Source organism: Collinsella aerofaciens (genome assembly GCF_018785265.1).
Taxonomy (GTDB): Bacteria; Actinomycetota; Coriobacteriia; order Coriobacteriales; family Coriobacteriaceae; genus Collinsella; species Collinsella aerofaciens_AI.
The window spans coordinates 114,706-164,636 of record NZ_WQPK01000008.1; the positions used below are offsets into that span (position 1 = coordinate 114,706).

Sequence of the window (49,931 nt, forward strand, 5' to 3'; positions counted from 1 at the left end):
GGAACTGAGCCTCTGCGCAGTTCCTCAACAAATCATTATGCCTCCGGGACCCTACCCGTCGCCAAAATCTGTTCAAGTACCGCCTCATCCAGCACGGGCACGCCCAGCTGCTCGGCCTTGGTAAGCTTGGAGCCCGCTTTGGGGCCGGCGACTAGATAGCTCGTCTTCTTTGACACGCTGCCCGAAACCTTGGCGCCGAGCACCTTGAGCGCCGCACCCGCCTCGTCGCGGGTGCGGTTGACGAGCGTGCCGGTGAGCACGAAGGTCAGACCCGCAAGCGGCTGTGCGTCAGCAAGCTCACCCGCCACGCCAGCGTTGGCTGCGGCCTGCGCATGAGCGGCGCCTAGGTCAACCTCGAGCGGCAGGCCCGCCTGGCGCAGGCGCTCCAGCACGGCAAGGTTCTCGGGCACGGCCAGGAACTGCTTGACGCTCGCCGCAATCTTGGGACCGATGCCCTCGCACTCGGCAATATCCTCTTCGCTCGCCAAGATGAGCTTGTCAATCGACAGGAATCGCTCGGCGATGACCTCGCCCACGCTCTTGCCCACGTGGCGGATGCCCAGGGCAAACAGCACGCGACCGAGCGGCTGGCTCTTGGACTTGTTGAGCTCGGCGATGATTTTCTCGGCCGTCTTGAGGCCTACCGGAATGGGGTCGCCCTTCTTGACGCCCTTTTTGCTGTTGGAGCTGGCATAGGTGCGGCCCGTGTCCAGGCCGGCGATATCGTCCACCGTAAGCTGGTAGAAGTCCGCGACATCATGGATCAGGCCGGCGGCGATCATCTTGTCGACGATCTCATCGCCCAGGCCGTCGACGTCCATGCAGCCGCGGCTCACCCAGTGGAGCAGGCGCTCCTTGAGCTGTGCGGGGCAATCGATGGAGACGCAGCGGTAGGCAACCTCGCCATCCTCGTGAACCACGGGGCTGCCGCACACGGGGCAGGCCTCGGGCATGCGCCAGTCAACCGAATCGGCCGGGCGCTTATCGAGCACCGGGCCCACGACCTCGGGGATTACGTCGCCTGCCTTGTGCACGATGATAGTGTCGCCCTCGCGCACGTTTTTGCGACGGATCTCGTCGATGTTGTGCAGCGTAGCGCGCGCGATGGTGGAGCCGGCGACTGTCACCGGGTCGAACTCGGCGACCGGCGTGAGCACACCGGTGCGGCCCACCTGGATGCGAATTTCGCGCAGGACGGTCTGCTTTTCCTCGGGCGGGAACTTAAAAGCAATGGCCCAGCGCGGTGCGCGGGCGGTAAAGCCCAGGTCGAGCTGCTGCTGAAAGCTGTCCACCTTTACGACCACGCCGTCGATGTCGTAGTTCAGGTCGCCGCGATGCTCGAGCGCCTGGGCGCAGAACTCGTGAACCTCGGCGGGCGTGGCACAACGGGCCACGTTGGGGTTGACGCTAAAGCCGGCGCTACGCAGCCAGTCGAGGAACTCGCGCTGGCTGTGGACGTGCAGCGGGTCGGTATCGGCGATGGCATAGATAAAGGTGGCCAGGTCGCGGCGTGCCGTGATCTTGGGGTCCTTTTGGCGTAAGGATCCTGCGGCGGCGTTGCGCGGGTTGGCGAAGGGATCGCGCCCCTCGGCATCGGCCTCTTCATTCAGACGAACAAAGCTGCCCTTGGGCATATAGACCTCGCCGCGTACCTCGATGGTGCGCTCGCGGTCAGCGCCCATGTGGGCGAGCGCCGCCTCGGACAGATGCATGGGCACATCCTTGATGGTACGGACGTTGAGCGATACGTCCTCGCCCGTGGTGCCGTCGCCGCGCGTTGCCGCGCGCACGAAGGTGCCGTTTTGGTAGGTAAGCGCCACGCCCAGACCGTCGATCTTAAGCTCGCAGGTATAGGTGACGCTACCAGCACCGAGCGCATCCTCAGTGCGCTGGAGCCACGCGTCAAGTTCGTCCAGATCCATGGCATCGTCCATAGAATACATGCGTGCCATATGCGTGACCGGCGTAAACTGCTCGCTCACGTACCCGCCCACGCGCTGGGTATAGCTGTCGGACGTCACCAGGTCGGGGTAGGTCGCCTCGATTTCCTGCAGCTCAACGAGCATTTTGTCAAAGGCGGCGTCCGTGATCTCGGGCGCATCGAGCATGTAGTAGCGATAGGCGTGGTAATCGAGCTCGTGGCGCAGCTCGGCCGCGCGCGCTGCCGCCTGGGCACGGGCGTCGGTCGGTGCGGCGGCATCCGCGCTCGCGGACGTTTCGGTATCGATGTCCACACCGTCACCAAACAGGCTCGATTGCTCCATAGCGGCACTCCTTCGCTCGATTTCAAACGGATACAAGAGTACCACCGGTCGCAACGGGGCCGAATAGCCCTTTCGAACCGCACCGAATCGGCAGCCACCAGACCGGGGTGGACAATTAGTTCAGATACGTATAAATCCTAGAGCTGGATCAGGCACGAACACCCCTGTTTCAACTAATTTGAGCTCCTCGAAACCGTGTAAACGTCCCACTCTCCCTTCCAAACACCCATTCGAGCCCCATCCCAATCAAAAATTGCTCAAAACGCATCCCAAGCTGCCCCAGATTTATACGTATCTGAACTAACTGTCCAGACCATTACGAACCAGCCCCTTGCCAGCCACAAGTGATCCGTTTTCCTCCGCCCCCAACGGATCAATAAGAAAAGGGGGGCTGTCCCGCGTTGGTGGGACAGCCCCTCTGGCATCGGTATGAGCGAAACGGCTCGCTAGTAGCCCTGGCCGTAGCCCTGACCCTGGCCCTGCTGGCCTAACAGCTCCTCCAGGTACTGGCGCAGCTGCTCGTCGGTAATACCGCCATTGCCGGTGTCGGTCGAACTGTCGTCCTGCTGCTGGTTCTGCAGCTCTTCATCGGAGCCCAGCTCGACGGTGACCTTTTTCTCTTCCTTGCCGCGCATGAGTGTGATCTCGACCTTCTCGCCCACCTCGTGGCTGCGCAGAGCAATGATCAGGCCATCGGCGCTCGTGATCTCGTCGTCGCCCAGCTTGGTGATGACATCGCCCTCCTGAATGCCGGCCTTGGCAGCAGGACCATCCTCAACGACGCTCGCCACATACGCGCCGCTATCGGTGCTCAGCTTGTTGGTGCGGGCGTTGAGCGCATTGACGCTCGAAAGCGTAGCGCCCATGTACGGATGCACCGGCGTCTTGCCGTCGATAATCTGGTCGGCAATGTTCTTGGCATAGTTGACCGGAATGGCAAAGCCCACGCCCGAGCTGGAGCCCGAATAACTCTCGATGAGCGAATTAATGCCCACAAGCTCGCCATTGTCGTTAACGAGCGCGCCGCCGGAGTTGCCCGGGTTGATGGCGGCATCGGTCTGGATCATGTTGGCATAGATAGTGTTGCCGCTGGTAGAGCTCATAGCCGTGGAGCGATACAGCGCCGACACAATACCCGTGGAGACGGACTGCTCGTTGCCGAACGGCGAGCCGATCGCCATGACCCACTCGCCCACGTTGAGCTTGGAGGAATCACCGATCTCAATCGGCGTGAGCTTGGAGGCGTCGGCGTCCTTGAGCTTGATGACGGCCAGGTCGCTCGAAGCATCGTTGCCCACGAACTCGGCCTCATAGGTGGTGCCGTCGTCCATGGTCACCACGTACTGGTCGTAACCATCGACCACGTGGTTGTTGGTGAGGATGTGGCCCTCGGTATCGAGCACCACGCCCGAACCGACACTGCCCGAGTTATCCGACCCGTCAGCAGACTGCGAAAGCGAGCCATTCTGGCTGCCGCTCGAAGTGGCGGTAATGGAAACGACGGAGGGCAATGCCTTGGCAGATACGGCCTCGGCCAGCGTGGTGTCCTCGGAGTCGATCGTGATCTTTTGCGTCGATGAACCCGAAGCGCCCGCCGTCACGGCATTCTTGCCGCCACCGATATCGAGCGTGCCGCTCATAATGAGCGCGATGACCAACAGGGCGCCGCATGCGCAGCCGGCGAGCGCTGTAATGAAAATCGGCAGCTTTTTGGTCTTGGTCTTGACCACCGTGTGCTTGTTTACGACCTGTTGGCCGCCCAGCGGCTTGCCGGTCTGCGTGTCGTAGGCCTGCACGTAGGGAATGTTGCCGTCGGCAGGCGTCGACTCAACCTGTACGCGCGGCTGCTGCTGGGTCTCGCCGGCGTTGCCCGCATCCTGGGGACGCTGGGAATCGTACTCGCTCATAGCTGCGATCCTTTCGTCAAATAACCAAAGGCCCGCCAAACATGTGGCGGGCCATCATTGTTCACGTTGAGTTGTACCCCAATATGCGGGCGAACGTGTATGAGAACGCAATCTTTTAGGAAGGCTTAAGTTCTGTTGCAGGCCCAAAAGGACCCGGTCTACGTCAAAACCACCACAAAGGTGCCTGTCCCCTTTGTGGTGGAAATCTAGTCCTTAAACAGATAGCCCACGCCGCGGACGGTGGTGATGTGCGCCGCGATCTGCGGGCCCACCTTGGAGCGGATGCGTCGGATGTGCACGTCAACGGTACGCGTGCCGCCGCAGTACTCAAAGCCCCATACGCGGTGCAGCAGCACCTCGCGGCTGTAGGCGCGGTTGGGGTGCGTTGCCAAAAAGCTCAGCAGCGAGTACTCCATCAGCGTCAGGTCGATAGGCTCGTTATCGAGTGTCACCTGGTAGGTTGCCAGGTTAATCTCGAGGTTATCGATATTGAGCACATCGTCGGCGGCGACGGTCTCCTCCTCGCCCATCAGACGCTGCGCTCGAGCCTTAAGCTCGTTGGGCGTCGCCGTGGGGCATACAAAGTCGGCATGCGCGTGATTAGGCAGGCGCAAGGTACCGAGCGCCTCGTCGTCGACGATCACCAGCATGGGAACGCCGCCGCGATCGTCGAGCCATTTGGCAATCTGATCGATGCGGTCGCTGCGGATACCATCGGAATCGAGAATCAGCAGGTCAAAGTCGTGCGCCGCAGTCGGCGAATCGGGAGTTGCCAGGCTCACCTCGACACCCAGGGTGGTCGTCAAGCTGCGGGCAAACTCGTGGAAGCGCGTCGTGCGCGCCATGAACAGGGCACTCTTTTCGGACATATCGGCCTCCAAAGAAATGAGCTCAATCGTACTGGAACAAGCCAGCGCGATTAGGAGTTCGCCAGGTAGTGCTTGATCTCCCACTCGGTGATCGTAGACTCAAATTTATGCCACTCGTCGCGCTTCTTTTTAAGGAAGAAGCTGTGGATGTGCTCGCCGAGGGCATCCTTCATAAACTGCGAGTCCTCAAACACGTCGAGTGCCTCTTTGAGCGAGCGCGGCAGCGGCGTGTAGCCGGCCTCGACCATCTGACGGTCGGTAAGCTTGAGCGTCTCGGCCGTGGCCTCGGGCGGGAGCTCCAGCTTGCGCTCGATGCCGTCGAGACCAGCCGCCAGCGTGACGGCGTTGACCAGATACGGGTTGGCCATGGGGTCGGGGCTGCGAAGCTCGATGCGCGTGGACAGCTGCTTGCCGGGCTTGTAGACCGGGATGCGGACCATACTCGCGCGGTTGCGCAGGCCCCACGTGGCGTACTGCGGCACGGAGTCGCCACCCGTGGTGATGCGCTTGTACGAGTTGACCGTGGGGTTGGTGATGGCGCTAATCTCGCGCGCGTGCGCCAGGATGCCGGCCATGTAGTGCTTGGCGATATCGGAGAGGTGGTACTTCTCGTCGTCTTCGCCCCAAAAGACGTTGTTGCCGTCGTGGTCGAATAGCGACTGGCACAGGAACATAGCGCTGCCGTCCTCGCCCGCCAACGGCTTGGGCATAAAGGAGGCGTGGCACCCGCTCTCGTAAGCCTGCTGCTTAATGATGAGCTTTGCCGTGGTGATGGCGTCGGACATGCTCAGGGCCTCGGCGTGGCGCAGGCTCATGCCGTGCTGCGAGCGGCCGGCGGCGTGGAAGGTGTACTCCACGGGCACGGACATCTTCTCGAGCGTGAGGACCGTGTTGCGGCGCAGGTCGCGAGCGGCATCGCTCACCGAAAGATCGAAGTAGCCCACGTTGTCGAGCGGCTCGGGGGTGTGTTCGTCGGGGAAGTAGTAATACTCCAGCTCAGCGCCCACGTTGAGCAGATAGCCGGCCTTCTCGGCCCTGTAGAACATGCGGCGCAGGGCATCGCGCGGGTCGCCGGCAAACGGCTTGCGATCGGGAGTGCACACGTCGCAGAACACGCGGGCGACGCCGTTATGGCTCGGGCGCCACGGCAGAATCTGGAAGGTCGAAGCATCGGGAAACGCCAGCATGTCGGCTTCCTCGGGCGTGGCAAAGCCCTCGATGGCGGAGCCGTCAAAGCCAATACCCTCCTCAAAAGCGACCTCGAGGTCCTCGGGGCTAATGGCAAAGTTCTTGAGGCGGCCGAGAATATCGACAAACCACAGACGCACAAAGCGGATGTCACGCTGTTCTACGGAGCGGAGTACGTAATCGATGTTCTGCTGGTTCATGTCGCTCCCCTTTCTTTCGGGCGGGTTTCGACTGATCTATATCGCAGATACTATCGCAGAAAAATGTTTCCGCAGGGTTAAAGCGTATCAAGCGCTCAAAAAACGTGTGCGAACAGGCAGTTGCGAACGAGCGGCTAGCGTTCAGATTCGGAGACAATTTGTCTACAGGCTCGTTCCAGCGCAGGGAACTCCATCGTCACTGCATCCCAAACAACCGAGCGGTCGACATTGCCGTAATCATGCGCAAGATAATTTCTCATGCCGATAATTCCACGCCATTCAATTTCGGGATGAAGCCGCTGCGAGCGTTCCGACAATTTGCCCGCTTCTTCCGTCACCCTAAGCGCACACATCAAAAGGGAGTCCGCCAACGCCCTCGTCCGCACGTCATTCGCATGCAGAAACTGGTCCTCGGTGATATCAAAAGCCTTGATGCGCTCGTTCGTTTCGGAGATGGCCTCCAAAACCTCTTGGGCGCGAAGGCTGTCTGACTTACGCGCGATCATAAAGGATCACTCCTTCGCGCTCGATTACCGCGGCAAGTTCGTCATCAAGATGATCACTAGAGACGAGATCAACCTGCCTCCCGGTTTCTTTGCGCACCGCCTCGCCAAACGCCGACAGCGCAAAAAGACCAAAGCCCTGCTCGCGATCGACTTCGAGACGCAAGTCAATATCACTATCGGCATGCGCCTCGCCACGGGCATACGAACCAAATAGAATCACGGTTTTGATGGCGGGAATCGTGCTGGCTGCCTCGCGGACGGCGGACTCAATCTGGGCAGTATCCAAAATGCCCGCCGCGGCGCTTTCGCTCGCAGAGCTTTTACCAAGTGAAGGAACAAACGGCAGAGAGCGCTCGCGCAGCATCTGCCTCATAAACATATTGACCGCAACAGACGAAGTCATGCCAAGCTCTTCGCACAGTTCGGCAAATGAGTCTTTAATTGACGAGTCCACTCGCACACTCAGCACAGACGCAGCCATGGATACCTCCTGTATGACATTGTCTATATATTATCATACAGACTAGCGCGAGGTCGAAGCGCGGTGTTCGATGTGGCCGGGGACCTCGATACGCTTGGGGGCGAGCTTTGCGGCCTCGCCCACCGTGGTGGTGACGACGTCGATGCGCTCGGACAGACGCTCGACCACGCGCTCGGCAATGGTGAGGGTGTCTTGCGCGGCCGTAGTGACGCCGCCAAAGAGCACGTGGTTCCAGGGGTAGTCATCAAACGTCGCAATCTTAAGACCCGCCGGCAACGAGGGTCCCAGCTGCGCTAGCGCCTCGGTCAGACGCAGGAAAACCAGGCCGTTGACGGCGATGAGGCCGAGCCTTTTGCCCGCATAGCCGCGGATGGTCTCGTCCAAGCGGCCAACGCCCGTGGCACCGCCATCGGCCAAGGTGACAACCTCGCCGGCAAGGCCGCGGTGCAAAAGCTCGTCGGTAAAGGCCTCGGCGCGCTCTCGACGCACGGGGCTGTCGTCGCTTGCCTCGGTGAGCAGGCACAGGCGCTCGCTGCCAGCGGCGGTCAAGGCGTCTACCAGGCCGGCGACCAGCTCACGGTTGTTAGATGTCACCAGATCGACACCGCCGTCGGCAACGTCGCGGTCGAGCAGCACAACGGGCAGGCGCCCCGCGGCCGCGGCGATCGCCTTGTCGTTGCCTCCGCAGGTGTTGACGACCAGGCCGTCCACGCCGGCATCGATAAGTCTGGTGAGCGACTCGGCCTCCTTGGCGGGATCGTTGCCGCTAATGGCCGTCATGAGCGAGCAGCCGCGCGCGGCGGCACTGGCGGAAAGGCCCTCGAGCATAGCGCTGGAGAACGGGTTGGCGATGTCGGCCAGGATCACGCCGATGAGGTTGGTGCGCGAGCTGCGCAGATTGCGCGCGGCAGCACGTGGGCGATAGCCGGTGCGCTCGATAACCGCCGCGATGCGAGCGCGGGTTTCCTCGGTCATCTGCCCGGGGCGGTTGTTGAGATAGCGCGAGACCGTGGCCGGGCTCACGCCCGCCTCGGCGGCAATGTCCTTGATTCTCATCTGCGCCATGGCGCACCCCGTTTCCCAATTGTCAGCAGTCTGAGCCATTTTAGGCATTTTTTTAAAAATCTCGCTTGCAAAACGCTGTAGGTGAGTATACTACAACTCGAAACGAAACCGATTTCGTAAACCGATTTCGGCAAGCGTTGGCGCGGAGGTGCAAAGATGTACCCTACCGTCTTGGCACCTCCGCGCCAACGCCATATCAAAGGTGTACGCACGAGCAAGAAGGAGCTGCGCGACCATGGGTAAAACGGTTCTTACCTTCGGCGAAATCATGATGAGGCTCTCGCCCAAAGATCATCTGCGCATTGAGCAGGCAACCGAGTTTGACGTCCGCTACGGTGGCGCCGAGGCCAACACCGCTCTTTCCCTGGCCTACCAAGGCGACAAGGCCGCTTACGTATCCGTTGTCCCGGCCAACCGCCTAGGCGAGTGCGCGCTGCGCTCGCTGAAGGCCTACGGCGTCGACACAACGCGCGTCGTGCGTCAGGGCGACCGTCTTGGCTCCTATGTGTTTGAGGTCGGCGCCTCGCAGCGCGGCAACGGCTGCGTCTACGACCGCAAGTTCTCTGCCATCAACATGGCCAAGCGCGACGTCTTTGACTGGGACGAGATCCTCAAGGGCATCGATGTCTTCTATTTCTCCGGCGTGACCCCCGCCGTCTCCGATGAGATGGCCGCCGCCTGCAAGGATGCGCTCGCCGCCTGCCGCGCCAAGGGCATCACCACCGTGTGCGACGTGAACTATCGCGGCAAGATGTGGTCGCCCGAGAAGTCGCAGGCCACCATGAAGGAACTCCTGCCGCTCGTCGACATCTGCATCGCCAACGACGAGGATGCGCCCGCCGGCCTCGGTATGACCTGCGTCTCTGGCTCCCTTGCCCACGGCATCGAGGAGCGCGACACCTATGTCGAGATGGCCCGTCAGATCTGCGCCGAGTACGGCTGCAAGAAGGTCGCCTCGGTCGTCCGCAACATCTCCTGCGTCGAGCGCTCCATCTGGATGGGCATGCTCTTTGAGGCCGAGAGCGGCGAGCACTGGTTCTCCCCTGCTCACGACGTGCACGTACTCGAGGGCGTTGCCGCCGGCGACGCTTTCAACGCCGGCCTCGTCCATGCCCTCATCAACGACTTTGACCCGCAGGACGCTGTCAACTACGCGATTGCAGCCTCGATCCTCAAGCTCACTATCAAGGGCGATTCCAACTTGGTGACCGCAGACGAGATCGCAGCCGCGGCATCCGCCGCCGACGGTGGCACCCGCGTCGCCCGTTAATTCGTTCCCCATTCCGCGGGCCGCAGCTTTCCAATCCCATACCCCTGCGGGCCGCTCCCCGATTCCTCCGGCCGGGCAAAACCACCAGTCCCATTCCGGTTTTGCCTGGCATTCCCTACATGACTGGTCGAGCAGCCGGTTTTGGAATTGCTTGAACCCCAAGCAGTGCCTCCGATAACCAATCCAAAATCGGCTCCTGACCAGCACATTTGGCAATCACGCGCCCATGCGCGCCACACATCGAAAGGAACATCATGTTCGATCAGTTCTACACCACGCTTGAGTCCCTGGGCATCGTGCCGGTCGTTGTGCTCGACAAGGTCGAGGACGCCGCTCCGCTCGCCCACGCCCTTATGGCAGCTGGCATGAAGTCCGCCGAGGTCACCTTCCGCACCGCCTGCGCCGCCGAGTGCATCGCCGCTATGGCCGAGGCCGAGCCCGAGATGTGCGTCGGCGCCGGCACTGTCCTGACCGTCGAGCAGGTCGAGCAGGCCCGCGCAGCCGGTGCCAAGTTCATCGTCTCCCCGGGTTACAACGAGGACGTCGTGAAGCACTGCATCGACATCGACCTGCCCGTCCTTCCCGGCACCGTGACCCCCTCCGAGGTCACCGCAGCCGAGAACCTGGGCCTCAAGGTCACCAAGTTCTTCCCCGCGTCCCAGTATGGCGGCCTGAACACCATCAAGGCCCTCGCCGCTCCGTTTGTCGGTCACCGCTTTATGCCTACCGGCGGCGTGAGCACCGCCAACGTCGAGGAGTACCTGAGCTCCTCCGCCATCATCGCCTGCGGTGGCACCTGGATGGTCAAGCCGGCCCTGTTTGCCGACGGCGACTTCTCCAAGGTCGAGCAGATCGCCCACGAGGCCATGGACGTCGTCGAGAAGGTCCGCGGCTAGGTTTAGCTCTCTATCGTGAAAGGGGGGCGTGCCCTAAACCTCGCCCCCTTTCTTTTAAAGCGGCTCGGAAGCGCGCCGTTTCCGTCACGAACAAGAACCAAAACCGTCTTGTATGCTGATAGAACGTGACGGAAGCGACACGCCTCCAAGCCGCTTTGCCTACTCGGCTGGCCGTCGCGCTCAACTAAGCCACTTCGACAAAAGCCGAGCCACCAAAACAGCTGCGGTGCCGTCTGGAGGAATGGACCCTTGCTTCCGGTCTTTTCCTCCAAGCGGCGCCGCAGCTTTTTCGTGCCCCGATGTGCCCCGTCACTTGCGGTGGAATACGGACTGCCTACACCATCAGAGCCGCAAAACAATCCCTATTTCACCGCAACTAAATAAAGGGACAAATTAGATGGCCGAGTCTTTGGACAGCTCAAAATAGTCGGGATGCAAGGCGATAACCGGGCCCTGCTCCTCGGGCATCAGGTGCAAGTGCGTCTCTGCCAGATAGCTCGCCGTGTCGGTATCGCCCCTCTTAATGGCCTCGAGAATCCGGCGATGCTGCCGACGAATCGGCTCCCAATCCAGGTCCTGCGACACCATACGCAACCAGTTGTATCGCTCAAAATGTGTGTTGATGCTCTTCATCCAATCCCACAACATGTGACGACCGGCAATCTCAAAACACGTCTCATGGAACAGGTTATCCAGGTCAAAGAAGCGGCGCGTTTCGCCATGGTCGAGCGACTCGGACTCGGCAAGAATCTGCTCGAGCCGATGCTTTTGCTCGGGCGTAGCAGCCGAACAGCATTTAATAAGCACGCTTCTCTCGAGCTTCTCGCGCAAGAAACAGGCGTTCTCGGCGCGCTCCATGCTGATTTTTGAGACATAGGTGCCGCTTTTGGGACGCGTTTCCACCAGCTCCTGCTCACGCAGGCGCACAAAGGACTCGCGAATGGGCGTGCGCCCGATTCCCGTCTCCTTTTCCAGACCAATCGCCGAAAGGCGCGTGCCGGGCTTGAGCTCGGCATAGATAATCTTGGAGCGTAATGCGTTGTATGCCTGATCTTGCAGGCTCTGATAATGCTGGAGCTGTTCCATAAAGCCCTCGGATAAACCCTCGGTTAGTCGAATACCACCATGCAATACTATCGCATCGACACGCCCCAGCTCCCAATCAGTCTTTTTGGGACGGGGCTCTTTTAGCTACCCTGGCCCGCAGATCGGCCCCCTTGCCACAAAAGTGGCCCATCTACTACGTTAACACGGACAGCCTCGGCCATACCGAAAACCGTGAAAACAAAACCGCAGGTAGGCAGCTTGTCGATTTTCGAAAAAGCCGGCTATGGTTGACCTCTGCGGCTTAAACGTAGTAGATAGGCCCTATTCGTGGCACAGCACCACTCCATCCCAAATTGGCACCCCGAGCCCTCGTGAGTTGCCAACAAGCTGTTCGACCAGCGCTTTATCCGCGCGGCATTTGGAAAATAGCACCACCGCAAAACCCGCGAGTAGCGCTTACTTTGCTATATCTCACTATATTTTGCTATATCTTGCTATACTTTGCTATATCTTGCTATATCTTGAGCAAAGGTGGCTCACATGCAAACAAACCCTTTTAAGCCCACAGCAGGTAAAACACCTCCCACGATTATCGGCCGCGAAGATGTACTTGAAGAATTCAGTGAAGGCCTCACCAACGGGCCTGGTGCCCCTGGGCGCCTAATGCGCATAGCCGGCGTCCGTGGAACGGGCAAGACGGTCCTCCTTGACGAGTGCTCACGTTTGGCGCAAAGCCGTGGCTGGACGGTCATAAAAGAGGTCGCAACCGAGGGACTTTGCCAGCGCATTCTCGAACAGCTGCAGCCCAAATTCCAGGCCAAACACGCCAGATTTGAGCCCACCGTAGCTGGCATATCCATCGGCAGCATAGATATTGAGCGAATCGGCCCATCGCTACGCGACGCCATGAGACAGACAATATCCAAGAATGGAAATGGCCTGCTCATCACTCTCGACGAGGTTCAAGACGCAGAGCTCGATGAGGTCCGAACGCTCTCCATTGCGATTCAGCAGGTTATCGGAGAAGACCTTGATATCGCCTTTGTTTTTGCTGGGCTGCCTTCGATGATTGAAAGCATCATCAACGGAAAGACACTTACGTTTTTGCGCCGTGCCCTCCCCTTTGATCTGAAGGCTGTGGCAGTAACCGAAGTGTCGTACTCCCTCGAGGAAACCATTGAAGCGTCTGGCATGGAGTTGCAGCCAGGTATTGCCGGCCAACTTGCCGAGGCAACGCAAGGCTATCCTTTCATGATCCAACTCGTTGGATACTACGCATGGCAGTTGGCAAGACGTGCACATACAGCGATTATTGGAGAAGAAGAAGCCGAGCGTGGCATTGCAACGGCACGCGAACGCTTCTGCGCCATGGTGATTGAGCCCGCGCTGCGGCGCATTCCGCCCACGTGCATCGCTTATCTGCTGAGCATGGCGTCTTTGGGGCAGACGAGCTCGACTAGCATGGTTGCCGATGGCCTAAACAAAACGCCTCAACAGGTGAGCTCCGTCCGCAGCCGCCTGTTAAGAGAATCGATTATCGAGGCCCCCTCGTACGGCAAGGTCTCATTTGCCATCCCCTACATGCGCAATTACCTCTACGAACACAAAGCCGAACTGGAAGTTGAACTGTAGAAACGGCAACTGCCCTGCAAGACGAAAACCGTTTTCGTACGGATTAAAGCAGACGTAAACGATTTTCGTCTGTTTTACGTTCGGAAATAAGACGCAAATTGCACTTTCGTATGGTTTTACGCCAAACGCAACACGCTTTCGTCCGGCCATGCGTCCCCAATCCAGACGAAAAAGGCCCCGAGCTCGTGTGAGCTCGGGGCTCTTTGTGCCGCGCATCTATGAGAGGAGATATTTGATGCGCATGGGCGCTACTCCATGTAGCCACCCTGAATGGCGGAAACTGCATGCTCAGTAAAGAACTTGAGCGTGCCGGAGGTATAGCGATTAGCCTTGGGCTTCCAAGCGGCTCGACGCTCGGCCAGGACGGCGTCGACCTCGGCCGGCTCCATCTCCTTACCGGCGATGCCCACGATGGACAGCGAGCGCTCGGGGATGTTGATTCGGATAAGGTCGCCTTCCTCGATCAGGGCAATCGGGCCGCCCACGGCAGCCTCGGGCGAAACGTGACCGATAGCCGGACCCTTGGAGGCGCCGGAGAAGCGGCCGTCAGTGATCAGGGCAATGCTCGCGCCCAGCTCGGGGTCGCTGGCGATAGCTTCGGTGGTGTAGAACATCTCGGGCATACCGGAACCCTTGGGTCCCTCATAGCGAATGATAACGGCATCGCCGGGCTTGACCTCGTGCGTCAGGACGGCGTGAATGGCGTCCTCCTCGCAGTCGAACGGACGGGCCTTGAGCGTAGCCTGGAACATCTCGCGCGGAACGACGGTGTGCTTGACGACCGCGCCCTCGGGAGCAAGATTGCCGTGGAGGATGGCGATGGAACCGTCGGTGCCGAAGGCCTGGTCAAACGGACGGATGATGTCCTCGCGCTTGAGATTCCACTTCTCAAGGTAACGACCGCACTTCTCGTAGTAACCGTTGTTCTTGAGGTCCTCGAGGTTCTCGCCGAGAGTCTTGCCGGTGACGGTCATGACGTCGAGGTGGAGCATCGACTTGATCTCCTCCATGATGCGCGGCACGCCGCCCGCATAGTAGAAGAACTGCGCCGGCCACTCACCTGCGGGACGGACGTTGAGCAGGTAGTGGGCACCACGGTGCAGGCGATCGAAGTCGTCGGCGGACATCTCGATGCCAAACTCGCGGGCAATCGCGGGGATGTGCAGCAGCGAGTTGGTGGAACCGGAGATGGCGCCGTGGACCATGATGAGGTTCTCGAAGGACTCCTTGGTCACGATGTCACGCGGACACAGGTTGTGCTCGGAGAGCCACACGGACTGGCGGCCGGCCTCGCGGGCAAACTCGCGCAGGTCGGAGCTGGTAGCGGGCAGCAGGGCGGTACCGGGAAGCATAAGGCCCAGGGCCTCAGCCGTGACCTGCATGGTCGAGGCGGTACCCATAAAGGAGCAGGCGCCGCAGCTGGGGCAGGCGTTATGCTTGGCGAACTCGAGCTCCTCGCGGGAGATCTCGCCGCGCTCATAGCGGGCCGAGATGGCGCCGAGCTGCTCCAGGGTCAGCAGGTCGGGGCCGGCATCCATGACGCCGCCGGTAACGACGATGGAGGGGATGTTGATGCGGCCCATGGCCATGAGGTTCGCAGGCAGGCCCTTATCGCAGCTGGCGACAAAGACGCCGGCGTCGAACGGGGTGGCCTTGGCATGAATCTCGATCATGTTGGCGATCATGTCGCGGCTGGGCAGCGAGTAGTTAATGCCGTCGTGGCCCTGGGCCTCGCCGTCGCAGATATCGGTGCAGAAGTAACGGGCACCGTGACCGCCAGCCTCGGCAACGCCGGCACGGACCTCCTCGACCAACTCAAACAGACCGGCAGAACCCGGGTGCGAGTCGCCGAACGTCGACTCGATAATGACCTGCGGCTTGTCCAGATCTTCGATGGACCAGCCAGAGCCCAGACGCAGCGGGTCCATCTCGGGGCTGATGGTGCGAAACTTGCCGGAACGCGGCTGCAGCTTGGCAACCAAGTCGGCTGCCTCCTGCTGAATCTGTGCCTTGATCTTCTCGTCCATGATGCTCTCCTCTTTTGATTTGAACGGTTGTACCAATCGTTGGTTAATGAATCAGGTGTAAATGGGTACCGAGCGATGCCCTCGGCAAAAGATGCTTAGCTACGCGAACTAGGCGAAGAACGAAATCACCAGGGCGCAGGCAAGACCCGAAAGGCCGATGAGCGTCTCCATAATGGTCCAGGACTTGAGGGTGGTCTTCTCGTCAATCTCCAGGAACGAGGAGCACATCCAAAAACCGGCATCGTTGACGTGCGAGAGGGCCGTGGCACCGCCGCAGATGACAAGACAGATAGCGGCACGCATGAGCACTGAGGCTCCGGCAACCGCGGGCATGGCGGCCATAATGCCCGATGCCATGGTCATAGCGACGATGGAGCTGCCGACAGAGGCACGCACCATGACGGCGATCAAAAAGGCAACGACCACCAAGGGCAGCGGTGAAGCCTCGAGCATGGGCCCAATAACCTGGCCCAAGCCGCAGTCCTGCAGCATCCAGCGAATGACGCCGCCGCAAGCGATAACCAGCAAGATCATGCCGACGGGCTTAAGAGAGCGGTCGAGCAAGGCCTTGAGCTCGGCGCCGGAGTAGCCGCGGCGCGCGCCCAGCAGATACATCGCGACGAGCGTGGCGAGCGTCAAAGCGACGAACGGCTTACCCAGGAAGGCAAAAATCGAGGCGAGCTCGGCGGGCATGGGGATATAAGAGGACAACGTGCCCAGCAAAATCAGACAAAGCGGCGTGAGCACGATGGCAAGCACCATGCCAAAGGAGGGAAGCTCCTTTTCGTCGCTCGCGCCCTCGGCAGAGGTAAAGTGTTCCGGAACATCGGTAAAGATGCGACCGCCCACATTGCGGCCCCAGATGACGCCGGCAATCGCCATGGCGATGAAGGCAGTGGGGATACCGACGAGAATCATGGTGCCCAGGTCGACACTGAGCGTGCCGGCGACCAAAACCGACCCGGCCGATGGCGGCACAAACGCATAGCCAGCGGCAAGTCCCGCGAGCAGCGCGATGCCGTAGTAGAGCGTCGACTTTTTGGTCTGCGATGCCACGCTAAACGCAAGCGGAATCAAAACGACCACGCCGGCCTCAAAGAACACCGTGGTGCCGATGACCAGACCGGTGATGCCCAGCGCCCAGCTGGAGTGGCCCTGGCCAAAGGTGTTAATGAAGGTCTGGGCGATCTTCTTGGCGCCGCCGCTCTCCTCCAAAATCTGGCCAAACATCGATCCCAGGCCAATGAGCAGGGCGATGTTTTGCAGCGTGGTGCCCACGCCCTTGGTGACGGTGTCTGCCACCATGTCGAGCGGCATGCCGGCTCCGATACCGATCACGAGCGCCGAGACCATCATCGACAGCACGGGGTGCAGCTTGAACTTGATGATGAGCGCAAGCAGCAGCGCGATGCCCACGATGGCGGCGATGACCAACCTGGTGGGGTCAGCCATAAACGTTGGGTCTGACATCTTTCCTCCAATTCATCAGACCTTTTGAATTCGTCTGATGACTATAGCGTGTTTTGGAAAGGTCTGATGTTTCATTTTGAAATTTGTTCGAAATACATCTGATGTATTTGGTAAACGGTCGTATTTGCGCTGCGAACGGTATATCTAAGCCGCCCGACTCAAATCCAGCGGCCAATATCACATCCGTGGTGCGCTAAAATAGCTCAGATGAATTTTGTAATGAAAGGTATAGCTATGGCCCGCGCCGAATCGGGACTCCCCGAGCAAATATCGGAGAAAATCATTCAATTGATTCTGGATGAACACCTTGAGCAAGGCGATCGCCTGCCTAAGGAAACCGTGCTGGTCGAGCGCTTGGGCGCCGGCAGGAGCACCGTGCGCGAGGCCATGAAGTTGCTGCAGTCGCGCAATATCGTGCGCATTAAGCAGGGTTCGGGCACCTATGTGGCGTCAAACCCCGGCGTTGCCGACGACCCGCTGGGCTTTACCTTTATCGACGACAAGCAGCGTCTGGCGCGGGACCTACTCGAGGTGCGCTTTATGGTCGAGCCGCAGATGGCACGCATGGCAGCCGAGCACGCAACCAACGACCAGGTCGTCTGTATCAAAGAGCTCTGCGACGAATCCGAGCGCCTGGCCGAGGCCGGTGAGGATTACTCCGCCGCCGACACCGCGTTCCACAATGCCATTGCCGAGAGCTCCGGAAACCTCGTCGTTCCCCGCCTGATGGGCGTGCTCAAGGCATCCGTCCCCCTCTTTATCGACGTGACCGGCAAAAAGCTCGTCGAGGAAACTATCCGCACGCACCGCGATGTGGCCGACGCCATCGCCTCGCGCAATCCCACCGCCGCGCACGACGCGATGTATCTGCACCTGGTGTATAACCGCAACATGATCGCAGAGGGCACGCAGGAACAGGGCGAATAAACGTCCGTGCGGCAAGGACAAGACTGCCGTTCGCCTTTTAAAAGTGAACGTTCACCTGATTTTAGGAAATAAGGGGTGGCTATTACGCCGCTTCACCTATACTGACCTTGTATGAGAAGCATGACTTTTATAGATGAACGTTTCTTTTGAAAGGATCGCTATGTCTGATCTTATGGACAGCTTCCGCCTGGATGGCAAGGTCGCGCTCGTGACCGGCGCCACCTACGGCATTGGCATGGCCATTGCCGAGGCGCTCGGAGAGGCCGGCGCCAAAATCGCCTTTAACGCCCGTCACGCCGACAAAGTAGCCGAGGCCGAGAAGCACTACCGTGAGCTGGGTTTTGACGCTCACGGCTATGTTGCCGACGTCACCGACGAGGCCGTCGTTGCCGAGCTCATCGCCAAGATCGAGGCCGACTTTGGCACCACACCCGACATCCTGGTCAACAACGCCGGCGTCATCCAGCGTACCCCGATGCTCGACATGAGCGCCGAGGACTTCCGCCGCGTCGTCGATATTGACCTCAACGCACCGTTTATCGTGTCCAAGGCCTGCCTGCCCGGCATGATCGCCAAGGGCCACGGCAAGATCATCAACATCTGCTCGATGATGAGTGAGCTGGGCCGCGAGACCATCGCCGGCTATGCCGCGGCCAAGGGCGGCCTGAAGATGCTCACCAAGAACATCTGCTCCGAGTTTGGCGAGGCCAACATCCAGTGCAACGGCATTGGGCCCGGCTACATCGCCACGCCGCAGACCGCGCCGCTGCGCGAGACGCAGCCCGACGGCAGCCGTCACCCGTTTGACCAGTTCATCATTGCCAAGACGCCGGCCGCCCGTTGGGGCACGCCCGAGGACCTGAAGGGCCCCGCCGTGTTCCTGGCTTCCGACGCGTCGAACTTCGTCAACGGCCACATCCTCTACGTCGACGGCGGCATCCTCGCATACATTGGAAAGCAGCCTCAATAAGCGTCACCGCAACTGCCCACATCAGGTTTCATCCACTCGTTTTTCATTTGAGTTGCGGTGAGATAAGGATTGGTTTTGGCTTCTATCAGGCAAAACAGTCCGTATTCCACCGCAAGTTAGAAATAGGAAGGTAATTCGCAATGAAAATCGCTCTGATCAACGAAAACTCTCAGAACTCCAAGAACCCTATGATCGAGGCTGCCCTTAAGAAGGTTGTCGAGCCCATGGGCCACACCGTCTTTAACTATGGCATGTATGCCGACGCCGACTCCAAGCCCCTCACCTATGTGCAGAACGGCATCCTGGCCGCCGTGCTGCTCAACTCCGGCGCTGCCGACTACGTCGTGACCGGCTGCGGCACCGGCGAGGGCGCCATGCTCGCCTGCAACTCCTTCCCCGGCGTGCTGTGCGGCCACGTTGCCGACCCGCTCGACGCCTACACCTTTGCCCAGGTCAACGATGGCAACGCCGTCGCCATGCCCTTCGCCCTCAAGAACGGCTGGGGCCAGGAGCTCAATCTCGAGTACACCTTCGAGAAGCTCTTTGGCTTTGGTTCGGGCAACGGCTATCCTGCCGAGCGTGTTGAGCCCGAGCAGCGCAACAAGAAGATCCTCGACGGCGTCCGCGCTGTGACCATGCGTCCGCTCGTCGACATCCTGGACGAGCTCGACCAGGACCTGGTGAAGGGCGCACTTGCCGGCGAGCACTTCCAGGAGTACTTCTTTGCCAACGCAACCGACGAGGCCATCATCGCCAAGGTCAAGGAGATCCTAGGCCTCTAATCGCACAACTCATTGCAGCTAACGCAAGCGGCGGTCGTCCCACGTACGGGACGACCGCCGCTTTTTACTATCTACCGACTGACGCCGCGGGGACAGGCCCCATGCACCAAGGGATTAACTAGAGCTCGCAGGCAACCTTATAGCCATCGCCGATGGCATCGCGGATGTTGCCACACTTGTTGGCATCGCCCAGCACGTGGGTGGCAACGCCGGCAGCGGCAAGGTCGTCGGCCAACTTGGTATTGGGACGGTAGCCCATCGCCAGCACCAGCGTATCGGCACCGGTGATGGTGTGGACCTCGCCGTCCTTTTCGTAGCTGATGGTGTCCTCGGTGATCTCGGTCACCTTGGCCTCGGTCAGCACGTGGACGCCCTTGGAGAGCATGCGCGTGATGAGCACCGCGCGACCGGCGCCGCCCTCGTTGGCGGCGAGCGTCTTGGTCATCTCGATGACGGTGACGTCGCGATTGGCCGGCGACAGATCGTTGACCAACGGGGCCAGGTAGTCAGCCGTCTCGCAACCGACGGTGCCGCCGCCCACGATGACAATCTTCTTGCCCGGGAAAGCCTTGCCGCCCAACAGGTCGTCAGCCGTCATGACCTGCTTAAATCCCTGCATGAAGGCCGGGGCGATGGGCTCGGCGCCATAGGCCAGGACGACCTCGTAGCCGGCGTAGTCACGCTGAATGTCCTCGGCAGTAAGCTCGGTGCCAAATACGCACTTCACGCCGACCTCGGCCAGGCGACGGTACTGATACTTGATCACGCGGGTGAGTTCCTGCTTTGCCGGCGGAACGGCCGCGATGCGCATCTCGCCACCCGGCTCGTCCTGCTTATCCACGAGCACTACGTTGTGGCCGCGCTTGGCAGCAATGTAGGCTGCCTCCATGCCCGCAGGACCAGCGCCCACAACCAGCACGTTCTTAGCCTCGGCGGCAGGCTCGTAGCCGGCCTCGTCGCGCTCAACATCGGGATTGACGGTGCAGGAGATGCGCTTGCCAAACATAATGCCGTTCAGGCAGCGCAGGCAGCCGATGCAGGGGCGGATGTCGTCGGCGTTGCCGGCAGCGGCCTTATTGCAGAACTCGGCATCGCACAGGTTGGCGCGGCCCATCATGCAGATGTCGGCAGCGCCGTCCTCGATCAGCTCCTCGGCGATCCAGGCCTCGTTGATGCGGCCGACGGTGGCGACAGGAATGTTGACGTGCTTTTTGATCTCGCGCGAGCAGGCAGCGTGCGAGGCCTGCTGGGTACCGGCGGCAGGAATCGCGGAACCGCGCTTGATGGTGGTGCCGCCCGAGACATGAATCATGTCGACGCCGGCCTTCTCCAGGCGACGCGAGACGTAGATCATGTCGTTGAGGGTCAGACCGCCATCGGTGTACTCGTCGCCCGAGATACGGACGTCGATGATAAAGTCCTTGCCGCAGCGCTCGCGAATCTCGGCGATGACCTCGAGCAAAAAGCGCATTCGGGCGTCGAGCGAGCCGCCGTACTCGTCGGTGCGCTTGTTGTAGAGCGGAGTCAAAAAGCCGCCGAGCATACCGTGGGCGTGCGCCGCATGGACTTCGACGCCATCGACGCCAGCCTTCTGCATACGCACGGCAGCGTCGCCAAACTGATGCGTGAGCTCGTGAATCTCATCGACCGTGATAGGACGCGGCGCCTCGCGGGCATAGGACGGGCCCACAAAGGACGGAGCGATCAGGCGAGGCGTGCCCGGAATGTTAAAGGCCATGTAGGCGGGGTGGAAGAGCTGCGGCATGATCTTGCAGCCGTACTCGTGGACGGCCGCGGCGAGCTTTTCCCAGCCAGGGATAAACGTGTCGTCGTAGCAGCACATGTCGCCCGGCAGATAGGTATAGGTGGGCTCGACCGTCACGACCTCGGTGATGATCAGGCCCACGCCGCCCTTGGCGCGGGCACGGTAATGATCAACCAAGTCGTCGGTCACGTAGCCATGATCGGCCAGGTTGGTGGACACCGGCGGCATAAAGACGCGGTTCTTGACCTCGGTCGTACCGACCTTGATCGGGCTAAAGAGCATCGGATAGGCGGAAGACTCCATACAGGGTTCCTTTCGTTTGAGCCGCTCGGCGGCAGTTGCTGACGTATCTATCGTACCAGCAACTGCACAACACCCGACCGCACGCACTCCCCTGCCTACGTATCGACCCACAAAAAAGTTGCGGTGAGATACGGAGCAATCGAGGCTTTTGACAGCCAAAACAGTCCGTATTTCACCGCAACTGATGGATGGGATGTGTTAGAGGCCCAGGTAGCTGGTCATGCCTTCGACGGCGAGCTTAGCACCTGCCACGGCATGAACCACGGTGAGCGGGCCGTTAACCACGTCGCCGGCGGCAAAGACGCCAGGTACGGTGGTCATGCCGCGCTCATCGACCGAAAGAAGGCCGCGATGGTCGGTCTCCAAGCCACCCGTCGTAAGCACAAGCTTGTCCTTGGGCACCTGCGAAGCCGCAATCACAACTGTGTCGGCAGACACATGGTCAAGCTCTTCCTCGTAGCCCACCACATTGTTGTCCTCGTCGAAGATAGCCGTCTCGAAGACCGGACCGTTATCGTCGATGGCATAGATCGCCTTGCCGCACACAATCTCGGCACCGTCAAGCTCGGTCAGCTCCACCTCGTCATCGATGGCCGAGATATGGCGCGATCGAGCATACACGGTGACCTTACGAGCACCCGAGCGCAGCGCCGTGCGGGCCACATCCATGGCCACGTTACCGGCACCGATGACCGCCACATTCTGTCCGATCGCCACGCTCGAAGGATCGACCAGGTAATCGATACCAAACAGCACGTTGCCGCGCGACTCGCCGGGAATACCCAGTTTGCGAGCTCGCCAGGTACCGGTGCCAACAAAAACCGCATCGTAGCCGTCGCGCAGCAGGTCGTCGATATGCAGCGCGCCACCGATGGTGGTCGAGGGGCGCACGCGCACGCCGAGCGAGCACATCACGTGACGGTACTTTTGCACGAGCGCACGGGGCAGGCGGAACTCGGGAATACCGTATTCCAGCACACCGCCGATCTCGGGGCGCTGTTCAAATACCGTGACGGCACAGCCCAGCTGGGCCATCTTAATGGCCACGGTAATACCGGCGGGACCGGAACCGACCACAGCAACCTGTTTGCCGCACGACGGCGCGGGCGTCCACTCCTTACGATCCAAATACGCTGTCGAGATATAGTTCTCGATGCTCGAGAAATGCACGGGTGTGCCCTTGCGGCCCTGGATGCAAGCACCCTCGCACTGGCCCGAATGGTTGTACACCATGGAGCAGACCGCGCTCATGGGATTGTTCTGGAACAGCAGCTCGCCCGCCTCTTCTAGACGACGCTGCTTGAACAGGTCGATGGCCTGCGGAATAGGCGTCTGAACTGGACAGCCCTCAATCTGACAGAACGCCCTTTTACAACCCAGGCAACGATTCGCCTCTTCGACAATGTGGATAGCCACGCAACTCCCCTTTTTAATGCAATCCAATGGGGCGACGATAAAGACCCTTCACCGCCGCCCCCATACAGGTAATCTCAATCTGCCGACACGGCAAAAGCCAATGCTATAACTCGCGATGCGAAGCCCCGCAGCGAGCGGACATGTGCTCGAGTGTCGCCAGGCAGTCAGCCCCCGTCGCCGGCACACTGTTCTCGACCACGCAGGGAATCCCAGGGCAGGCGGCAGCCGCCCAGGCCACCACGGGCTCAAAGTCGTATCGTCCCGTCTCGCCCACGCCATGGCACACCAGGCGCGAACCCGTACCGTCGCACCAACCGGCTTCATCCTCGTTGTCGACGACCTCATAATCCTTGGCGTGCAGCACGCGGATCTTGCTGCCGCATAAGTAGAGTATGCGCGCTGTGATTTCCCGTGCTTCGTCAACAGCACTAGGGTGCAGCAGCGATACCGGGTCGTAGATCACGCCGAGCGACGGGCTCGAGACGCGCTCCAGCACCTCGCGGCAGCGATCCGGCGTGTTGACCGTCTCGTTCCAGCCAGGCTCGATCAGTATTTGCCCGCCCACGGCCTCGGCGCGCTCGCAGACGCGTGCGAGTCCGTCCATAAAAGCCTCGAGTGCCTCATCAGTCGTGCGGTCGTCAGCAACGCGGTTCTGCGCATTGGGGCGACCGGTCTCGGTGCCAACCGGGCATCCGCCGAGCATCTGGGCAAAGTTCAAGCATGCCTCGTACTCGGCAAAGTTATCCATGAGCTGTTGGCGATCGGGCGTCGCCAGATTCTTATAACAGCCGAGCACGGCGACCGAAACGCCCGCCTCGTCGAGCACCGCACGCAAATGGTCGGCAAGCTCGCGGGTCAGGCCGCCTCGATCGATCCCCATCGATGCGTAGAGCACCTTGCTCGGCAGCTGAATGCACGAAAAGCCCAGCTCTCCCGCCATGCGAATGCGTTCCTCGACGGTCCCCTGCGGAAGGTCATGCAAACGTACGCCCGGAGTAATAGCCCCCACGTTATTCACATCCCTTATGAGCGTTGATGCCCGGGGTGTATCCGCCAAACGGGTCCTCGATGGAGCACACGCCCGAGGGGGCGAGCGGATCGCGCTTACCGGCCAGCTTGTCGTGATGCATGGTCTCGATATAGGCAAGCACCAGCGGCGCCACACCCTTTGCATCATTTTTGACCACGGGCTCGCTCATGTAGTAATCAAACGTGCCCTCGCGGTGCGCGGTGTTTCCCAAGCCCGCAACCAGGCAGATGTTGTCGAGCGCCAGCTGCCCGTCACACTCGGACAGGCAGGTTTCGCAGATGCCATCGAAGGCGCGACGGCCGTACTGATAGTAACGCTCGCCCAGCACGCCCAGACGCACGCCCTTCATGATGGCATTGGCAAAAATCGCGCTACCAGACTCCTCCAGGTAGTTGGGGGCGATATTGGGCAGGTTGATGACCTGATGCCACATGCCGGTCTTCTCGTCCTGATACGGCAGCATGGCGTCGATCAGGTCGTGGAACATCTTGCGAATCTCGTCCTTCTCGGCTGACATCGAAGGCGGCATAAGCTCCCAGGTGTCGATGAGCGCCATGGCAAACCAGCCCTCGGCGCGCAGCCAGAAGTTAGCCGAAAGGCCGGTGACCGGGTCGCACCAGAACTGTTTGCGGCTCGCGTCGTAAGCGTGATAGTACAGACCGTTGAGGGGGTTGCGCATCAGGTCATGCACGACCTGGAACATATGGAAGCTGTCCGAGCAGGCACGACGGTTGTGGAAACTCAGCTCGTACTGCATGTAGAACGGCTGGGCCATGTACATGCCATCGAGCCAGATCTGGTTGGGATAGACGGCCTTGTGCCAAAACACGCCTTCTTTGGTGCGCGGCTGGGTCTCGAGCTGGCGGTAGATGGTGTCCATGGCGGCACGGTACTTGGGCTTGCCCACCAGGTCATAGAGCTTGTAGAGGGTCTTGCCCGCATTGACGTTATCGAGGTTGTACTCCTGCGGGTTGTAATGCTTGATGGTACCGTCGTCCTGGACAAAAAAATCGATGTAGTCGTCGGCGAAAGTCAGGTAGCGCTGCTCACCCGTGATCTCATACAGTTCGATGAGCGCCTTGATCATGCAGCCGTCAATATAGTTCCAGGTGTTCTCCTTGCCGGCGCGAATCTTTTCGATATTCCAAGCCGGCGCCTGCGGCGTAGAGGTTTCGATCAACTGCTCGATATAACGGTCCAGGATTTGATTGCAACCCATTGCTGTCCCCTCTGACATAAACGATAGGTGAACGTTACCCCTAGTGTAACGCGAACGAGGAATATAGGGTGAACGTTAACCCTATATTCCTCGCGAACGGCAGACTTTTAGCGGCAAACGGCGGTGAGGCCCGCGGCGATGCGATGCGCCAGGCGCTCATAGCCGGCAGGGCTGTAGTGCAGACCGTCCGGCATATAGAGCTCGCGGTGCTCCGGCAAAAACGGGCTGATACCGCTTTGCGCATACAGGTCAATCACCGGCACGGAGTAGCGGTCACAGACCTCGAGCATCGCTCGCACGTAGGCGACCTGCGTCAACCCCAAATGGTTCGCCTCGTCGCTTGCCGGGATATCCTTCTCGTGCTTGCCGCTCGTCTTGCACGGCGTCATAAACACGAGCTTTGCCCGAGGCGAGCGCGCCGTTATGGTGCGAATCAGGTAGTCGAGTGCACCGTAGAACTCATGCACGTCCGTGCTGCCCAGCTCTCCAAGCGGCACGTTGCGGCTAAAGTCGTTGACGCCGCCAAAGACGATGTAGATATCGGCCGCATCGTCGATACCGTCCAGGCGCTCGACAAACGAATCGGTACGGTCGGCCTTGATGGCGATGCGCGAACCCTTGATGCCAAAGTTCTCGACGACCGCGCCTCCCAGCAACGCGCCCAGATGCGAAGTCCAGGAGATGTCGTTACCGCCTGCGCCGCATCCGTTATCGCCCCATGTGGTCGAATCGCCAAAGCAGCAAATGGTCGATTCACTCAAGCTCTTCGTTTCCATAATCTTCTCCTCATCCGCCCATCGGCGGTCATACAGGAACGTACCGTTTATTCGCAGCATGCCGAGGGGCTATGAACGGGCGCATTCCGCAACGTGCGAATCGAGCCATTCGATATCCTCGGCAAGATGTGCCACGCCCAGATGGTGTTCACCCGGACACACCTCGTGCCGCAGGCCATCTCTGCGACCCAGCAACTTGTAGGCATCGCGCACGATCTCGAGCTGCTCGTCAACATTTTTCAGCCCGCGCGAACCGTTCAGATGATCCTCTTCGCAGCTTTGCACCAGCAGCGGATGCGGCGCGATGAGCGAGGCAATATCGCCCATGTCGAGTAAGCGCCAAAGTCCGGGCGTGTAGTTGCAGCTGCAATTGCCATTGAGATGCAGCAGCGAATCATCGACACCGTACAGATAGCCCGAGACAAACGCCTTGCGCACACGCGGGTCGAGTGCGGCCAGGTACAACGTCATGTAGCCGCCACCCGAAAAACCAAAGCAACCCAGGTCATCCATGGCAATGTCGCCGCGCGCCTCCAAGTAATCGATCAAGCGCATGTTGTCCCAAACGTTGAGGCCCGCAACCGTAAGACCCAGCGGCTCGGCCATACGTGCTTGATTCAGACACGTACCGCGCAGGTAGCTGTTCTCGTCATCGCCTTGGCCCTTCCAGTCACGACGGTATCCCCAACCGCGCGCATCAGGACAGACGGTTACGTAACTCATGCGTGCCAAACGCAGACCGTAGTCGTAATTGAACTTACGCACGGCATCATCGACAGCCGGCACGCCCGCAACACCGGCTACGCTTGCTGCACCCGCTCCCTGATGGCCATGCGGGCAGATATAACAGCGTTTGAGTCCCCGCTCATCAAGCTTAGGATGAGACGGTTCCAACAGGTAGAACGGCATCCAAACATCGCGCTCGACCTGCAACATCGCATGAGTGCGCACGATGCCGCCGGCAACCCGCACGCGGCTGAGCTCACGAATCTCAATCGGGACGCGGTCCATAAGCGAAAGGCCCAAAACATCGTACAGACGAGTCCTGGTCGCAATCTTCCATGCCTCAAAATCTGCAGGAGTCTTGCCCGTAAAAGCAGCCGAACGCCCCTCGCGCTTCAGCCGGGCACGCAGCGCAGGTTCGTCTTCGCAGTACGTCTCGATGTGCACGGTGCGGCCGTTGGCAGACAGTTCAGCCGTCTCAACCGCATCACCGTCGCCGCCCTCGGGATCCCAGCCATCCACACCGGCAAGCACCTGCTCGCGAGCGTACCGGGCGACAGCCATCACATCGAGTTCATTCGCCCACGGCACCCAGCCGGTAGTATCACCCGCCGGCCCATGCAGAATCGCGCCAGCATACTGCACGCAGTTGTGTGCCGCCGGCTTATTCCAATCCCACCAGCCTTCGCGCTTGATATGTCGCCCCAGCCAGCAATCGATCAGCACAGTTTGCGCCCATTCACGCCAAGGACGACCCAGGTAGACCGAATCCGGCGCCACGCCATCCGGTGCAGTAAACGAACAACCGTGGAACACAAATCCGTACGGCTCGCCTTTAGGCGTGGAGGCTGCCGTTACATACCCGTTGACATCCATATCGCGGTTGAGCGAGCGAATCTCGCACCCCTCAAAGTAGGCACGCGCGCCGCCAAAGATAAAGTCGACATCGCCCTCGATCCGGCAACGTCGAAAATACTGGCGCCCCACCCGACGCGGCGCAAACTGCTTGGGCCCAATGAATCCGCCCGGTTTGGCCTCATGCGGCGGCAGCGGACCCAAAAACAGTGTGTCCTGGTGCCCCTTAATGCAGCAGGCATCGACAACCAGACGGTCGCCATCGGCATACAGGGCAATCGCCTGACCGACCTCGCGCCCATCGCCCGCATCGTTGACGATTGTGAGGTTCTCGAGCCGTACGTCGTCGGCATCGACCAAAACGGTATAGGTCCTAAACGTGCCGAGCGTGCCGTCCACGCCCGAGCCGTCCTCCGAAGGCATCTTGGCACCCAGGCTGCCCACGATACGCACGCTGTCGGCCGTCTCTCCCTCAATCGTCACATGCGAGCGATGAATCTCGACCCGCTCGCGATACTCGCCCGGATCGACGCGAATCATCACCGGTTGCTCGGCATCCGGATAGAGCTGATCGGCTGCCGCCAAGGCATCGGAAATCGTTGGATACCCTCCTGCCGCAGCCCTCGAAACGCGCAGCGTATAGATACTTTCGCTCATCGTCCATCACGCTCCCATGCAACGAACTGTTCAGGCCAGCCCTGAACTTGTGGCTGAATATGCTCGGCGCAGCCCTTAAATGCCGTTAGGGCCGTGGCGAGCGATGCCCCATGCTTTCCATGCGGAAAGACATGTAGGCTAAAGCCAATCCCGTGGTCGGCAAGAGCCTGCGCAAGAAGGAGGCTATTTTGAACTGGTACCGATGCATCCTCGGCGGTATGCCACAAGAACGTACGGGGGAAGCCCTCGCCCACCATATTCTCGATCGACAACTTTTGAGCCAAAGCGCCATCGGCACCCGTTAGGTGTTCAAATGAACCACGATGAGCATAGGCCCCCGAGCTTACGACCGGGTAGCCCAAGCAAAGTGTGTCAGGCCGAATCGACTCAGGCGATGCCGCAATCGACTCTGCAAGCCAAGGTTGGTCCCAAAGCGCCCCGAGCAAGCCAACCAGATGCCCACCGGCCGAAAAACCCATGACCGTAATCCGATCAGGATCGACACAGTACTCTGCCGCATGGCTTCGGACGGTATCGACCGCCCGCGCGAGTTCTTGCAATGCCAGCGGATAGACAACCGGAGCAACCGAGTAGTTCAGCACAAACGCCTGGTAGCCCATCGCCAACAAACGGAGCGCTACCGGCTCGCCTTCGCGCGGCGAAACGTGATCGTAGCCGCCTCTTGGCACGACCACAACTGCAGGCAGCGGTTTTAGAGCATAAGCATCTTCGGTCGGGGCAAAAACATAAGACGTAATCGTGGCAGACGAGCCATCGACCCCGACAGGAATCGTTTTATTGAGCATGTATTCCCTTTCACCATGATGCGTAGCGCAGCGCACACGGCCGTATCGCACAAGGGCTGCATTGCCGATTTATCCGACAATGCAGCCCTGGTCATCAACCCGAGTTAGGAACGGATAACCTTGTCGACGTTCTGGAGCTGCAGCTCCTCGCCGTCCTGGCCCTCGATCACCACGTTTTGCAGGTCGAGCACGGCAACGTTTTGCGCAATGATGCCCTGACGCACCATCGGCTCCACACCACAGGCCATGGCCGGCACAAAGGGCTCGGCATCGTCGGCAAAGGTAACGTGAACGTCTTGGAACGTCAGACGTGTCACCTTGCTCTCGGGCAGACCCGTGATATAAGCCGCGGCAGCATGGCAGTTGGTGGCCTCGATATCGCAAAACGTCGTGGCACCAAAGCCGGGCGTGCGGTCGTCGACAGGCAAAGCCTCGCGAGACTGCACGTAATCGGTCTTGCCGTCCTTGTCACAGAAGTAGAAGGAGTTGACCACGAAGGGCGTGAGCACCTCGTCCATGCGAATGTGCTCAAAGGTAATGCCCTCGTTGACGGCATCCTTGCCGCGCCCGCGGCGGGTCTTGACGCGCAGGCCGCGGTCGGTGCGCTCAAAGAGGCACTTGCTCACGGTAAGGTCCTTGATGCCGCCGGCAGCCTCGGATCCCAGCACCACGGCACCATGGCCGTCGTGCATGTAGCAGTGCGAGATCAACACGTCGTGCGTGGCGGGACGAAGCTCGGGCTCAATGCCCAGCTTGCCGCTCTTGATGGCGATGCAGTCGTCACCCACTGAGAACTGACAACCAAGGATGCGAACAAAACCGCAGCTCTCGGGATCGAAGCCGTCGGTGTTGTGGGAGTTCTTGGGGCCCTCGATGGACAGGCAGAGCGCATCGACGTGCTCGCACAGGATGGGGTGGATGTTCCACGCCGGGCTGTTGCGGACGGTGAAGCCGGCCAAACTCACGTTCTCACACTCGGATAGGAAGATCATGCGCGGGCGGGCGACCTCGCGGCCCTCCTCCGGGCGAAAGATGTTCTTAAAGTCCTTGTTCCACCAGTTGTCCTCGGCAAAATCAGTCTGACCGTCGATCGCGCCGCGACCATAGATGCACACGTCGTGCACGCTCAGACCCGTAAAGGTAGAGCAGTAGGTCGAGAAGCTCTCGCCCTCCCAGCGGCCCAGGGGCAGCGTATCGGTGCCGGCATACCCGGCACCCTCGTTGCCCGTGACCGTGCCCGGAATGTAGGCAAGCGAGGCACGATCGTGGCGGGCCAGCAGCACCGCTCCCTCGGCGAGCTCGATGTTGATATTGCTCTTAAGAAAGAGAGACTTGATGCGATAACTACCGGCGGGGATCAGCACGCGGCCACCCTTGGGGCAGGCCATGATGGCAGCCTGGATGTTGGTGGTGTCATCATGCTCGGCATCGCCCTTGGCGCCACAGTCGCGAACGTTGATGGTAAAGGGCTCAGCCGGCGTGGTGACACCTACGCTCAGCTCACGCTCGCCACAAACAAAACGAACCAGGTTGCGCTTGCCGGGGGTCAGGCCGTCGACATAGGTCTCGACCGTATTCGTGGTACCGGCGGGCTCGTCGTTGACAAAGATCTCCCACGTATCGGCACAGGTAAAGTAGCCGCCGTCGTCAAGCTCGATCACGGCCGCGCGGGCGTTGCGCCAGATAACGTTCGTCTCCATGGATTTCTCCCTCAAAAAGATGCTCTAAAGGCAAATTGTACGCTGTTGAAAAAGGGCCGTGCCTGCCGGCGGAATTCCGGTGGCACGGCCCTGTGATTTGGACGATATGTCGGCCTTACTCGGCGGGGGTTACGCTACCGTCCTGGAAGCCAACGTTGTTGTGGGCAAAGCAGTCCTCGTACTTAAAGCCGGAGAGCTCCTCGCAAAGCGCCTTGACCTCGGGCTTGACGTCGGCCATCTTGCCGCCCTCCTTGACGCGGCGGATCTCGTCGCAAAGGACGTCGCACTGCTCCTTGTCAATCTTGATGCCGCGGGCAAGGACAGCCGCGAGCAGGAAGAAGCCGGCGCAGCCGATGAGCATGTAGCCGCAGATGTACAGAGGCACGGTGGCGGGCTGGGTCACGGCGTCGCTGTTGCCGGCGGTCTGAATGAAGCCGGAGGCAGCAAGGACGATGGCCCATGCGTTAACGGCGATAGCCTGGGCGATCTGCTGGCAGAGCTGCTGAGCGGAGCTGTAGATGCCCTCGCGACGACGCAGGGTGATGAGCTCATCGACATCGGGGATGTAGTTGAGCAGAACATCGGGCAGGTACTGGAAGCCGACGTAGAAGAACTTCCAGATGGCGAAGATGATGGGGTAGGCGATCATGGCGATGGCGACCGTGGAGGTGCCATTGATCTGACCAAAGGCGAAGTAGTTGTAGGCGATGATGCACGCAGCGCAACCGACGTTGGCCAGGTACCAAGACTTGTGGAAGCCCTTCTTGGCCATGAGAGCGACCCAAATGGCGGTGCAGACGATAGCGACGACCTTGCCAGGCATCTCCATCACGGACTCGTAGGACTTAGGAATCTGCAGGCAGTAGACGATGAAGAAGGACAGGCAGGCAGACCAGCAGGCAGCAGCGAGCTTCGTGGAGACCTGTGCGTACAGGACCTTGCGGAAGGACTTGTTGCGGAAGGTGGAGATAACGTCGATGAAGAACTTCTTGATACCCTCGCCGACGCTCTCGATCTTCTCCTGAGCGACCTCCTCGGGGGTGTGCTCCCACGTGGACAGGTACACACAAAGCAGCGAGATTGCCATGACCGAAGCGTTGATCGTAGCGATGATGAAGTAGCTGAACGGGTTGGTCTCGCCGAAGGTGCCAAAGCCGAAGCCCACAAGTGCAGCCATCAGGAAACCGGCGGCGTTACCAAAGAGATGCTTGTAGCCGGTGAGGTACGTACGCTCCTTGAAGTCGTCGGTCATCTCGATGGTAAGCGGCGACAGGTTGGCGGTGCAGAACGTATACGCGACGTTGTAGATCAGGTACAGCACAAAGTAGTACGGGAAGCCAAACGGCGTAGCCACGAAGATGAGCGGCTCGGCGATCATCATCGGGATGGCCAGCAAGATCCAGAAACGACGACGACCAAAGATGCGGCCAATCTTGGTGGCATAGAAGTTATCGGCCACAAAGCCCATCAGCGGGCAAAGAATAGCGTTGACATAGATGGCAAACGAGCTGATCAGTGCAGCCTCGCCTGCGGACAGGCCACACTCCGTGGACAGGAACAGCACCATGTAGCTGTGCGTAAAGGTCAGGGCACCGGAATTGAGCATACCGCCCATACCAAAGCCCAAGCGCGTCCAGAATGTGATCTTACGCTTTTTCCCAATCTTATTAGTCATCGAGCTCCCTCTCTTTTCTCGATTGTCTTGTAACAAGACATTTGAGTCCACACTGACATCTGTCTGCCCAGCGTTCAGGATGAACGTTTAGTTAGATTATGCGCGATTGCTTATGACAGGTGAACGTTCACTTGAATAATATCCTTGAACGGTCGTTTTTTATCGCTGAACGAATATATAACTCGAAACAATCTCGATTACAGGGGCATTAACTGGGTCATGCTTTTTGAGCAATTAGGTGAACGTTTATTATTTCGCCCCTCGTGCCCCTATAAAGACGCGCCATAACAGACAGAACAAAATGGCCCCGCCGGGAACACTCCCGACGGAGCCATGGTCAATAGCGCCCTATACGGACTTGTTTGCCACTACAGGCAGACGCCGTCCTTCCAGATACTGATCTCGTGACAGCCACGGCGCTCGGCACTCGTAAGTTTACCGCTCGCCGTCTCCAGCACCAGCTGGTACAGATCGTGGGCTGCCTCGTCGAGCGTGCGCCCACCTGTGGCAATCACGCCAGCGTTAAAGTCCATCCAGTTGGCCTTGTGGTCACACAAACGCTGATTGGTGAACACCTTGAGCGTAGGCACCGGCGCGCCAAACGGTGTGCCGCGGCCAGTCGAGAACAGAATCACGTGGCAGCCGGCAGCCGTCAACGCCGTGGTGGATACCATGTCGTTGCCCGGACCGCACAGCATGTTCAGGCCGTGTTTAGTTGCCTGGCCGGCATACGGCAGCACGTCGACGATGGGGGCAGATCCGCCCTTTTGCACGCAGCCGCAGCTCTTGTCCTCGAGCGTGGTAATACCGCCGTCCTTGTTGCCGGGACTCGGGTTCTCATAAACGACCTCGCCGTGGCTAATAAAGTAGTCCTTAAATCCATTGAGCATGTCGGAGGCAGCGTTAAAGACCTGCTCGTTCTCGCAACGGTCGAGCAGGATGCTCTCCGCGCCAAACATCTCGGGCACCTCGGTAAGCACCGACGTGCCGCCACGGGCGACGACCATATCGCTCACGCGACCGATCGTGGGGTTGGCGGTAATGCCCGAAAGACCGTCGGAGCCGCCACACTTAAGACCAATGACCAGCTCGGAGGCCGGAATGGGCTCGCGCTTGGACTGCTTTGCCAGGTCTGCCAGCTCGGCCAGAATCTTGTGGCCCTCGATTTGCTCGTCGGCTACATCCTGGCAGGTGAGAAAGCGAACGCGCTCGTGATCGAAGTCACCGAGCTCGTCGAGCACCTGCTGGTGTGTGCAGTTCTCGCAACCGAGCGACAGGAACAGCACGCCGGCCGCATTAGGGTGACGCGAGAGCGCCACCAGCAGACGACGCGTCTGGACATGGTCGGCGCCGGTCTGCGAGCAACCGAACGGATGCGGGAAGTAGTAGACGCCCTCCAGCGAGCCATCGACCAGATCCTGGGCCTGCTCGCACATGGCACGGGCGACTTCGTTGACACAGCCGACCGTGGGGATGATCCACAGCTCGTTGCGCGTCGCGGCACGACCGTCGGCGCGGCGGAACCCCATAAAGGTCTCGGGCTCAACCGACTCAACGACCGGATGCGTGGGGTTGTAGGTGTACTCGACCTCGCCCGAAAGGTTGGTCTTCACATTGTGCGTGTGGAGCCACTGACCGGGCTGGACATCGCCCGTCACGTGTCCGATAGGAAGGCCGTACTTAATGACGTCCTCGCCGGCGGCAATCGAGCGCACCGCCATCTTATGGCCCTGCGGAATATCCTCCGCGGCCACGACCTCGCCCACCCCGGGAACCACGACGGCGGTGCCCTTGGCAAGCGGCGACAGCGCGACGATCACGTTGTCGGCCGGATTGATCTGGATAGTGTTCATTGCAAATGGTCCTAACCCTACAGGTTGAGCAGAAGTCGAGACGCGGGCACGCCGTCCCGCGCCCGCGTCTGCGCCGGAAATTTACGCCTGAGCGTTGGCGAAGGCCTGCTTGGCACCCTCGGTGCGCACGACGGCGAGCGCACTGACGACAAACTCCTCAAGACCGGCGATCTGCGTAAGGTCCTCGCCCCACATCTGCTCGTTGGTGAGCACGTCGTGCACCAGCTGGGCATCGTCGGCACCGGCGTGGGCGGCGTAGAAATCGAGTACGAAGGCGTCGTCCTGAGCGGTGTACTCGGTGCCGTCGGAGCGACGCAGGTGCAGGCCGTCGCCCTCGCGGGACACGAGCTCCTGCGTGTAGAAGGAGATGAGCGTAGCGAGGCTCGTCGCCAGGCACTTGGGCAGGTTGCCGGTCTCGGCAACGTAGTCCTTGAGCGTGGGCAGGTCGCGAGCGCGCCACTTAGCCGTGGAGTTGAGGCAGATGGAGAGCAGCGCATGATCAATAAACGGGTTGTCGAAGCGGTTTTCGACGGCGGCGGCAAAGGCCTTGCAGTCCTCGACATCCAAGTCGGCGGCAAGCGTCGGAATGACCTCGTCGTAGAGCATGGTGTTCATGAAGCCGCGAATGGTCTCGTCATGCATGCAGTCGCGCACGATATCAAAGCCGGCAACCCAGGAACCCGGAACGAAGGCGGTATGGGCACCGTTGAGGATGCGGACCTTGCGCTTTTTGTACGGGGTGACGTCGGGAGTCACAAAGACACCCGGAAGACCAGCCTTCACAAAGGGAAGCTTCTCGGCAAGCGACTCGTCGCCCTGGATGCCCCACATCTGGAAGGGCTCGCGCACGGCCAGGAAGGGATCCTCGTAGCCCAGACGCTCGGCAACCGCCGCGGCCTCCTTAGGATCGCGGATGCGGCCGGGGACGATGGTGTCGACGAGCGTGGTGCAGACGGTGCAGTCGTTAGCTATCCACTGCGCAAACTCGTCCTCCCAGCCCCAGTCGCTCACATACTGGTTCATGATGCGCAGCAACTCCTCGCCGTTGTGATCGATGAGCTCGCAGGCGAGGACGATGACGCCCGGCTTACCGGCAGCCCAGCGGGTGTGGAGCACCTGGGCAAGCTTGGCGGGGAAGCTCGCAGGTGGCATGTCGTCGGCCTTGCAGGACGGGTCATAGGCGATACCGGCCTCGGTGGTGTTGGAGACGATGATCTCTAGGTCGTCGGAGACGGCGACCTCCATCATGGCGCGATAGTCGTCCTCACGATACGGGTTAAGGCAGCGGCTGCAGGCGCTGATCACGCGTGACTCGTCAACCGTGTTGCCGTTCTCCTTGCCGCGCACCAGCACGGTGTACAGGTCGTCCTGGGCATTGATACCGTCGGCAAAGCCAAAGGCACCGCTGATGGGCTGCACCATGACGACCTTGCCGTTCCAGCCGGTGGCCTCGTTGCCCATGTCAAAGAAACGGTCGACGAAGGCGCGCAGGAAATTGCCCTCGCCAAACTGCAGAACCTTCTCGGGAGCATCCTTGGGCAGCAAATAGCCCTTGTAGCCGATCTTCTCGAGCGCATCGTAGCTGATGTTCTCCATCTGTGTCTCTCCTTAGATAGCTGTTAGCGTGCAAGCAAAACAGGGGCGCCGCGTGTGGCAACGGCGCTCCCGAGTTCGATGTGATTCGATGCAGGCTTATGCCTCGACGGTGTCCAAATCAAAGCCAAAGTAGCGGACCGCGTTGTTGTAGCTGATGTCGCGCACGATACTGCCCAGCAGCTCCATGTCGGCCGGGTACTTGCCCTGCTCGACCCACTCGCCGATCACGCTGCACAGCACGCGACGGAAGTACTCGTGGCGCGGATAGGACAGGAAAGAGCGGGAGTCGGTAAGCATGCCCACAAAGTTGCCCAGCACGCCCTCGTTAGCCAGAGCCGTGAGTTGCTCGCGCATGCCGACCTCGTTGTCGTTGAACCACCAGGCGGAGCCGTTCTGGATCTTACCGGCGGTCGGAGCCTCCTGGAAGCAGCCCATGACGGTATCGATCATGGTGTTATCGATGGGGTTCAGGCTGTACAGGATGGTCTTGGGCAGGCCGCAGGTCTCCTGGATGGAGTTGAGGAAATCGGCGAGCTGGTCGGACGGCGTGTAGTTGGAGATGCAGTCGTAGCCGGTGTCGGGACCGAGCTTGGCGAACATGGCGCGGTTGTTGTCGCGCTTGCAGCCAAAGTGCAGCTGCATGGCCCAGCCCAGACGGACATACTCACCGGCAACGAACTGCATAAAGGCAGTCTTGTACTTGAGGACTTCTTCCTCGGTGAGCGGCTCAGCAGCCAGGCCCTTGGCAAAGATGGCCTCGATCTCGTCGGCGGTAGCCGGGACGTACATAACGTAGTCGAGTGCGTGGTCGGAGGCGCGGCAGCCCAGCTCGTGAGCAACGTCGTAGCGCTTGGAAATGGCGGACTTCATGCCCTCGAAGTCGCTGACCTCAACGCCGGCAGCCTCGGAGAGGTGCCTGCAGTAGTCGGCAAACTCCTGGCCACGCTCGATGCGCAGGGCGGCGTCGGGGCGCATGGCGGGAACGACCTGAACGTCAAAGCTGTCGTCGGCTGCAATCTTTTTGTGCCACTCAAAGCTGTCGGCGGGGTCGTCAGTAGTGCAGATCATGCGGACATTGGACTGCTTGATCAGGTTGCGGCAGGTGAAACTGGCCTCGGCGAGCTTGGCGTTGGCAAGGTCCCAAACCTCCTGGGCAGTCTTGCCGTTGAGGACGCCCTCGTAGCCAAAGTAGCGCTTAAGCTCCAGGTGGCTCCACTCAAAGACGGGGTTGCCGACGCAGCGACCCAGGGTCTCGGCCCACTTTTGGAACTTCTCGCGAGCAGGGGCGTCGCCAGTGATAAAGCGCTCGTCGACGCCGTTGGCACGCATCAGGCGCCACTTGTAGTGGTCGCCGCCCAGCCAAACCTCGGTGATGTTCTCGAAACGCTTGTCCTCCCAAATCTCCTTGGGAGAAATGTGGCAGTGGTAGTCGACGATGGGCATGCCCTCGGCAAAGTTGTGGAACAGCTCCTCGCCGGTCTTGGTGCTCAGCAGAAAATCCTGATCGTCCATGAAGTTTTTCATCAAACAACCCCTTTGTTTGCGGAGCGGGCGCACAATACGCTCGTCATCCTCTAGGTGAACGTTCACCATACTAATCCATTACGACTCAAAAGGTGAACGTTCACCTAACAACCATGGGGTGAACGGTAGGTTTTGCCCGTTCAACGGTTGCCGGAGCTGTGACTTGCATGCATTGCGGACCGGTTGGCGTCCCCGAACACCGAACTTGAGCGCTTTTGCTCAGGTGGGTCATGTCCCGACGTACATTTTTGGGAGTATTCAGCATTGGAGCGCGCCGTGCGGCATCCTCAGCGTCCTATTTGGAACGCAGATAGCGCCCGATCGGCATAAAAAGTGCCCCCGATGGCAAATTACGCCATCGGGGGCACTTAAAACAGTCGTTCTGCACCTCATTCAGGGCATGCCAATGCTGAATACTCCCAAAAATGCACGTCGCAAGAGAGGGTACCTGCTCAATCGGCTAAATACCCGCAAGTTCGCAGTAGCGGTCGACATTGCTGGCAAATACCATCTCGACGGCGCCCTTCTGGACGGGCTCCGTCGGGGTCCTTCCCCACAGCAAATAATCGCCCAGTGTCTTGGCGCCGCGATACGCCAGGCTCGTCGGGTCCTTATAGACAATATTGGTAAAGATACCGCGGCGCAAGGCCAGGGCGCTTTCGGGAAACAGGTCGTTGCCGATCACCATGACCCGACCGGCCTTGCCGGTCGAGACGAGCGCGTCGGCAACCACTTCGGAACCAACGGCAAAAACGCTACAGATAAGTTCGGGGGCGTCCGGCGCACTCAAGCGCTTTTCGAGCTCATGCTCGAGTTGTTTGACTTGCGCATGGGCACCTGCAAGATCCTCAACCTGCCATGGAATATCACGTTCGCGCAGGTAATTGTGGAAGGCGCGGGCGGTTAGATAGTGCGAATCGGTATATGGGTCGCCTGTCAAAAGGAGCACGCGGGCGTCGGCCCCAGAAGCATGGACCAGGTTTGCCGCCTGCTCGGCCATAAGGCTGCCTGCCGTCGAATAATCGGCCAAGCTCGCACCCAAACGATTCAAATGCGGACGGTCGCCGTCGACAAGCTCAATCGTCACGCCCGCCTCGGCGATCTGCCCCAAAAGCTCAGTCGCACGATCGTCGCCCGGCGCATAGGCGAGCAAGCCATCAATCTTCTCGCCCACCTGCAGACGCTCGTCGATTTGCTCGAGTGCATCAGCGTAGCCGCCCACGCCAAATTCAACGCGCTCAACCGTAATGCCCCGGTCGATGACCTCCTGTTCAAAGCGATTGCAGCCTTCCCACAGGTAACGGAAAAAGTACGCTCCCTCGCGCGATGCGCGGGGCAGGCAAAACACCAGATTGATATCCTTGCGGCGCAGGCTTGAGGCACTTGTATTGCGGTGATAGCCCATGGCCTCGGCCTTAGCGTTCACCTTGGCGCGCACGGATTCGCTCACGCCGGCCTTTCCCGTCAGAGCCTTGTGCACGGTATTGATGGAAACGCCAAGCTCGGCGGCTATGTCCTTCATGGTTACGCGAGCGCTCATGCGGTTACTCCGTTATAGATAAGTTGCCAATTAATAGTCCAGTTAACGATACCCCAAAAATACTCTTCGACTCGCCGTGCTCTCCCTCAAATGCACAAAGCGCCCCGCGAACGGATGCCCGCGGAGCGCTTGGATGTCCGGACCTTATTTGATACCGCGACCCAAGTCTTCGGCGATTTTGTCTACGCCCTTAAGTGCAGCGCACGTCTTTTTGTTGGAGCAATGCCCCGTGCAAACGCCACCCTGAGCGCAGTCGGCGCAGGTGCCCTTGCGGTAGATGCGCACGCACACGGCGACAAACGCAACGCCGATAACAGCCAGTACAACAATATCGATAGGTGCCATAGCAAGCCTCCTCTAGTTAACCACCACTTACTTTACCCCATTCTCCACCCACCAAAAAGGGACAGGTTTATTTTGGTCGGTTTTATCTGCGGAAATGCCACATCTCCCCCACCAAAAAGCCCGAGTGTCACTGAGACACCCGGGCTCGTGGAAAGGGGTTGATCCTTATTCGGACTTAGGCGGAAACTGCAGCGGAAGCAGTGTTGGTCTCGTCCTCGTCGGTCCAAGCGTGCTTGGGCATAGGACGGAAAATCTGGAAGAGCATCGCGACCAGCAGCACGATAGCCACAACCGTCCAGAAGCCAAACTGCCCAAGGACAAGCAGGTTATAGAACTGGTTGATGAACAGGCCGATCACCCAAGCGAAGGCGCACTCGTAGCCGAGGGCAATCGCGGTCCACTTGCCGGAATTCATCTGGTTGCGGATGGTACCCATAGCGGCAAAGCACGGAGCGCACAGCAGGTTGAACGCGCCGAAGGCAACGCAGGCGCCCATGGTGGGGAACATGCCGGCAAACGCGGTCCACAGGCTCGGGTCGGTCTCGCCCGCGTCGGCGACGGACAGCAGCGAGCCGGCGGTGGCGACAACGTTCTCCTTGGCGACGAGGCCAGAGACAGTCAGCGCGGTTGCCTGCCAGGTGCTAAAGCCGAGCGGGGCGAAGATCCAAGCGACCAGGTTGCCCAGCATGGCGAGCACGGAGTAGTCCATGAACTCCTCGGGGATGCCGTCCATCGAAGGCAGGAAGCCAAAGGAGCCGTTGTAGCTACCAAAGTTGGAGAGGAACCACACCACGACGGTAGAGGCGAAGATGATCGTGCCGGCCTTCTTGATAAAGGCCCAGCAGCGCTCCCACACGTGCAGCGCCCAGGAGCGGATCGCCGGGAAGTGGTAAGCGGGGAGCTCCATGACAAACGGGGTCGGGCGGCCGGCGAAGAGCTTGGTCTTCTTGAGCATGAGGCCCGAGGCGATGACGGCAAAGACGCCCAGGAAGTAGAAGAGCGGGCTGATCCACGCGGCGGTGGTAGAAGAATCGCCGATGATGGAGCCCATGAGCAGGGCGATGATCGGCAGCTTAGCGCCGCAGGGGATGAACGTGGTGGTCATGACCGTCATGCGGCGGTCCTTCTCGTTCTCGATGGTCTTGGTAGCCATGACGCCGGGGACGCCGCAGCCCGAGGACACGAGCATGGGGATGAAGGACTTACCGGACAGACCAAAGCGGCGGAACACGCGGTCCATGATGAAGGCGACGCGAGCCATATAGCCGCAGTCCTCCAGGAAGGACAGCATCACAAAGAGCAGGAACATCTGCGGCACGAAGCCGAAGATGGCACCCAGGCCGCCAACGATACCGTCACAGACGAGCGAATCGACCAGACCGCCATCCTCGGTGCCGCCCGCCACGAGGGCATCGTGCACCATGGTGGTAATACCGGGGACATAGGGGCCATACTGCGCCGGGTCGACCGAATCGGCGTCGTCGCCCGCAGCCTCAACAGCTGCGTCGTAGGCGTCGCGGCCCTGGCCGAGCACATACCAACCGTCGGTACCAAAGAGCTGGTCGTTGGTGAAGTCGGTCACCGTGCCGCCCAGGGTGGAAACGGCGATGTAGTACACGCAGAACATGATGACCACAAAGATCGGCAGGCCCAGGATACGGTTGGTAACCACGCGGTCGATCTTCTCGGAGGTGCTCATCTTTGCCGGAGCCTTGGTGAGGCACTCGTCAATGATGTGGGCAATCACGCCGTAACGCTCGCCGGTGATGATGGACTCGGCGTCGTCGTCGCAGTCCTGCTCGCACTGGGCGACCAGCTGCTCCACGCGAGCGGCCTTCTCCTTGGTGAGGTTGATGAGCTTGCAGGCGTCCGCGTCGCGCTCGAACAGCTTGACAGCGTAGTAGCGGCGCTTGTTGGCGGGAACGCTTGCCGGCAGGTTGTTCTCGATGTGGTCCAGAACGTCCTCAATGGAAGAGTCGAACTTGTGCTCCGGCACCTGGCCCTTGGAAGCGGCGGACTTCTTAACCTGCTCGAACAGCTCCTTGATACCCTTGTTCTTAAGAGCCGAGATCATCATGACCGGGCAGCCGAGCTTCTTGGACAGCTTGTCGGTGTCGATCTTGTCGCCGTTCTTCTCGACCAAGTCGGCCATGTTGAGGGCAACGACCACGGGCAGGCCGGTCTCGATAACCTGAAGCGCCAGATACAGGTTACGCTCGAGGTTGGTGGCATCGACAACCTGGACGACAACATCGGGCTCGCCGCTCATGAGGTAATCGCGCGAGCATTGCTCCTCGGGGCTGTAGGGGGAAAGCGAGTAGATGCCGGGGAGGTCAGTGATGGTAACGTTCTTGTCGCTTAGGAGCTTGGCCTCCTTTTTCTCAACCGTGACGCCGGGCCAGTTGCCAACGTAGCCGTTGGCGCCGGTGATCAGGTTGAAAAGCGTGGTCTTGCCGCAGTTGGGGTTACCCGCCAGCGCGACATGGATCTGAGAATCCGCCATTCAATCCTTCTTCCTTGTGTGCCCGCGCTGCTTTCTCCGCACGGGCTGGATAATGTGCTTCAAAAATGCTGCATTAAGTTAGAAATACCTAACTTTATCTGCAGAAATATACGCCGCGAGCCCTTATTGGACCTCGACGACGGCCGCCTCCTCCTTGCGGATGGAAAGCTCATAGCCGCGCACGTTGATCTCGACCGGATCACCGAGCGGTGCAACCTTCACGACCTTGAACGAAGTGCCCTTGATGAGCCCCAGGTCCATAAGGTGGCGGCGAAGCGCACCCTCACCGTGAAGCTTGACGATGGTGGAGCTCTCGCCCACCTTAACGTCACCCAACGTCTTCATCCTCTTGTCCCCCTTTCGGTTTTTATGAAATGCTGCAGACTAACCGACGGTCATGATGTGCATGGCAACCTTGGAATCGATGCCAAAGCGTGCGCCCAGCACCGTGACGATGATATTGGCGCCACTCGAGCTCACCACGTGGATTTCGTTGCCCTCGACAAAGCCGAGGTCCTTGAGGTGGTGTTTCATGTCCTCATTGCCCTTTACACGAGACACGCGCACGGTTTCGCCCGCTTTTACCATCGAAAGCGGTATGGCCGGCATCTGCGGTCCGCAAGACATGAGTGAGCTCCTAACGTCGGTTCGTCCTCAACATCGACGCGGTAAAAGTTAACCACGTCTATGTTCGCTTTAGTAAACTAACACGTGGTTAACTTTTTGGAAAGGGTCTCCATTCAGTTTTCGAAAAAGTTTCCTATACGAAACAAAAGGGCGCGGCAAAGAGCTGTCCTTTGCCGCGCCCTGTCATGCTTAGAGCGAGAGGTTTCTGATCGACGTAACGCAGGAAGCCTCGTCTACGCCCGAAACGCGAAAGATGATGTCCTCGCCGCACTCGCCGTAGAGAGCCATGAGGCCCATGACATCGCGACCGTCGGTATGGCGGTCGCCGATGCTGACCGACACGTCGCTACGGTGCTTGGCAATGATGTCATAGAGCAGCGCAACCGGGCGGGCATGTAATCCCAACGGATCTTTAATCGTCTTTGTAAACTCGACCATGTCCCCTCCCACGACATCGTACATTCGGCTGGCAAACCCAGCCATGTGGTAGTTATTGTAGCGTTAGATGCTTGTCGAGGACCCTTTCGGACACCCCGTGGACAAAAAGTGGCAAATATGAGTACTGTCACAAATTTAGTAGCAGCAGAATTGAGAGCAAATTGGCCGATTTTAATGTTTTGGAAGCCATCGAATCGCGTCTATAGGGGGTTAGATAAATTGATTTTGAGCCCATTTTCGCTCAGAACAGGCCGAAAAATATGACACCTCTTTTGCAACAGTACTCATATTTGGTATTTTTTGACCACAGGGTCCAAAACCATGCTCCAAAACACAAAAGGAGGGGCCTCGTAAGGCCCCTCCTTAGGAAAGGGAATCGATTTATTCCACAGCCGTAGATTAATCCTAGCCGCTACTCCATCATATCGAGGACGGAAGGGCGAAGCTCGTTCTCGGCGGCCTCGGGATCGGTCTCGCGCAGGCGGTTGATGTAGCGGTTGTACCACGTCACGGCAAGGCCCAAGAAGACAACCACGCCGCCAACGTTGTAGACCAGCGTCAGCCACAGCGGCTGATCGAGCGGAATGGTGCCGCAGATAAGCACGAAGCAGAAGACCACAAGCAGGAATGCGGCAACGACCAGGCCAAAGCTGCGCGAACCCATGCGGAAGCCACGGGGAGCGGCGTCAAAGTTCTTGCGCAGCATAAAGTAGGCAAGCAAAATCAGCAGCGGTGGGAGCAGAGCGGTGGCAGCAGTCATGTTGGTAACGATCATGAGCAGGTCGTCGAGGTTACCGGAGCCCAGGGCCGGAATGATCAGGATGGGGACGACGATGGCGAACTGCAGCCAAGCAGCGCGGGCAGGAATGCCATGCTCGTTGAGCTCGACGATCTTGCTACCAAAGACGCCCTTGGGGATCTCGGTGAAGAAAACCTTGATGGGAGCAGAGGTCCACATCATGAGGGAGCCCAGCGTGGCGGCGAGAAGGATCAAGCCGATGGCGCGCGTAGACACTTCCATGGGAATGCCAAAGTGGGCAAAGACAGCGCCGAATACGTCGAAGATACCGGTGGAGATGGCAACGCCGCCCTCGGGGATGAATAGGTTGACCAGCAGCGAAGCGCCTGCATACAGAAGGCCGATGGTCAGGCCGGCGATAACGACGGTGCGCACGAAGGCCTTGACGCCACCCTTAAGGTCGTTAAGGAACACGCCGACAGACTCAGCGCCGCCAACGCCCTGGATGATCCAGGCAAGCGTACCGAAGAAGCCCCACGCAGTTGCGAAGTTGCTCATGTCGGGAGCCATGTTAGCGGGAGTAGGAGCCGTAGCGAACTCAACGCCGCCAAAGGCAGCAGCCAGGGACAGCAGGATGAACACGGCGGTCAGGCCGAGAGCCGCGGTCGAACCGAAGGAGGAAATGGAGCCGATCCACTTAGCGCCCTTGGTCGAAACCCACGTGGCGATAGCAAAGACGACGATCTCGATAATGGTGATCCACAGCTGCGAAAGCTCGGCGTTGGCACCAAAGAACACGTAGCTCGCGTAGATGATGACGTTGGGCAGGACGGACGCAAAGAAGAACAGGTTAACGAACCAGTAGCTAAATGCCGTCAGGAACGCCCAGCGACCACCCATCGAGGTCTTAACCCATGCGTACACGCCAGACTCTGAGTCCTTGTTGAGGCCGACGAACTCGGCGGTAACCAGGGTATAGGGGACAAAGTACAAAAGCGTGGCGAAGAAGAACGACGGCGCAGCTGCCAAGCCGATGGCCGCGTTGTTGTTGATGATGTTCTTGATACCGAACACGGCGGCGACCGTCATGCCCAGCAGAGCGAACGAACCAATCGTTCCTCGTTTTTCAGAGCTCATAAGCCCTCCCAATCATCTGTTAAATGTCATCTAAAACCGTCCGAGCTGCAAGTGCAAACACGGACGGCGCACCTGCTAAGGGGAATGGGGAAAAGGGAGTCAACAAAGCCATCCCCCTTAACGGCGCGAAGCAAACGTCCAGGCGGACGAATACTACTTGTTGGGGAAGGAATAACCTTCGACTGTCACGTGCAGTACCACGACGCGGGGATCCGCGGCATCGGCCACGACACGGTAGGCCTCGTCAATTTCGACGACGGCAACGCCGCCGGCGGGAATCGTCACGGTCTCCCCCGTACCCTCAAAGCGCTCGCGATCATCGATATCGCTGTAGGCGCGGGTGCAGGTGAGGCCTGCCTTGGGGGCAACCTCGACAGTCAGGTCGCCGTCGAGCGGGGCGAGCACGGCATGGTAGCGACGGTGACCGACCAGATCGGCAGTAGCCGCCTCGTGGGCGTTCACCCACCAATACACCAGCGAGTCGCCGATGGAGTACGCCACATCGTGCTGCAGTTCAGAAACGCCGTCGAGCGCCTGACCGGTACGCATCCACTTCTTGACGGACTTCATCTGGGCGTCGAAATCGGCACGCGAGTTAAAGATATGCATGACTTATGCCTCCTTAATGGGTGCCAGCGCCTGAGCCAGATCGGCAGACGTCAGCGGTCGCAGGGACACCTCAAAGCTGAAGCTCTCAAAACGGGTGCGATAGGAATCGAGCACCTCGGAACCCCAAGAGTTCGAGCCAAGGCCGAGCAGCTGGTCGTTGATGTTGACCGTAACCGTGTCGCCCGGGACAAGATCGTAGACATGCTTGGCGCTATCGATAGCCTCGCAGCTATAGGGCCATGCGGAGAACGAGAACGGATTGGAAGCGGCGTCGCTCGGACGCGTCACGACCAGACCGTCACCGTGGCTGGAGCGCAGGGCGACCCAGCGGGTACCCTCGCGGTTGGCGCAGTCCTGGGGCATAACGTAGGGCGTGAACATGTCGTCGACCGTAGTGCGGTAATGACCGACCGGGTTGGCGCGCAGCGAGTCCGGATAGTTCTCGCCCGGGCCGTGGCCATACCACTCGACGGCACGATCGCAACCGGGGACCTCAAAGGAGATGCCGATGCGCGGGATGATATCCGAGTAATCGCCGTAGGGCTCGCCGGAAACCTTGAGGTCGACGCGACCGCTCGGAAGCACGGTGTAGACAAGCTCGACGCGCATGCCGAACGCACGGACGGGAGGAGCAATGCGTTGGCTCACGGTAACGGCGACCGCATTGCCGTCCTGCTTCCAAGAAACCTTGCGGGTGGACGTCTGCATTACATCGATGAAGTTGTCCTTCCACAGGGAGTCGTACTCCTGGGCGTGGTTGTCGACGAGCGGATGCCAAAAACCAACCTGGGGGCCAGAGGCCATGACGTCGCGGCCGGATGCCTTCCACTCGCTCACGGTGCCGTTTACCTTGCTGAAGGTCAGCTCGCCGTTGAGGGAGTGAATGCGAATCTCCTGCTCGGTCTCCTCGACCGTAAGCTCAGGACGAGTGGGGGCCGCAATGGCCGGCGCCGGATGGTTTGCGATGGCAAACTGGTTTGCGCCCAGTTGGAACATCGGCTCGCACCAGACGTGAGCGGCCATGGTGTAGGCGCGCACAGTCAGCAGGGTCTCGCCTACCGCGGCCTCGTGAATCACCAGCGGAAGCTGGACGGACTCACCGGGGGCAACCGCACCGGGCATGAGCGTCTTGCGGCAGACCACGTCGCCGTCCACCAGGGTCTCCGCCGACAGGCAAACATCCTCGAGGGCGGTAAACCAGCGCTTGTTGGTGACAGTCAGCTCGCCCGCCTCGGCGTCATAAGCCATGCGAACCGGGCAGATGACCTGGCCGTACTCGGTAAGGCCCGGGCTCGGCTGCTGCCAAGGGAACACCATGCCGTCGATGCAGAAGTTGCTGTTATTGGGGTAATCGCCGTTGTCGCCACCATACATATCGTAGGCAACGCCGTCCTCGGTCACAGCAGCCAAACCGTGGTCGCACCATTCCCAGATAAACTGGCCTTGGATGCAATCCCAGCGATCGAAGACCTCCTGGTACTCGGACAGACCTCCGGGGCCATTACCCATGGAGTGGCCATACTCGCAGTTGATGCGCGGCTTGGGGAACGGATGCTCACCAAAGTCGTTCATCTGCGACACACGGGAGTACATCGTGGAAATGACGTCGACGGTATCGGCGTTGCGGTCCTCCTCGTAGTGGACCGGACGACCATCGAGCTCGTGAGCCTTGGCGTACATCGCGCGGATGTTGCAGCCATAGCCGCTCTCGTTGCCCAGCGACCACATGATGATGCACGCGTGGTTGCGCTCCTGCATCACCAGGCGCTCAATACGGTCGACGTAGGCCGGCTCCCATGCCGGGTCGTCGGTAACCAGGGCGATGTTGCCGATATTCTCGAAGCCGTGGCTCTCCATATCGGTCTCGGCGACCAGCATGATGCCATACTCATCACACAGCTCGTAGAAGCGCGGGTCATTGGCATAGTGAGAGGTGCGCACTGCGTTGATGTTGTGCTGCTTCATGAGCTCCAGGTCGCGGCGCATGCGATCGAGGCCCACGGCGCGGCCCTTGTGATCGTCGTGATCGTGGCGGTTGACGCCATGCATCTTAAAGTAAGTGCCGTTGAGGTAGATATGATTGCCCTCGACCGTCACCTCGGCAAGACCCTGGCGATGCGGGACGTACTCGCTCACCTTGTCGCCGTCGTAGACCTCAAACGTAAGATCGTAGAGGAAGGGGTCCTCGGGATTCCAGAAGTGGGCATCGGTCACGCTGCACTCGGCATGGCCGTCGACGCACTCACCCGTAGCCACCACGTTCTCGCCATCGCTGAGCGTAAACACAACGCGGGAAGCGCCCTCGGCAACCGTATCGAGCGTGATCAGAGCGACATCGCCCTCGCGGTGTGTGCGGAACCTAAAGTCGACCAGGTGCGCGGCGGGACGCTGCATAAGGTACACATCGCGGAAGATGCCCGAGGCCCACCACATGTCCTGATCCTCGATGTAGCTGCCATCGCTGTACTGCAGGACCTTGACCGCAAACAGGTTGTCGCCCTCGACGAGCGCGTCGGTCACGTCGAACTCGGCAGACAGGCGCGAACCCTTGGTCATGCCGATATACTGACCGTTGACGTACAGCTCGCCATAGCTCTCGATGCCGTCGAAGCGAATGATCTCGCGAGCGCCGGCAGGAACGGCGGGAAGGTTGACGATGCGCTGGTAGACGCCCGTGGGGTCGTCGGAGGGAACGAACGGCTGATCAACCGGGAACGGGAAACCCTCGTCGGTGTAGGCAAGGTTGCCATAGCCGTCCACCTGCCACAGGTGCGGAACCTCCACGTGATCCCACTCGGGCTTGTACGTGGAGAGTTCCTCGTTGGAGACGGCAGCGGGGCCCTCAAAGAGGCGGAACTGCCACGAGCCGGACAGCTGGACAAACCCGCGCGACAGCTCGCGGCTGTACGTTGCAGCGAGATCGGCAGTCTCGTAACCCATAAAGTACGCATGGGGTGCCAGGCGGTTCCTGTGGGTGAGCGCTTGGTTTTCCCAATCGTTAATGGCGTCCATGGTGATGCTCCTTCATCATCGTAGTGATTCTTGTGCAACCGGTTGTCCTTATCTTACGGGCGATGCAAAAAACTGTGCAACCGGTTGTCCGCTGAACGGTCGATTTGGCCGGGTTAACGGTGCAACCGGTTGTACAATCGCAACACTTATGTCACCCTGAGTATCGAAACTCAGCACAAGACATCGTTCTTAAGCTCGTAGGCAACCTCCACGCCCGCTGATATCTCACCCACACGAGACGTATTCGATTTCGGCTTGGTTGCAAAACGACACCGGTCACCGGATATCATGAACGCTGTTCAGGCGCACTATAGTAAGCTGTATCCGCACTAGCCCGTATCAGTGACAACATCGACCGCATTTTCCAGGAGACGCCATGACCCAACCAGTTCGCACCGCACCTACGCTTGCCGAGGTTGCCGCAGCTGCCGGCGTGTCGCGCTCCACGGCATCGCGCGCCCTCAACGATTCGCCCCGCATTAGCGAGGAAACCAAAAAGCGCGTCCGCGCGGCGGCCAAGGAAGTTAATTTTGTCCCCAACGCTCGTGGCCGAGCGCTCGCTGTCGGGCGCACGGAAATCATCGCCGTGCTCGTGACCGAGCCTCTGAGTGAACTCTTCAGCGACCCCACCTATAGCGAGTTTTTGAGCGGCATTACCGAGGAACTGTCGGAGTCGTCCTATCTGCCCGTTATCTTGCAGGCGTCTTCTACGCATGAGCGCAACCGCGCACGCGAGCACTTTGAGCGCCGCTCGTTCGACGCCGTGATCGACGTCTCTCCCTACAAAGGCAGCGAGCTGCTCGAGGTGCTGCGCGAGCTGGGCGTACCCACCGTGTTGTGCGGCCAGCTCGAGGGCCACCCCTATCGCGATGTGTTTTCGACGGTCTACTCTGACGACGAAGAGGGCGGACATTTTGCGGCACTCGCCATGAAGGATCGCGGGCGCAAAGATATCGTCGCCGTGTTGGGACCGCAAGACAACCCCGCTGTTGCCGACCGCCTGCGCGGCTACCGCGCCGTCTTGGGCGAAGACCTCCCAGACGCAAACGTTATCTATACCGGCTGGAACAGCGGAGACGGCTATCAGGCCATGCACCTGATTCTCGCGCGCAAGATTGCTTTCGATGGCGTGCTCTGCGGATCGGACCGTATCGCGGCTGGCGTCATCACCGCACTCAACGAGGCAGGCCTATCCGTTCCTGCGGACGTTTCTGTCGTCGGCTTCGACGATCACGAGATTGCGACGCGCTGCGTCCCCGCGCTCACGACCGTCCGCCAGCCCCTGCGCGAAGAAGGCCACATGGCCGCCAACATTGCGCTCGACATGATCAAGGGTGCCGAGCCTACCACCTCCGTGATGCACATGCAGCTGATCCAGAGAGACTCGCTATAAGAAACTGGGGCAGGCTTTCTGCCAGACAGTTGTTGCGGAAAGCCTGCCCCGTTTTGAGCGCTCATTCTGGGGCACAGTTTCCAAAAGGACCCTGTTTGGGAAACTGCGAGGTAGCGCACAGAGATGTGGTGTAAGAGGCGGGGCATGCCCCGCCTCCGCCCTTTCTTGAAAGGGAGGGGACACCGCCTA

At 59.8% G+C, this 49,931-nt stretch carries 38 protein-coding genes; 7 read left to right on the forward strand and 31 right to left on the reverse strand.

Going from position 1 to position 49,931, the window contains the following annotated elements; translation table 11 throughout:
- Nucleotides 1–35: 35 nt before the first annotated feature.
- The 7 genes from ligA to GPK42_RS01815 all read right to left on the reverse strand — a co-directional run bounded on the left by ligA (nt 36) and on the right by GPK42_RS01815 (nt 8,480).
- Complete coding sequence (gene ligA / locus GPK42_RS01785) at nt 36–2,264, reverse strand: NAD-dependent DNA ligase LigA (protein WP_215693109.1); 2,229 nt, start codon at nt 2,262–2,264, stop codon at nt 36–38.
- 446 nt (nt 2,265–2,710) lie between these two features.
- The gene (locus GPK42_RS01790) at nt 2,711–4,171 is read right to left on the reverse strand and encodes a S1C family serine protease (protein ID WP_215693111.1); all 1,461 of its coding nucleotides are present in this window, start codon (nt 4,169–4,171) and stop codon (nt 2,711–2,713) included.
- A 206-nt stretch (nt 4,172–4,377) separates the two neighbouring features.
- Complete coding sequence (locus tag GPK42_RS01795; RefSeq protein WP_118256204.1) at nt 4,378–5,040, reverse strand: response regulator transcription factor; 663 nt, start codon at nt 5,038–5,040, stop codon at nt 4,378–4,380.
- Between the two features lie 50 nt (nt 5,041–5,090).
- Nucleotides 5,091–6,428: a glutamine synthetase family protein gene (locus GPK42_RS01800; protein ID WP_196022687.1), complete on the reverse strand. Its 1,338-nt coding sequence runs from the start codon at nt 6,426–6,428 to the stop codon at nt 5,091–5,093.
- Nucleotides 6,429–6,562: 134 nt separating this feature from the next.
- Nucleotides 6,563–6,934, reverse strand: coding sequence for a HepT-like ribonuclease domain-containing protein (locus GPK42_RS01805; protein ID WP_195621797.1), 372 nt, complete (start codon nt 6,932–6,934; stop codon nt 6,563–6,565).
- On the reverse strand, nt 6,921–7,415 hold the full coding sequence (locus GPK42_RS01810) for a type II toxin-antitoxin system RelB/DinJ family antitoxin (protein ID WP_215693114.1): 495 nt from the start codon (nt 7,413–7,415) through the stop codon (nt 6,921–6,923). The genes GPK42_RS01805 and GPK42_RS01810 overlap by 14 nt, the downstream gene beginning before the upstream one ends.
- A 42-nt stretch (nt 7,416–7,457) precedes the next feature.
- Nucleotides 7,458–8,480, reverse strand: a complete 1,023-nt coding sequence (locus GPK42_RS01815) for a LacI family DNA-binding transcriptional regulator (protein WP_215693116.1) — start codon at nt 8,478–8,480, stop codon at nt 7,458–7,460.
- A 235-nt stretch (nt 8,481–8,715) separates the two neighbouring features.
- On the opposite strand from GPK42_RS01815, the gene GPK42_RS01820 reads away from it, so the two are divergent.
- A complete protein-coding gene (locus GPK42_RS01820) occupies nt 8,716–9,750 on the forward strand; it encodes a sugar kinase (RefSeq protein ID WP_215693118.1) in 1,035 nt (344 codons plus the stop codon).
- A gap of 254 nt (nt 9,751–10,004) precedes the next feature.
- Nucleotides 10,005–10,646 carry a bifunctional 4-hydroxy-2-oxoglutarate aldolase/2-dehydro-3-deoxy-phosphogluconate aldolase gene (gene eda, locus GPK42_RS01825; RefSeq protein ID WP_215693120.1) on the forward strand — a complete coding sequence of 214 codons (642 nt, stop codon included), beginning with the start codon at nt 10,005–10,007 and terminating at the stop codon, nt 10,644–10,646.
- A 393-nt stretch (nt 10,647–11,039) separates the two neighbouring features.
- On the opposite strand, the gene GPK42_RS01830 is transcribed toward eda, so the two are convergent.
- Entirely contained in the window at nt 11,040–11,732 is a 693-nt protein-coding gene (locus GPK42_RS01830) for a GntR family transcriptional regulator (protein WP_215693122.1), read from the reverse strand.
- Between the two features lie 501 nt (nt 11,733–12,233).
- Here GPK42_RS01830 and GPK42_RS01835 point away from each other — a divergent pair.
- Entirely contained in the window at nt 12,234–13,325 is a 1,092-nt protein-coding gene (locus GPK42_RS01835) for an ATP-binding protein (RefSeq protein ID WP_215693124.1), read from the forward strand.
- 248 nt (nt 13,326–13,573) lie between these two features.
- On the opposite strand, the gene ilvD is transcribed toward GPK42_RS01835, so the two are convergent.
- Both ilvD and GPK42_RS01845 read right to left on the reverse strand, forming a co-directional pair.
- On the reverse strand, nt 13,574–15,352 hold the full coding sequence (ilvD, locus tag GPK42_RS01840; RefSeq protein ID WP_215693126.1) for a dihydroxy-acid dehydratase: 1,779 nt from the start codon (nt 15,350–15,352) through the stop codon (nt 13,574–13,576).
- A 108-nt stretch (nt 15,353–15,460) separates the two neighbouring features.
- Nucleotides 15,461–16,822, reverse strand: coding sequence for a GntP family permease (locus GPK42_RS01845; RefSeq protein ID WP_252200019.1), 1,362 nt, complete (start codon nt 16,820–16,822; stop codon nt 15,461–15,463).
- 234 nt (nt 16,823–17,056) lie between these two features.
- Between GPK42_RS01845 and GPK42_RS01850 the strand changes: the two genes are divergently transcribed.
- The 3 genes from GPK42_RS01850 to GPK42_RS01860 all read left to right on the forward strand — a co-directional run bounded on the left by GPK42_RS01850 (nt 17,057) and on the right by GPK42_RS01860 (nt 19,501).
- Nucleotides 17,057–17,749, forward strand: a complete 693-nt coding sequence (locus GPK42_RS01850) for a FadR/GntR family transcriptional regulator (RefSeq protein WP_055286002.1) — start codon at nt 17,057–17,059, stop codon at nt 17,747–17,749.
- 160 nt (nt 17,750–17,909) lie between these two features.
- A complete protein-coding gene (locus tag GPK42_RS01855) occupies nt 17,910–18,719 on the forward strand; it encodes a gluconate 5-dehydrogenase (RefSeq protein WP_215693128.1) in 810 nt (269 codons plus the stop codon).
- A gap of 140 nt (nt 18,720–18,859) precedes the next feature.
- The gene (locus GPK42_RS01860) at nt 18,860–19,501 is read left to right on the forward strand and encodes an RpiB/LacA/LacB family sugar-phosphate isomerase (RefSeq protein ID WP_055285999.1); all 642 of its coding nucleotides are present in this window, start codon (nt 18,860–18,862) and stop codon (nt 19,499–19,501) included.
- A gap of 118 nt (nt 19,502–19,619) precedes the next feature.
- On the opposite strand, the gene GPK42_RS01865 is transcribed toward GPK42_RS01860, so the two are convergent.
- From GPK42_RS01865 to GPK42_RS01965, 21 genes are all read right to left on the reverse strand, one after another.
- Nucleotides 19,620–21,569: an NAD(P)/FAD-dependent oxidoreductase gene (locus GPK42_RS01865; protein ID WP_215693130.1), complete on the reverse strand. Its 1,950-nt coding sequence runs from the start codon at nt 21,567–21,569 to the stop codon at nt 19,620–19,622.
- 198 nt (nt 21,570–21,767) lie between these two features.
- Entirely contained in the window at nt 21,768–22,985 is a 1,218-nt protein-coding gene (locus GPK42_RS01870) for an FAD-dependent oxidoreductase (protein ID WP_338404311.1), read from the reverse strand.
- A 103-nt stretch (nt 22,986–23,088) separates the two neighbouring features.
- Entirely contained in the window at nt 23,089–23,994 is a 906-nt protein-coding gene (locus GPK42_RS01875) for a sugar phosphate isomerase/epimerase family protein (RefSeq protein WP_215693132.1), read from the reverse strand.
- Nucleotide 23,995: 1 nt separating this feature from the next.
- The gene (locus GPK42_RS01880; RefSeq protein ID WP_138114068.1) at nt 23,996–25,234 is read right to left on the reverse strand and encodes a glycoside hydrolase family 88/105 protein; all 1,239 of its coding nucleotides are present in this window, start codon (nt 25,232–25,234) and stop codon (nt 23,996–23,998) included.
- A gap of 107 nt (nt 25,235–25,341) precedes the next feature.
- Nucleotides 25,342–26,010 (reverse strand): SGNH/GDSL hydrolase family protein, encoded by a 669-nt coding sequence (locus GPK42_RS01885; protein ID WP_252200021.1) that lies wholly within the window; start codon nt 26,008–26,010, stop codon nt 25,342–25,344.
- Nucleotides 26,011–26,079: 69 nt separating this feature from the next.
- Nucleotides 26,080–28,245 (reverse strand): pectinesterase family protein, encoded by a 2,166-nt coding sequence (locus GPK42_RS01890; protein WP_215693137.1) that lies wholly within the window; start codon nt 28,243–28,245, stop codon nt 26,080–26,082.
- A complete protein-coding gene (locus GPK42_RS01895) occupies nt 28,242–29,051 on the reverse strand; it encodes an alpha/beta hydrolase (RefSeq protein WP_215693139.1) in 810 nt (269 codons plus the stop codon). Before GPK42_RS01895 ends, GPK42_RS01890 begins: the two co-directional genes overlap by 4 nt.
- Nucleotides 29,052–29,155: 104 nt before the next feature.
- A complete protein-coding gene (locus GPK42_RS01900; protein ID WP_215693146.1) occupies nt 29,156–30,751 on the reverse strand; it encodes a glycoside hydrolase family 28 protein in 1,596 nt (531 codons plus the stop codon).
- Nucleotides 30,752–30,866: 115 nt separating this feature from the next.
- The gene (locus GPK42_RS01905; protein ID WP_215693149.1) at nt 30,867–32,426 is read right to left on the reverse strand and encodes an MFS transporter; all 1,560 of its coding nucleotides are present in this window, start codon (nt 32,424–32,426) and stop codon (nt 30,867–30,869) included.
- A 368-nt stretch (nt 32,427–32,794) separates the two neighbouring features.
- Nucleotides 32,795–34,279, reverse strand: coding sequence for a UxaA family hydrolase (locus GPK42_RS01910; RefSeq protein WP_215693151.1), 1,485 nt, complete (start codon nt 34,277–34,279; stop codon nt 32,795–32,797).
- 81 nt (nt 34,280–34,360) lie between these two features.
- Nucleotides 34,361–35,875, reverse strand: a complete 1,515-nt coding sequence (locus GPK42_RS01915) for a tagaturonate reductase (RefSeq protein WP_215693153.1) — start codon at nt 35,873–35,875, stop codon at nt 34,361–34,363.
- A 96-nt stretch (nt 35,876–35,971) separates the two neighbouring features.
- A complete protein-coding gene (gene uxaC / locus GPK42_RS01920; protein ID WP_215693155.1) occupies nt 35,972–37,399 on the reverse strand; it encodes a glucuronate isomerase in 1,428 nt (475 codons plus the stop codon).
- Nucleotides 37,400–37,859: 460 nt separating this feature from the next.
- On the reverse strand, nt 37,860–38,939 hold the full coding sequence (locus GPK42_RS01925) for a substrate-binding domain-containing protein (protein ID WP_196022528.1): 1,080 nt from the start codon (nt 38,937–38,939) through the stop codon (nt 37,860–37,862).
- Nucleotides 38,940–39,083: 144 nt separating this feature from the next.
- Entirely contained in the window at nt 39,084–39,284 is a 201-nt protein-coding gene (locus GPK42_RS01930) for a hypothetical protein (protein WP_006234772.1), read from the reverse strand.
- 175 nt (nt 39,285–39,459) lie between these two features.
- Nucleotides 39,460–41,787, reverse strand: coding sequence for a ferrous iron transporter B (feoB, locus tag GPK42_RS01935; RefSeq protein WP_215693157.1), 2,328 nt, complete (start codon nt 41,785–41,787; stop codon nt 39,460–39,462).
- 123 nt (nt 41,788–41,910) lie between these two features.
- Complete coding sequence (locus GPK42_RS01940; RefSeq protein WP_006234774.1) at nt 41,911–42,132, reverse strand: FeoA family protein; 222 nt, start codon at nt 42,130–42,132, stop codon at nt 41,911–41,913.
- 39 nt (nt 42,133–42,171) lie between these two features.
- Nucleotides 42,172–42,414 (reverse strand): FeoA family protein, encoded by a 243-nt coding sequence (locus GPK42_RS01945; protein WP_230308372.1) that lies wholly within the window; start codon nt 42,412–42,414, stop codon nt 42,172–42,174.
- Nucleotides 42,415–42,603: 189 nt separating this feature from the next.
- Nucleotides 42,604–42,852, reverse strand: a complete 249-nt coding sequence (locus tag GPK42_RS01950; protein ID WP_022094361.1) for an HPr family phosphocarrier protein — start codon at nt 42,850–42,852, stop codon at nt 42,604–42,606.
- A gap of 412 nt (nt 42,853–43,264) precedes the next feature.
- Nucleotides 43,265–44,728 (reverse strand): amino acid permease, encoded by a 1,464-nt coding sequence (locus tag GPK42_RS01955; RefSeq protein WP_138339702.1) that lies wholly within the window; start codon nt 44,726–44,728, stop codon nt 43,265–43,267.
- 153 nt (nt 44,729–44,881) lie between these two features.
- A complete protein-coding gene (locus GPK42_RS01960) occupies nt 44,882–45,337 on the reverse strand; it encodes a NanQ anomerase/TabA/YiaL family protein (protein WP_215693159.1) in 456 nt (151 codons plus the stop codon).
- 3 nt (nt 45,338–45,340) lie between these two features.
- Nucleotides 45,341–48,349 carry a glycoside hydrolase family 2 TIM barrel-domain containing protein gene (locus GPK42_RS01965; RefSeq protein ID WP_215693161.1) on the reverse strand — a complete coding sequence of 1,003 codons (3,009 nt, stop codon included), beginning with the start codon at nt 48,347–48,349 and terminating at the stop codon, nt 45,341–45,343.
- Nucleotides 48,350–48,725: 376 nt separating this feature from the next.
- On the opposite strand from GPK42_RS01965, the gene GPK42_RS01970 reads away from it, so the two are divergent.
- Nucleotides 48,726–49,742 carry a LacI family DNA-binding transcriptional regulator gene (locus GPK42_RS01970; RefSeq protein WP_215693163.1) on the forward strand — a complete coding sequence of 339 codons (1,017 nt, stop codon included), beginning with the start codon at nt 48,726–48,728 and terminating at the stop codon, nt 49,740–49,742.
- Nucleotides 49,743–49,931 lie beyond the last annotated feature (189 nt).

Bases quoted from the DNA above. Each gene is read 5' to 3' on its own strand.
- ligA (WP_215693109.1), bottom strand. From the start codon at position 2,264: ATGGAGCAATCGAGCCTGTTTGGTGACGGTGTGGACATCGATACCGAA.
- GPK42_RS01790 (WP_215693111.1), bottom strand. From the start codon at position 4,171: ATGAGCGAGTACGATTCCCAGCGTCCCCAGGATGCGGGCAACGCCGGC.
- GPK42_RS01795 (WP_118256204.1), bottom strand. From the start codon at position 5,040: ATGTCCGAAAAGAGTGCCCTGTTCATGGCGCGCACGACGCGCTTCCAC.
- GPK42_RS01800 (WP_196022687.1), bottom strand. From the start codon at position 6,428: ATGAACCAGCAGAACATCGATTACGTACTCCGCTCCGTAGAACAGCGT.
- GPK42_RS01805 (WP_195621797.1), bottom strand. From the start codon at position 6,934: ATGATCGCGCGTAAGTCAGACAGCCTTCGCGCCCAAGAGGTTTTGGAG.
- GPK42_RS01810 (WP_215693114.1), bottom strand. From the start codon at position 7,415: ATGGCTGCGTCTGTGCTGAGTGTGCGAGTGGACTCGTCAATTAAAGAC.
- GPK42_RS01815 (WP_215693116.1), bottom strand. From the start codon at position 8,480: ATGGCGCAGATGAGAATCAAGGACATTGCCGCCGAGGCGGGCGTGAGC.
- GPK42_RS01820 (WP_215693118.1), top strand. From the start codon at position 8,716: ATGGGTAAAACGGTTCTTACCTTCGGCGAAATCATGATGAGGCTCTCG.
- eda (WP_215693120.1), top strand. From the start codon at position 10,005: ATGTTCGATCAGTTCTACACCACGCTTGAGTCCCTGGGCATCGTGCCG.
- GPK42_RS01830 (WP_215693122.1), bottom strand. From the start codon at position 11,732: ATGGAACAGCTCCAGCATTATCAGAGCCTGCAAGATCAGGCATACAAC.
- GPK42_RS01835 (WP_215693124.1), top strand. From the start codon at position 12,234: ATGCAAACAAACCCTTTTAAGCCCACAGCAGGTAAAACACCTCCCACG.
- ilvD (WP_215693126.1), bottom strand. From the start codon at position 15,352: ATGGACGAGAAGATCAAGGCACAGATTCAGCAGGAGGCAGCCGACTTG.
- GPK42_RS01845 (WP_252200019.1), bottom strand. From the start codon at position 16,822: ATGTCAGACCCAACGTTTATGGCTGACCCCACCAGGTTGGTCATCGCC.
- GPK42_RS01850 (WP_055286002.1), top strand. From the start codon at position 17,057: ATGGCCCGCGCCGAATCGGGACTCCCCGAGCAAATATCGGAGAAAATC.
- GPK42_RS01855 (WP_215693128.1), top strand. From the start codon at position 17,910: ATGTCTGATCTTATGGACAGCTTCCGCCTGGATGGCAAGGTCGCGCTC.
- GPK42_RS01860 (WP_055285999.1), top strand. From the start codon at position 18,860: ATGAAAATCGCTCTGATCAACGAAAACTCTCAGAACTCCAAGAACCCT.
- GPK42_RS01865 (WP_215693130.1), bottom strand. From the start codon at position 21,569: ATGGAGTCTTCCGCCTATCCGATGCTCTTTAGCCCGATCAAGGTCGGT.
- GPK42_RS01880 (WP_138114068.1), bottom strand. From the start codon at position 25,234: ATGGGTTGCAATCAAATCCTGGACCGTTATATCGAGCAGTTGATCGAA.
- GPK42_RS01885 (WP_252200021.1), bottom strand. From the start codon at position 26,010: ATGGAAACGAAGAGCTTGAGTGAATCGACCATTTGCTGCTTTGGCGAT.
- GPK42_RS01890 (WP_215693137.1), bottom strand. From the start codon at position 28,245: ATGAGCGAAAGTATCTATACGCTGCGCGTTTCGAGGGCTGCGGCAGGA.
- GPK42_RS01895 (WP_215693139.1), bottom strand. From the start codon at position 29,051: ATGCTCAATAAAACGATTCCTGTCGGGGTCGATGGCTCGTCTGCCACG.
- GPK42_RS01900 (WP_215693146.1), bottom strand. From the start codon at position 30,751: ATGGAGACGAACGTTATCTGGCGCAACGCCCGCGCGGCCGTGATCGAG.
- GPK42_RS01905 (WP_215693149.1), bottom strand. From the start codon at position 32,426: ATGACTAATAAGATTGGGAAAAAGCGTAAGATCACATTCTGGACGCGC.
- GPK42_RS01910 (WP_215693151.1), bottom strand. From the start codon at position 34,279: ATGAACACTATCCAGATCAATCCGGCCGACAACGTGATCGTCGCGCTG.
- GPK42_RS01915 (WP_215693153.1), bottom strand. From the start codon at position 35,875: ATGGAGAACATCAGCTACGATGCGCTCGAGAAGATCGGCTACAAGGGC.
- uxaC (WP_215693155.1), bottom strand. From the start codon at position 37,399: ATGAAAAACTTCATGGACGATCAGGATTTTCTGCTGAGCACCAAGACC.
- GPK42_RS01925 (WP_196022528.1), bottom strand. From the start codon at position 38,939: ATGAGCGCTCGCGTAACCATGAAGGACATAGCCGCCGAGCTTGGCGTT.
- GPK42_RS01930 (WP_006234772.1), bottom strand. From the start codon at position 39,284: ATGGCACCTATCGATATTGTTGTACTGGCTGTTATCGGCGTTGCGTTT.
- feoB (WP_215693157.1), bottom strand. From the start codon at position 41,787: ATGGCGGATTCTCAGATCCATGTCGCGCTGGCGGGTAACCCCAACTGC.
- GPK42_RS01940 (WP_006234774.1), bottom strand. From the start codon at position 42,132: ATGAAGACGTTGGGTGACGTTAAGGTGGGCGAGAGCTCCACCATCGTC.
- GPK42_RS01945 (WP_230308372.1), bottom strand. From the start codon at position 42,414: ATGTCTTGCGGACCGCAGATGCCGGCCATACCGCTTTCGATGGTAAAA.
- GPK42_RS01950 (WP_022094361.1), bottom strand. From the start codon at position 42,852: ATGGTCGAGTTTACAAAGACGATTAAAGATCCGTTGGGATTACATGCC.
- GPK42_RS01955 (WP_138339702.1), bottom strand. From the start codon at position 44,728: ATGAGCTCTGAAAAACGAGGAACGATTGGTTCGTTCGCTCTGCTGGGC.
- GPK42_RS01960 (WP_215693159.1), bottom strand. From the start codon at position 45,337: ATGCATATCTTTAACTCGCGTGCCGATTTCGACGCCCAGATGAAGTCC.
- GPK42_RS01965 (WP_215693161.1), bottom strand. From the start codon at position 48,349: ATGGACGCCATTAACGATTGGGAAAACCAAGCGCTCACCCACAGGAAC.
- GPK42_RS01970 (WP_215693163.1), top strand. From the start codon at position 48,726: ATGACCCAACCAGTTCGCACCGCACCTACGCTTGCCGAGGTTGCCGCA.